At 39.4% G+C, this 57,671-nt stretch carries 52 protein-coding genes (2 of these 52 cut by a window edge); 9 read left to right on the top strand and 43 right to left on the bottom strand.

The window, feature by feature from the left end; translation table 11 throughout:
- The 3 genes from bamB to RT084_RS06625 form a co-directional block, all read left to right on the top strand.
- On the top strand, positions 1 to 142 hold the end of the coding sequence (gene bamB / locus RT084_RS06635) for an outer membrane protein assembly factor BamB (protein ID WP_312116779.1). 1,100 nt of this gene lie to the left of the window's left edge; 142 of the gene's 1,242 nt are visible here — the last part of the coding sequence; its start codon lies off the left edge, out of view; the stop codon is at positions 140 to 142.
- Positions 143 to 343: 201 nt separating this feature from the next.
- Positions 344 to 1,747: a ribosome biogenesis GTPase Der gene (gene der / locus RT084_RS06630; protein WP_096488988.1), complete on the top strand. Its 1,404-nt coding sequence runs from the start codon at positions 344 to 346 to the stop codon at positions 1,745 to 1,747.
- A 34-nt stretch (positions 1,748 to 1,781) separates the two neighbouring features.
- Positions 1,782 to 3,632: a sensor histidine kinase gene (locus tag RT084_RS06625; RefSeq protein WP_313098467.1), complete on the top strand. Its 1,851-nt coding sequence runs from the start codon at positions 1,782 to 1,784 to the stop codon at positions 3,630 to 3,632.
- A 67-nt stretch (positions 3,633 to 3,699) separates the two neighbouring features.
- On the opposite strand, the gene RT084_RS06620 is transcribed toward RT084_RS06625, so the two are convergent.
- Positions 3,700 to 4,839, bottom strand: a complete 1,140-nt coding sequence (locus RT084_RS06620; RefSeq protein WP_313098486.1) for a D-alanyl-D-alanine carboxypeptidase family protein — start codon at positions 4,837 to 4,839, stop codon at positions 3,700 to 3,702.
- A gap of 187 nt (positions 4,840 to 5,026) precedes the next feature.
- Positions 5,027 to 6,133 (bottom strand): RNA-guided endonuclease InsQ/TnpB family protein, encoded by a 1,107-nt coding sequence (locus RT084_RS06615; RefSeq protein WP_313098464.1) that lies wholly within the window; start codon positions 6,131 to 6,133, stop codon positions 5,027 to 5,029.
- Positions 6,134 to 6,181: 48 nt separating this feature from the next.
- Here RT084_RS06615 and tnpA point away from each other — a divergent pair, with 48 nt between their 5' ends.
- A complete protein-coding gene (gene tnpA / locus RT084_RS06610) occupies positions 6,182 to 6,592 on the top strand; it encodes an IS200/IS605 family transposase (protein ID WP_099834056.1) in 411 nt (136 codons plus the stop codon).
- A 133-nt stretch (positions 6,593 to 6,725) separates the two neighbouring features.
- Here tnpA and RT084_RS06605 read toward each other — a convergent pair whose 3' ends face one another.
- Both RT084_RS06605 and tsaA read right to left on the bottom strand, forming a co-directional pair.
- Entirely contained in the window at positions 6,726 to 7,118 is a 393-nt protein-coding gene (locus tag RT084_RS06605) for an MCR_0457 family protein (protein WP_313098458.1), read from the bottom strand.
- Between the two features lie 174 nt (positions 7,119 to 7,292).
- Positions 7,293 to 8,024 carry a tRNA (N6-threonylcarbamoyladenosine(37)-N6)-methyltransferase TrmO gene (tsaA, locus tag RT084_RS06600; RefSeq protein ID WP_313098454.1) on the bottom strand — a complete coding sequence of 244 codons (732 nt, stop codon included), beginning with the start codon at positions 8,022 to 8,024 and terminating at the stop codon, positions 7,293 to 7,295.
- A 177-nt stretch (positions 8,025 to 8,201) separates the two neighbouring features.
- On the opposite strand from tsaA, the gene RT084_RS06595 reads away from it, so the two are divergent.
- Entirely contained in the window at positions 8,202 to 8,978 is a 777-nt protein-coding gene (locus RT084_RS06595; protein ID WP_312385663.1) for a ferredoxin--NADP reductase, read from the top strand.
- 72 nt (positions 8,979 to 9,050) lie between these two features.
- Here RT084_RS06595 and RT084_RS06590 read toward each other — a convergent pair whose 3' ends face one another.
- The 39 genes from RT084_RS06590 to RT084_RS06400 form a co-directional block, all read right to left on the bottom strand.
- Complete coding sequence (locus tag RT084_RS06590; RefSeq protein ID WP_312385661.1) at positions 9,051 to 10,487, bottom strand: capsule assembly Wzi family protein; 1,437 nt, start codon at positions 10,485 to 10,487, stop codon at positions 9,051 to 9,053.
- Between the two features lie 14 nt (positions 10,488 to 10,501).
- Entirely contained in the window at positions 10,502 to 11,716 is a 1,215-nt protein-coding gene (locus RT084_RS06585; protein ID WP_313098448.1) for a DegT/DnrJ/EryC1/StrS family aminotransferase, read from the bottom strand.
- Entirely contained in the window at positions 11,717 to 12,388 is a 672-nt protein-coding gene (locus RT084_RS06580) for an HAD family hydrolase (protein WP_312385659.1), read from the bottom strand.
- On the bottom strand, positions 12,372 to 13,340 hold the full coding sequence (locus RT084_RS06575; RefSeq protein WP_313098443.1) for an ATP-grasp domain-containing protein: 969 nt from the start codon (positions 13,338 to 13,340) through the stop codon (positions 12,372 to 12,374). The genes RT084_RS06580 and RT084_RS06575 overlap by 17 nt, the downstream gene beginning before the upstream one ends.
- Before the next feature lie 6 nt (positions 13,341 to 13,346).
- Positions 13,347 to 14,351 (bottom strand): glycosyltransferase family 2 protein, encoded by a 1,005-nt coding sequence (locus tag RT084_RS06570; protein ID WP_313098440.1) that lies wholly within the window; start codon positions 14,349 to 14,351, stop codon positions 13,347 to 13,349.
- On the bottom strand, positions 14,351 to 14,944 hold the full coding sequence (locus tag RT084_RS06565) for a sugar transferase (protein WP_313098437.1): 594 nt from the start codon (positions 14,942 to 14,944) through the stop codon (positions 14,351 to 14,353). Before RT084_RS06565 ends, RT084_RS06570 begins: the two co-directional genes overlap by 1 nt.
- On the bottom strand, positions 14,945 to 16,087 hold the full coding sequence (locus RT084_RS06560; protein WP_099834064.1) for a glycosyltransferase family 4 protein: 1,143 nt from the start codon (positions 16,085 to 16,087) through the stop codon (positions 14,945 to 14,947).
- The gene (locus RT084_RS06555; protein WP_099834065.1) at positions 16,074 to 16,919 is read right to left on the bottom strand and encodes a glycosyltransferase family 2 protein; all 846 of its coding nucleotides are present in this window, start codon (positions 16,917 to 16,919) and stop codon (positions 16,074 to 16,076) included. Before RT084_RS06555 ends, RT084_RS06560 begins: the two co-directional genes overlap by 14 nt.
- Complete coding sequence (locus RT084_RS06550) at positions 16,909 to 18,018, bottom strand: EpsG family protein (protein ID WP_099834066.1); 1,110 nt, start codon at positions 18,016 to 18,018, stop codon at positions 16,909 to 16,911. The genes RT084_RS06555 and RT084_RS06550 overlap by 11 nt, the downstream gene beginning before the upstream one ends.
- Positions 18,019 to 18,059: 41 nt before the next feature.
- Complete coding sequence (locus tag RT084_RS06545; RefSeq protein ID WP_313098428.1) at positions 18,060 to 19,271, bottom strand: glycosyltransferase family 2 protein; 1,212 nt, start codon at positions 19,269 to 19,271, stop codon at positions 18,060 to 18,062.
- 13 nt (positions 19,272 to 19,284) lie between these two features.
- Complete coding sequence (locus tag RT084_RS06540) at positions 19,285 to 20,364, bottom strand: glycosyltransferase (RefSeq protein WP_313098425.1); 1,080 nt, start codon at positions 20,362 to 20,364, stop codon at positions 19,285 to 19,287.
- A complete protein-coding gene (locus RT084_RS06535) occupies positions 20,365 to 21,414 on the bottom strand; it encodes a polysaccharide pyruvyl transferase family protein (RefSeq protein ID WP_313098421.1) in 1,050 nt (349 codons plus the stop codon).
- 1 nt (position 21,415) lies between these two features.
- Complete coding sequence (locus tag RT084_RS06530; protein WP_313098418.1) at positions 21,416 to 22,408, bottom strand: glycosyltransferase family 2 protein; 993 nt, start codon at positions 22,406 to 22,408, stop codon at positions 21,416 to 21,418.
- The gene (locus RT084_RS06525; protein ID WP_313098415.1) at positions 22,405 to 23,430 is read right to left on the bottom strand and encodes a glycosyltransferase family 2 protein; all 1,026 of its coding nucleotides are present in this window, start codon (positions 23,428 to 23,430) and stop codon (positions 22,405 to 22,407) included. The genes RT084_RS06530 and RT084_RS06525 overlap by 4 nt, the downstream gene beginning before the upstream one ends.
- 107 nt (positions 23,431 to 23,537) lie before the next feature.
- Complete coding sequence (locus RT084_RS06520) at positions 23,538 to 24,533, bottom strand: glycosyltransferase (protein ID WP_313098411.1); 996 nt, start codon at positions 24,531 to 24,533, stop codon at positions 23,538 to 23,540.
- A gap of 17 nt (positions 24,534 to 24,550) precedes the next feature.
- Positions 24,551 to 26,071 (bottom strand): lipopolysaccharide biosynthesis protein, encoded by a 1,521-nt coding sequence (locus tag RT084_RS06515; RefSeq protein ID WP_099834074.1) that lies wholly within the window; start codon positions 26,069 to 26,071, stop codon positions 24,551 to 24,553.
- A 221-nt stretch (positions 26,072 to 26,292) separates the two neighbouring features.
- Positions 26,293 to 28,236 (bottom strand): polysaccharide biosynthesis protein, encoded by a 1,944-nt coding sequence (locus RT084_RS06510; protein WP_313098403.1) that lies wholly within the window; start codon positions 28,234 to 28,236, stop codon positions 26,293 to 26,295.
- A 54-nt stretch (positions 28,237 to 28,290) separates the two neighbouring features.
- On the bottom strand, positions 28,291 to 30,459 hold the full coding sequence (locus tag RT084_RS06505; protein WP_313098398.1) for a polysaccharide biosynthesis tyrosine autokinase: 2,169 nt from the start codon (positions 30,457 to 30,459) through the stop codon (positions 28,291 to 28,293).
- Positions 30,460 to 30,559: 100 nt separating this feature from the next.
- Complete coding sequence (locus RT084_RS06500) at positions 30,560 to 30,991, bottom strand: low molecular weight protein-tyrosine-phosphatase (RefSeq protein ID WP_313098394.1); 432 nt, start codon at positions 30,989 to 30,991, stop codon at positions 30,560 to 30,562.
- Positions 30,992 to 31,008: 17 nt separating this feature from the next.
- A complete protein-coding gene (locus tag RT084_RS06495; RefSeq protein ID WP_313098391.1) occupies positions 31,009 to 32,127 on the bottom strand; it encodes a polysaccharide biosynthesis/export family protein in 1,119 nt (372 codons plus the stop codon).
- Positions 32,128 to 32,840: 713 nt separating this feature from the next.
- On the bottom strand, positions 32,841 to 33,263 hold the full coding sequence (locus RT084_RS06490; protein ID WP_313098388.1) for a hypothetical protein: 423 nt from the start codon (positions 33,261 to 33,263) through the stop codon (positions 32,841 to 32,843).
- Entirely contained in the window at positions 33,263 to 40,177 is a 6,915-nt protein-coding gene (locus tag RT084_RS06485; protein WP_313098385.1) for an NUDIX domain-containing protein, read from the bottom strand. Before RT084_RS06485 ends, RT084_RS06490 begins: the two co-directional genes overlap by 1 nt.
- A gap of 73 nt (positions 40,178 to 40,250) precedes the next feature.
- Positions 40,251 to 42,521, bottom strand: a complete 2,271-nt coding sequence (locus RT084_RS06480) for an LPD1 domain-containing protein (RefSeq protein WP_313098382.1) — start codon at positions 42,519 to 42,521, stop codon at positions 40,251 to 40,253.
- Between the two features lie 73 nt (positions 42,522 to 42,594).
- Positions 42,595 to 43,038, bottom strand: coding sequence for a lysozyme (locus RT084_RS06475; protein ID WP_313098379.1), 444 nt, complete (start codon positions 43,036 to 43,038; stop codon positions 42,595 to 42,597).
- Positions 43,022 to 43,480 carry a hypothetical protein gene (locus RT084_RS06470; RefSeq protein WP_313098375.1) on the bottom strand — a complete coding sequence of 153 codons (459 nt, stop codon included), beginning with the start codon at positions 43,478 to 43,480 and terminating at the stop codon, positions 43,022 to 43,024. The genes RT084_RS06475 and RT084_RS06470 overlap by 17 nt, the downstream gene beginning before the upstream one ends.
- Positions 43,477 to 44,004 (bottom strand): hypothetical protein, encoded by a 528-nt coding sequence (locus tag RT084_RS06465; protein WP_313098372.1) that lies wholly within the window; start codon positions 44,002 to 44,004, stop codon positions 43,477 to 43,479. The genes RT084_RS06470 and RT084_RS06465 overlap by 4 nt, the downstream gene beginning before the upstream one ends.
- 12 nt (positions 44,005 to 44,016) lie before the next feature.
- On the bottom strand, positions 44,017 to 44,154 hold the full coding sequence (locus tag RT084_RS06460) for a hypothetical protein (protein ID WP_313098370.1): 138 nt from the start codon (positions 44,152 to 44,154) through the stop codon (positions 44,017 to 44,019).
- A gap of 10 nt (positions 44,155 to 44,164) precedes the next feature.
- Positions 44,165 to 44,959: a hypothetical protein gene (locus RT084_RS06455; RefSeq protein ID WP_313098367.1), complete on the bottom strand. Its 795-nt coding sequence runs from the start codon at positions 44,957 to 44,959 to the stop codon at positions 44,165 to 44,167.
- A 76-nt stretch (positions 44,960 to 45,035) separates the two neighbouring features.
- The gene (locus tag RT084_RS06450; protein WP_313098362.1) at positions 45,036 to 45,911 is read right to left on the bottom strand and encodes a hypothetical protein; all 876 of its coding nucleotides are present in this window, start codon (positions 45,909 to 45,911) and stop codon (positions 45,036 to 45,038) included.
- Positions 45,912 to 47,582, bottom strand: coding sequence for a hypothetical protein (locus RT084_RS06445; RefSeq protein ID WP_313098359.1), 1,671 nt, complete (start codon positions 47,580 to 47,582; stop codon positions 45,912 to 45,914).
- A 1-nt stretch (position 47,583) separates the two neighbouring features.
- Positions 47,584 to 50,376 carry a defense against restriction DarA-related protein gene (locus RT084_RS06440; protein ID WP_313098356.1) on the bottom strand — a complete coding sequence of 931 codons (2,793 nt, stop codon included), beginning with the start codon at positions 50,374 to 50,376 and terminating at the stop codon, positions 47,584 to 47,586.
- Positions 50,377 to 50,454: 78 nt separating this feature from the next.
- Positions 50,455 to 51,183, bottom strand: coding sequence for a hypothetical protein (locus RT084_RS06435; protein ID WP_313098352.1), 729 nt, complete (start codon positions 51,181 to 51,183; stop codon positions 50,455 to 50,457).
- Entirely contained in the window at positions 51,170 to 52,807 is a 1,638-nt protein-coding gene (locus RT084_RS06430; protein WP_313098348.1) for a hypothetical protein, read from the bottom strand. Before RT084_RS06430 ends, RT084_RS06435 begins: the two co-directional genes overlap by 14 nt.
- 8 nt (positions 52,808 to 52,815) lie before the next feature.
- Positions 52,816 to 53,349: a hypothetical protein gene (locus RT084_RS06425; protein WP_313098344.1), complete on the bottom strand. Its 534-nt coding sequence runs from the start codon at positions 53,347 to 53,349 to the stop codon at positions 52,816 to 52,818.
- On the bottom strand, positions 53,346 to 54,242 hold the full coding sequence (locus RT084_RS06420) for a hypothetical protein (RefSeq protein ID WP_313098341.1): 897 nt from the start codon (positions 54,240 to 54,242) through the stop codon (positions 53,346 to 53,348). Before RT084_RS06420 ends, RT084_RS06425 begins: the two co-directional genes overlap by 4 nt.
- 9 nt (positions 54,243 to 54,251) lie before the next feature.
- Positions 54,252 to 54,452, bottom strand: a complete 201-nt coding sequence (locus RT084_RS06415) for a hypothetical protein (protein WP_313098338.1) — start codon at positions 54,450 to 54,452, stop codon at positions 54,252 to 54,254.
- 180 nt (positions 54,453 to 54,632) lie between these two features.
- Positions 54,633 to 54,977 carry a hypothetical protein gene (locus RT084_RS06410; RefSeq protein WP_313098335.1) on the bottom strand — a complete coding sequence of 115 codons (345 nt, stop codon included), beginning with the start codon at positions 54,975 to 54,977 and terminating at the stop codon, positions 54,633 to 54,635.
- A gap of 29 nt (positions 54,978 to 55,006) precedes the next feature.
- Positions 55,007 to 55,474 (bottom strand): hypothetical protein, encoded by a 468-nt coding sequence (locus RT084_RS06405; RefSeq protein ID WP_313098333.1) that lies wholly within the window; start codon positions 55,472 to 55,474, stop codon positions 55,007 to 55,009.
- Positions 55,474 to 56,091: a hypothetical protein gene (locus RT084_RS06400; RefSeq protein WP_313098330.1), complete on the bottom strand. Its 618-nt coding sequence runs from the start codon at positions 56,089 to 56,091 to the stop codon at positions 55,474 to 55,476. Before RT084_RS06400 ends, RT084_RS06405 begins: the two co-directional genes overlap by 1 nt.
- 212 nt (positions 56,092 to 56,303) lie before the next feature.
- Between RT084_RS06400 and RT084_RS06395 the strand changes: the two genes are divergently transcribed.
- From RT084_RS06395 to RT084_RS06380, 4 genes are all read left to right on the top strand, one after another.
- Complete coding sequence (locus RT084_RS06395) at positions 56,304 to 56,528, top strand: hypothetical protein (RefSeq protein WP_313098327.1); 225 nt, start codon at positions 56,304 to 56,306, stop codon at positions 56,526 to 56,528.
- A gap of 10 nt (positions 56,529 to 56,538) precedes the next feature.
- On the top strand, positions 56,539 to 56,850 hold the full coding sequence (locus RT084_RS06390) for a hypothetical protein (RefSeq protein ID WP_313098323.1): 312 nt from the start codon (positions 56,539 to 56,541) through the stop codon (positions 56,848 to 56,850).
- 149 nt (positions 56,851 to 56,999) lie between these two features.
- On the top strand, positions 57,000 to 57,191 hold the full coding sequence (locus RT084_RS06385) for a hypothetical protein (RefSeq protein WP_313098320.1): 192 nt from the start codon (positions 57,000 to 57,002) through the stop codon (positions 57,189 to 57,191).
- On the top strand, positions 57,188 to 57,671 hold the beginning of the coding sequence (locus RT084_RS06380; protein ID WP_313098318.1) for an AcrVA2 family anti-CRISPR protein. The gene runs 530 nt beyond the window's last position; the window shows 484 of its 1,014 coding nt (coding positions 1–484); its start codon is at positions 57,188 to 57,190; its stop codon lies beyond the right edge, outside the window. The genes RT084_RS06385 and RT084_RS06380 overlap by 4 nt, the downstream gene beginning before the upstream one ends.

The following is a 57,671-nucleotide window of genomic DNA, read 5'->3' as shown; positions in this document are numbered from 1 at the left end:
GCATGTGTATGACCGCACCTCAGGGGCACTGGTTGACAGAAAACAAGCCAAATCCGACGTGGCGGTATTACAGTTTATCAATAACCGTTTGATTGCCCAAAGCGCAAATGGCGCACTTAGTGTTTGGCAAGTAAATCGTTAATTGTTAAACTGTTCACGCATTTGGCAGTTTTGGCGAGTGGATGAGCAGCCCAGACTGATAAAAGTGTGAGTTTAAATGACAACCCAGCATTGCAGCGCGATGTTGGGTTTGTTAAGTTATAGAAATAATGAATTTTTCAAGCGTGTTTAAAATCTTGCTTGTTGAAAATCTTGCTTTTTGAAAATTTTGGAAATTAAATTTATGAAACCAGTTGTTGCCTTGATTGGCCGTCCGAACGTTGGCAAGTCCACCCTATTTAATCAGTTGACCCGCAGTCGTCAAGCCTTGGTTGCTGATTTGGCAGGTCTTACCCGCGACCGTCAATATGGCGACGCAACCTTTGAAGAAAAATCCTTTATCGTCATCGATACCGGTGGTATTGGCGAAGTGGATGAAGGTGACGGCACCATTGATGATTATATGTCGCACCAATCGCATACCGCTATCCATGAAGCAGATATCATTGTGTTTGTGGTTGATAGCCGCGTGGGTATCACGGGCGCTGATGAAGTTATTGCCAAACAACTTCATACCCTTGGCAAGCCCGTGTTTTTAGCCGCCAATAAAATGGATGGCGTCCATGAAGCGGCGATTCATGAATTTTATGCGTTAGGTTTTGGTGAACCATTTCCTATGGCAGCCAGTCACGGACGTGGGGTGGGCAATTTATTAGAAGCCGTCACTGCTAATATGCCCACCGATGACCAAGAAGAACAAGCACCTGATGGCTTACGTATCGCCATCATTGGCAGACCCAACGTCGGCAAATCTACGCTTGTCAATCGCTTGCTTGGTGAAGAACGTGTGGTGGTTTTTGATATGCCAGGTACCACGCGCGATAGTATCTATATTCCTTACGAGCGTGACAACAGACATTATGTGTTGATTGATACCGCGGGCGTGCGTCGCCGTGGACGTATTGACGAAAAAGTTGAAAAATTTTCTGTGGTAAAAACCTTGCAAGCCATCAAAGATGCCCATGTGGTCATCGTGGTCATTGATGCGCAAGAAGGCATTACCGATCAGGATTTGAACTTGTTGGGCTACGCCTTAGAAGCAGGTCGCGCGATGGTACTTGCCATTAATAAATGGGATGGGCTTGACCAAGACCAAAAGAATTTTGTCAAAATTGAAATGGATCGACGTTTTAACTTTATCCCTTATGTAAAGGTTCATTTAATCTCTGCGCTTCATGGGACAGGCGTTGGCAATCTTTACCCATCGATTCACCGTGCCTATGATGCGGCGATGTTTGATATTTCCACCAGTCGCTTGACCCAAATTCTGCAAGATGCGGTTACTGCACACCAGCCCCCTATGGTAGGCGGGCGACGTATTAAACTTCGCTTTGCGCATTTGGGCGGTCATAATCCACCGATTATTGTGATTCATGGCAATCAAACCAGCCAGGTGCCAAACAGTTATCGTCGCTATCTAGAAAACGAATTTCGCAAGGTATTCAAGCTTGAAGGTACCCCGATTCGGGTTGAGTTTAAACAAAACGCCAACCCTTACGCAGGTCGCACTAATACCATGACGGATGCGCAAAAAGAACGTAAACGTCGAGAGGTACAAAAATTCAAAAAGCGCGGCAAAAAACGTTAAGGCGATGTTAGTTGGCGTTTTAAGGGATGAGTGAATGGTACAGAAGACTTTAGGTTATCAAATTGGGGTAAAGCGTATCGTTGCAATACCCTTTTTATTGGTTTTATTTATTTGCCTTGCGATTTATACCTTAGTCGACTTGACCCAAACCGTGCAATCTGAAATCAAACAGGCGAGTAAGATAAATTATCTACTTGCCCAGTCTATTGCCAGCAGTCCTAACAGTGTGACAACCGCTAGCATTGACAAACTGTTAAGCGAAATGCCGCAGTACGAAAGCATTGTGTTTTTTCCATTTGATCAGCAGCAGCATCCGACCACCCGTCCAATTAAAGTTACTGAAGTGCTTTTTGAGCGCTATTACGGATTGAGCGAACCTGTTAAAATCAATTTGTTAAAATTAACGCCCAATCAAAAAAATACTAAAGTAGACCAGCTAATTGGCTATAGTAATCTTACCCTTGACCTACAAACCATTCGCCAGCAATGGTTTTGGCAACATTTACCGTTAATGCTTGTGCTATCATTTATTGCGCTGCTAAATTTGTGGTTTGTGGTGCAGAAGGTGCAAAATTTAACCAATCGCTTGCCACAGCTTGAATACTTAAGCCGTCATATTTTGCAAGATGAGTTTTCACAGGCAGAGTCGTATCAGCTACCAAAAAGTAATGAGGCTTGGGTATTTGAGAAAGCCTTGGTGTATTTGCTCAACAAGCGTAAGGCGCAAATTGACCAAATCGCCACCCTGCGCCAAGAAAAAAATGACCTTGAAGACAGCCAATTTAAACAGCTTGAGCATAGCTCAAAATTTGAAAATATTTTGATTCATGAATTCAAATCCTCCGTGAGTCGTATCGAATCGGGTTTACAGCTATTACATAATCAATATATCAGCGCTGAGCAAAAAGATGCCGTTGAAATTATTACTTTGGGTAAAGATGATTTAAATGCTAAGCTGGATCAAATCATCCAAATTAACCGTATCGATAAAGGTCAAACAGGCGTCAGCGCCTACCAATTTAGTCCAACGGCGTTAATCACGCAAATTGTCAATGACTACCAGCCTTTTGCTGCCGAGAAAAATATCACGTTAAAGGCAAAGCCCTATCACGCCGATTATGTCCTAGAAGGCGATATTCAAAAAATCACTTTAATTATTAGTTCATTGGTAGAAAATGCGATTAAATTTACTGATAAAGGCAGCATAACCATCACCTCGCAGTTGCAACATTTACAAACGCAAGTACGGTGGATGTTGCAGATTGAAGATACCGGTATAGGCATTGCCAAGGAACATTTAGAGCAGATTTTTGAACCTTTTTTCCAAATTAATCCTGAAATAAAGCATACCTCCTCAAATAATTCTGCGGGATTATTTCTAGTGAAAAAACTACTAGAACTGATGAAAGGCAGCATCACAGTTACCAGCGAACCTGATGTGGGTACCAATTTTCAGGTATCGTTACTGCTAAAAGATTGCAAACACAATTATGAGCGCAATTTATTGATAAATAAACATATTGTCGTTTGGTATCACTATGAAGATTTATTCGAAAAAGCCAAACGCATGGAAAATGCCGGTGCTAAAGTTGAGACGTTTACCAGTAGCGAACTTCTTGAAGATTATTTGTCCTCTCATACGGTGGATGCGCTGTTTATCTCGCGAAATATTCATTATCAAGCGATATTAGACTTCGTCAGCAAATTTCGTGAGTTTGAACAGAACGGCAGGGTCACCATTATTTGTGTTTATGACAGCAAAGCGTTAAATCCGCATACCATCGAACTGCTAAAAATAGCGGGGGTTGATTATTTTGTCAAAAAAGAAGTAATAGACGATACACCCGATCAATATATTAAAGAGCTGTCCCATATTTTGAGTTAAAATTTGAGTTAAAAAAAACCCTTCGTTTCATGTGAAGGGTTTTTCTCTTTGTAATTTTTTTTGTAAATTAAAATAAACCTTTAAAAAACACCACGATATGTTGCCACATACGTTTAAAAATTCCTGCTTCTTGAACTTGGCTCTCAGCGACCAGTGGGACAGACGCCACAGGTTTACCATTGAGCATAGCAACCAGCTTACCCACTTCTTGCCCCTGCGCTAACGGCGCTTTAACATCGGCTGGCAAATTGACCACGGTACTGATTTTTTCTTGATCCAACTTTGGCACTAGGACTTGTAAATTGCCTTTGCTGACGACGTTGACTTTATCGACAGCACCGAAGTTGACTGGCACGCTGCCGTAGTTTTTTTGTGCCGGGGCGGCAATTTTAGTGGCAAAATTACTAAACCCCCAGTTGAGTAAGTTACGCGATTGGTCTGCGCGCTCTTGCACGCTTTTAGTACCCATAATCACTGAAATCAGGCGCATATCACCGCGTTTACTCGACGCTACTAGACAGTAACCTGCTTCGTCGGTATGCCCTGTCTTTAGACCGTCTACCGTTGGATCGGTGAACAATAACGCATTGCGGTTGCCTTGGGTGATGCCGTTATAAGTAAATTGTTTTTGGCTATAGATGGGATAATACTTTTTGCTGTTCTTGATAATCGCTTGGGCAAGTTTCGCCAAATCTTCGGCAGACGCTTGATGGCCTTCTTGGGGCATACCGGTCGCATTCATAAAATGAGTATGGGTCATGCCAATTTTTTTGGCTTCTTCATTCATCAAATCGGCAAACGTGGTTTCGCTACCGCCAATGTGCTGTGCCATCGCTTTTGATGCATCATTACCCGATTGGATAATAATACCTTTTAACATATCAATCACAGGGGCGGTTGTATTGACAGGGACATACATACAAGACTCTTTACTTGAGCCTTTACACCAAGCCTCTGGGGTCATGAGGATGGGTTCATTTTCTTTTAATGCCCCTGATAGCAGCCGCTGCTCAATGATGTAACTGGTCATCATTTTGGTCAATGACGCAGGTGGGAATGGCTGAGCGGCATTTTTTTGAGCCAATACCGTACCCGTATCATAGTCAATTAGGATAAAAGCAGAATTGTCTAGTTCAGGCTGTTGTATGGCAGCATTTGCCTGTACAGTTGTGGCAAAAAAACTGGCGACGACAAAAGTGCCGACCATCAGACGTTGGGTATATTGCGGTATTACGATTGCTTTCATCTCACTCACTCTTGGCTCAAATCAAATGCGACCTGTTTGCTTGGACGCTTGGTAAAACAAATTGCCTATATTAGCAAAAAAAATCGTAATTCAACACTGTATTCGGTCTAAAAATCAACGATTTATCATAATTGACTTCCTCCCCTCCCTAAAGTGAGGGGATTCCTTCTACAAGACGGTTAAGCCCAACCGCAAGAATGTTCTTACTGGCGTTAATATCTCTATCATGCCGTGTGCCACACGTTGCACAAGTCCATTCTCTTATTCGCAAACCTGCTCTACCTTTCGGACTGTTGCTGTCTATTTGACCGCAACACGAACAAGTTTGGGTAGTGTATCGCTCTGATACGATTTCAAAACGACAACCTGCGTTCTCGCATTTGTAGGTCAGTTGTCGCTTGAGTTCAAACCAACCTGCATCGTAAACCGATTTGGCTAGTTTGCCTTTTTTACTGTTAAATTGGGTAGTTCTAACGTCACCTACCACGATTAGGGCATTGTCTTTGACTAATTGGGTGGTGAATTTGTGGATTAGGTCTTGCCGTGTATGTTTGATTTTGGCATGGATCGCTTTGACACGCTGTTTGTTTTTGGCACGTTGGGCGGTGGCTAACGCTTTGGCATATTTGAGCGTTTGCTTGATTTGTAGTTTATCGCCATTTGAGGCGGTGGCACTGTCTTTTAAGCCTAAATCAATCCCAACGCTACCCATTCCGCAAGTAGTTTTAGGGTATTGTTTGACGGTAATACAGGCATACCAACGGTTACGGCTGTCTTGGACAATTTCCAGCGTGTTGATTTGATATAGGCTAAGGTTGTAGCTGTCCCATAGATCAATGACTAGCTTTTGCCCTTTGGCTAAAGATAGTTGTAAGGTAGATTTTAAGCCCTTTTTACCAGTTTGGTGTGTGGCAATGTGCTTAATGGCGGATTGTTTGAATGGTAGCCAACCTAAGTTTTTACGCTTTGATTTTGGGTTGTTGGTTCGCCATGACAATTTAGCTTTTTTGGATTGGCGACGCGATTTGGTGTGGGTTTCATTGATGGCTTGAATAGTTTGAGAATGTAAACCAAGTAACTCACCGCTACCTTTGGTGTAGTCGTTTAGGTCATAAGCACTAAAGAATTTGCCAGTTTTTTGTAGGTGTCTGTAACTCAAATCATTGACATAATTCCACACGAAATTGACCGAACCGCTTAGGCGGTTTAATTGGTCTGCGTGTTTATCTCGTATGCGTAGCTTGAGTGTTTTCATGGGTTCAAGTATAATTAGATTTTTATATTCTATAGTTGGTCTAAATATATGTCAAACGATTTAAGAATTGGTAGGCACGTTGTTTACAATCTTCATGTGCATTTGGTCTTTGTGGCTAAATACCGCAAAAAAGTATTCACTAAAGAGATTTTAGAAGACATGCAGGTTATCTTTGAGAAAGTTTGTTCAAAGTTTGAGGCGCAACTAGTAGAGTTTGACGGTGAAAGTGACCATGTGCATTTACTGGTGGTTTATCCGCCCAAAGTGGCTATTTCTAGTTTGGTGAATAGCTTGAAAGGCGTGTCTAGTCGGTTATTGCGTAAAAAAGAATATCCTTCTATTAAAGAGCAGTTATGGGGAGAAGCGTTGTGGTCGCCTAGTTATTTTGCAGGTAGTTGTGGCGGTGCTCCAATTGAAATTATACGCCAGTACATTGAACAGCAAAATACACCGCACTAAATACCATCTGTGTGTAAGCATGATTGCGGAGTTGCCTTATATCCACCGCCTGAAGTCGGTGGTTTTACGGCAACAGAGGATAAAACCCCCTAAATCAGTTAGGGGGTGTATAGGATAGGTTGACTTATAATTGTTATTTACTGTTGGCAAGGTCTTTGCACAGTTCAAGATTTTCCGCTTTTGGATAACTGAGTGTCCATTGGCGAGTTTCATTCAAAATTTGCTTGTAATCTTGCTGAGACGACAAGTATTGCACCGCTAAACGAGGATCGCTAATGGTCGGCATTAATTTTTTTAGCTCGATATTATAAGCGGTGTTAAACCCTGTTTGTTGCGATTTATTCAGCATAGGTGGGCAGATTTCTGATAACACTTGTAATACCGCCACTTCTTCTTTGGTGGTCGACAATTCTGACATATCGATTGCGATAGTATCGTTATTTTTATCGTCAGCGATACCACTTACGGTGATGCCCATTAACAGCATACCTATCATAGCTTGACTGATTTTGCCCAGTTTAATCATACGGTGTCCTAAGGTTATCTAAGTAAAATACAGCCCATATCATACTAAATAATCAAAAAAAATATAGCGAATAATCACGCTAGATAGTCAGTATTTTGTGAACAAGTAAAAATTTTTGAAACAGTTTAGCAATATATTGCTAGGTAAAAACTTTTATACCATCCATCTCACGGCTTAGTTTAATAGCTCAATCGTTTGAATTTGCAAAACACTATCCGCTATTTGGCTAAAATGAACATCGACATTTTGATAACGCATGGCAAATGGGGTATTAAGCTCTTGCTGGCGATATGCAGGTCTGGGGTCTTGCGCAATGAGTTGCTCGATGGTTTGCCAATCTGTTTGATTCAGCTGAGTTTTTATTGCAATATTGGATAAATCCTGCAATAAATCTGGATGCCAATGCACCGACTTGATAATGGGTTTTTGGCTGGCATACCCAGCAATCGCATCATCGATACTATCGCTATAAGGCAAATATGGTTTGATATCAATGACTGGCGTGCCATCTACCATATCACCGCCGATAATATGCAGTCTCAAGCCCGCCTCGCTGTTTTTAATATGTGAAAATTTGACCACTGACAATCCAATATTTGCCGGTCGATACATACTTCGACTGGCAAAAACCCCTATCTTTTGATTGCCGCCAAGTCTCGGTGGACGGACTGTTGGCTGAAAATTTGACTGATTGGTATTGATTCGATTTTGATGAAATTGCCATATAATCCAAAGATGACTAAATTGGGCAATACCTTCAAAAGCACTGAGCACATTGTAAGGCGGCAACATGCTGATAGTAGCGTTGATATCGACAAGATTGGGCTGGCGAGGTGTGCCAAACTTTTGCTTAAGTGGAGAGTTCACAATGCCGATAATCGGCAGGGTAATTTGTTGTGGTAACATAATGGGTCGTTAAAATATGATATTTTAAACTATGATTATGCCATTTTTTTACGCCCAAATTCGACTAATTCATCAAAAATTTGCTATCATATCGCCCCAGAATGTCAATATTAACCCGCTTTTTTTATCCTTTATTTACTTTTATTTTTATCTATGACCAATACAAGGTTGGGCGCTATGTCAAAATTTTATGAAGAAACCGTTACCTATGTGCATCATTGGAATGACACATTATTTACCCTAAAAACTACCCGTAATGCAGGTTTACGTTTTAGGAATGGTGAATTTGCCATGATTGGTCTGGAAGTCAATGGAAAACCTTTGATGCGTGCCTATTCAATTGCTAGCACCAACTATGATGAAGAGCTCGAATTTTATTCTATCAAAGTCCAAGATGGTCCTTTGACGTCTATTTTACAGCATATCAAAGTGGGTGATAAATTATTGGTGAGTAAAAAACCCACTGGCACCCTGGTGCTTGATGACCTAAATCCTGGCAAGCATTTGTATATGCTAGCAACGGGTACAGGGTTGGCACCATTTTTGTCACTTGCCCGTGACCCAGAAGTGTATGAGCGTTTTGAGAAAGTTATCGTGGTGCATGGCGTACGTTATGTGAGTGAGCTAGGCTACCGTGAGATGTTTGAAAAAGACTTGTTTGAAGATGAGCTACTGGGTGAATACGTTAAAGATAAACTCATCTATTACCCCACCGTCACGCGTGAGCCGTTTCGCAATGAAGGGCGTATGACCGATTTAATGAAATCAGGCAAGTTATTCCAAGACATCGGATTACCACCCATCAATGCAAGCGATGACCGCGCAATGATTTGTGGTAGTCCATCTATGAATAAAGACGTGGCAGCACTACTCGATGAATTTGGTCTTAAACCATCACCTCGTATGGGTGGTACGGGTGATTATGTGGTTGAACGTGCCTTTGTCGAGCAATAAAAGTTGAACAGTAAAAGTTAAACCGTAAAATCATAAAAAAAGCCCTACTTGGGCTTTTTTTATAACTCAAAATTAGTAGCTATACTCTAACACCAAATTACCACCCGCATCTTTATCATCGCTGATGCTGTCTTTTTTACCCCAAATACCCAGTTTAACCGAGGTTTTGTCATTATATTTATGTTTCCAATCGGCTTCGACAATATCCAAATCTTGCTTGGTTGGGAAGGCAGCATTAATCACTTGATTAGATTGATTGACTTTGGCGTTGGCGTATTTTAACCCGAGCTGGTTGTTAGCGTTAATATTACCTGATAGCCCCACACTAATGATTTCACCATCCCCACCAATCGGATGACCTAGCGGCAAGCCCTTTTGATAATAACCATCTTTATAAATGCTATGGGTGTAAATAGTATTGGTTTTATCAAGGTCATAGTAAGTATTCGCCCATTCTGCATGCCAGAGCCAAGGCTGTTGAAACAGCGGGATTGTACCTTTTAACCCTGCCAAATACGCCTTTTTACTTGGCAAACCACCTGCTTCATCTTCCCCAATAAATTCACCATAGACACTCGCCGGCAAATTCACCAACGGTTTTAAATTTAGCTGTGCATCAATTCCTGCGATTTGGTTTGAGGGATCTTCATCTTCGCCGCCATTATCATATGTGCCGATTAAAGCCTTACCTAAAGACTTTAGGCTTTCGGACTTATTATCCCCCCCCCACATCAATGAACGCGATGCGCCGATTTGAAACGCTTCATGCGGCTCAAAACTCGCTCGCATGCCAATCAATTTGGTGTGAGGCTCTGCTTTATAGTCTTGTAATTGCCCAGCCGTTATTTGGTAATTAAAATTACCCAATTTTGATAATACAGGAAAATTAATGGGGCTATTATTAGCACGCTGCATTAAAAAGCCCGTGACAGGTCTAGCCGCATCACTGCGAATTAAACTGCCATCAACGCCGTTGCCCCACCATACCGGAATACTACCAAAGGCAAGGCGATGATTGCCTAATTTGGTACCGAGGTAGCTGCCATCAAGATTAGACGACTTGCTAGGCTCATCATCTTCGACATTTAAGGTGCCTTGAATTTTGTAATCAATGTTATCACCTGCATGGCTATGTGACACACTAACACCCAAAGGCGTCACCGTATTGCCTTCTGTATTAAATCCGCTAAACACAGCGCGCTCGTCACCATTGATGTTGCTTACTATTTGTAGCTTGGATACATCGTTGGCTTCAAGCTTTTGTTTAACTTTACCCAGTAACAGTTTGTCATTGTCTGATTTGGGCTGCGCTTGACTCAAGGCGGTCTGTATGGCTTCTGAACTAATCGGCCAAGTTGATATATCAACATTTAGCACACCATTGATTTTTAAAATCTCAAGTGTTTGACGTAGATCACTATCAATTTGAACTAATTGACCTGCCTGACTAAATTGTGAGAGTCCAAGTAGCACACCCAATGAGAGATATTTAACCGTTTTATTTGTCATACGAGGCTCACAATTTATGTATTGGCATTGAATAGAGTGGTTAGTACATCAACCGTGGTAGTCGCAATCGTTTGCATTTCATTTGTTGTCAATGTCGGGTGGATTAAAAACATCAAGCTTGTTTCTCCTAATTCTTTAGCAACTGTCAATCGCGCGTTGGGACGCGATGGATGATTGTCAAATGCTTTTTCTAAATAAATTTCTGAACAAGAGCCAGAGAAACAAGGAATTTTTTTCTCATTAAGCGCATTTAAAATACTATCTCGATTGATATTCTCTGGCAAGTTTTCAGGTCTCACATACACATAGTATTTATAATACGCATGGACAGAATCGCCACCCATGACTTGGTGAAATGCTATATCTGGTATGCGTAAAAATTGTTGCCAACCTGAAAATTGTGTTAGAGCATCACGCAAAATCTTGGCGTTTTGTGTACGAATGTTGGTCCACTCAGCCATTTTTTTAAGCTGAATACGACCAATCACCGCTTGCATTTCCATCATGCGCCAATTGGTGCCAAAGCTGTCATGTAACCAGCGAAAACCCGGTGGGTGTTGTTTATGATAAATGCTATCGTAGTTTTTACCGTGGTCTTTATACTCCCACATTTTTTGCCATAATGCTTTGTCATTGGTCGTGACCATGCCACCTTCGCCGCCTGTGGTCATGATTTTATCTTGACAAAAACTCCAAGCACCAACGTGACCAATACTACCCACTGGTTTACCTTTGTACTTGGCACCATGCGCTTGGGCACAGTCTTCGATGACCCATAAGTTATGCTGCTTGGCAAGTGCCATAATCTCATCCATATCGCAAGGCCAACCAGCCAGATGAACGCAAATGATGGCTTTGGTCTTGTCGGTAATATGTGGGGCAATGGTACGCGCTGAGAGATTACCTGTATCGGCTTCGACATCTGCAAATACCGGCATCGCACCAGCATTGACGACCGTTGAAACACTGGCGATAAAACTACGGGGCGTGACAATCACTTCGTCACCCTCGCCAATACCCATGGCTTGTAACGCAACATCGAGTGCTAATGTACCATTTGCCAGCGCCACTGCGTAGTCTGTCCCTGCCCATGCGGCAAATTCTTTTTCAAACTCTCGACATTCTGTGCCCGTCCAGTAGTTGACTTTATTGGACAATAGCACCTGTGAAACGGCATCGGCTTCTTCTTGGGTAAAGCTAGGCCAAGGGGAAAATTGGGTGTTTAACATTTATTTACCTCTTATTAATTTAACCTTTTTTGAAAAGATATTTTCGATTTCTTGCCAACTTGAAACACGAATATCAGCTAAAAACTCATCAGGCAAGGAAAAATCTTGTTTATGTATATTATTACCTTGGTCATTTAAACATATAGTTAACCAACCCATCATATTTGGAGCAACAAAATCTTTCTTAGTATTGTCAGCTATATAGCAATAACTTTCACAATTCAATAGTTGTTTAACTTTGTCAAAGTTTGCTAGACTGGGTTTCTCGCTACCTATCTCTTCTGAGATAATAATTGTATCGATATATAAATCGAGTCCAAGCGATTTAATTTTGTTACGTTGGGTTATTGACCGACCATCTGTGATAATTGCAAATTTAAAATCATTTCTAAAATTTTTTAAAAAACATTCCACATGTGGATAAAGTTTAAGATGGGGAAAATGAGTTCGATACCAGTTTAAAAGTTGCGATTTATCAACATTATATGTTTTTTCAACATAATCAAAAACATTTTCATTTTTAAAATACTTTTCAATCATTAAGGAATATAATGTTTTATCAATTGGTGCAATTTTTTCCGATATAAATTGATAGGCTGATTTAAGATAGTCAATTTCTGGATACAGGGTATCATCCAAATCAAATACTATTGCATTATTTTTTGAAGTCATGCACTAGTACCTCAGCGTCATACCTTAGCATTAATAAATCTTGCTCCCATGATTTATAGACTTCAATCTCCTTATCAAATAAATATTCTTCTAATACCCACTTACTATAATTTGCTCCAGATAAATAGGTAAGCGGATAACCACCACCGAATCTTGGATTTATTTCTATACCTTTAATGATTGGCTGCTCTTTATGCAAAAATACTTGAATAGTCAAGCAACCCCTCGCACCCTTTAATTTAGCAATATTATTAAAAAAATGCTCTACGATAATATTATTACGAGTAGCAGCTTTATTAACCTCTCCTGCTCTTACAACAAGACGTTGCCTTGGCACTACACATTTTAAAGTTGAATTTTTATCATAGTAACAATCAACCGTGAATTCATCAAATTCATCGTTTGAGATAAGCTCCATGTACATAAGCTTTTCATTTTGGCGATGTTCTTGTGTAATATCGTCCTGGCTATTTGCGATAAAGATTCCTTTACTCAAACTTCCATCACAGGGTTTTACAAATACAGGAAACTCCAAATTATTAAGCGTATATTGCTTCGGCACTGCAATATTATGGTCTTGAAACAATTGATTGGTTAATCGTTTATTTCTACATTTCTGAATCAGTTCATGGTTACTAACGAGAGCAGTAATATTATGCGATTTAAATTTTTCTGTATTTTTGCTTAGCATTAAAAGTTCGGTGTCTATAGTCGGAATAATAAGTTTAATATTGTTTTCTTCACAAATCTTTATTATTTCATCAATATAGTTTTCGGCTGTGACTCGTGGTACTTTAAAATAACCATCGGAGATATGACAAGCAGGGGCAAGGACAGGGTTTAAGTCGGCGGTAAATACCTTGGCATCGGGTCTGATTTTTTTTAGTTCCCTTTGAAATGACTTGACCAAAGAAACTCGTTGACCTGCCGATGTGATTAAAATATTGTCCATTTAAGTTCACTTAATAATTTTCAATTGATTATTAACAAATTGTACTGGGTAAAAGAGGAATTTATGATTAAATATGGTAATAAGCACTTTATTAAGCTTGCTATTGTAGCCATCAAAATTTTTTATAGGATATGCTTCAGAGGCGTTATCAAGCTTATTAGACAAACTCTTTAAACTCTCCTGTGTTCGAAGTGAGCGCACTAATGCAAGAAACATATAATTTTCTTGACGATTTTTTAATCTTTTATAAGCCAAGGTGTAATTGTCATCATTTTTATCTAGTTGTTTTATTAACTTATTAAAATCTTGGGCGGCTAAAAACATATCATCACGCAATTTTACTTGTCTTTGTCTATTTTTAGTGTTAACTGTCGAGTTGGGGTTTTCAACATATTGATAAATTACATTTTCAACAATTATCCCATTTTCTACTGAGCTAATTAGCTGAGTAGTAAATAGACCATCCTCACAGAGTCTATTTGGAATAAAGTAAAAATTTGAGAATTTTTCTTTTTTATAAAGATACCAACAAGGACCATTATAATATTGACAATTTGCTAAAAGGTATAAACCATTACCTTTTAAAATAATATTCAAATTTTCATCACATCTTTGTTCTTTTCTATCTCTAACGGATTCAGTCCCAAATCCAACAAAGTCACATTCTCTTTCAACCGCCAATTTCAATATTTTGCCAATCCCGCCTAATAATAAATAATCGTCTGAATCAACAAAATGAATATAGACTCCTTTAGCCTCATCAATTCCTCTGTTTCGAGCAACACTTTGTCCTGAGTTTTCCTGTCTAAACAATCGAATATTGGGATACTTTTCCTGTAAATCCAAACATACTTGATATGAATTATCTTTTGAGCCATCATCTATCAATAAGACTTCAAACTGGCTCGTATCTAAGCCTTGTTTGAAAATTGAATCCACACAAAATGTTAGGTAATTTTCAACATTATAAACTGGGATAATAATTGATAATAAAATCTCATCAGTTCGCATTATTTAGATCCTTCGAATTTTTCCATTGTTGCATCAGTTGGACTATTAATATCATCTTTTTTTATTACTTTCTCAACGGTCTTCAATAAAATTTTGATATCTAACAAGAACGACTGATGTTCGACATACCAGGTATCAAGCTTAAACTTCTCTTCCCAACCCAAACTATTACGACCATTAACCTGGGCATAACCTGTCACCCCTGGACGCACGTTATGACGCTTGGCTTGTTCAGCGCTATATAAAGGTAAATATTCCATGAGTAAAGGTCTAGGACCAACCAAACTCATATCTCCTTTGAGCACATTCCAGAGCTCTGGCAACTCATCAAGGCTACTGGCACGCAGTTTTTTACCAAATTCTGTCAAGCGTTCGCTATCTGGCAGCGCGTTACCTTCTTTATCAGTCGCATTTTTCATGGTGCGAAACTTAACCATCTCAAATGGCTTGCCATGTAAACCCGGACGAGTTTGACGAAATAGCACAGGTGAACCTAGATTTTTTTTCACTTTATACGCCGTAATAGCGAGTACTGGCGATAGTATCACTAGGGCAGAGGCAGAAGCAGCAATATCAAAGGCACGTTTTAGCATTTATATTCCTAAAATTTTTAGTAGTCGCTCATTGACCTTACGAGCATCAAATTTTTCTTGGGCTATTTTATAGCTTTCCTGACCCATTTCGACGATTTTTTTAGGATTTTCAATCAAATAAATCATTTTTTCGGCTAAGGCTTGGGGATTCCATTTCGGGACAAGAAAGCCATTCACTCCATCCACCACTGTCTCTCGGCAACCTGGCACATCAGTCGTGATCACTGCTCGCCCTACTGCCATCGCCTCTTGGGTACTGCGTGGCACACCTTCTCGGTAAAAGGAAGGTAGAACAAAAACATGACTTTTGGCTATCCATTCATTAACATTGTTCACATGCCCGGGGTATTCGATTAGATTTGAAGCAATTAGCTCATCAAGTTGATGTTGTTTCATTGCGCCTAAAGACTGGGTGTCAATGCTGCCCAATACAGTAAAAATGGTTTGAGGATATTTTTGTTTTACGATTTTTGCAGCTTCTACAAATTCAAAAATACCTTTCTCTTTTAAAAGCCTCGCAATAAAAATAAATTTAATGGGCTGTTGTAAATCAATTTGAGTAAATTCGTAATCCTTTAAATTTAAACCAATACCCCCAAGCACAGTACAATTTACATTTTTGATTTTATTTTTAATCAATAAGTCTTTTGGGTCATCTGGGTTTAGAAAAATCACTTTATCTGCTAATGGTAATGCAAGTTTAAATAAACTTATTTGAACTTTTCGCACCATTTGCATTTTAATTGAAGATCCACCCTGATATTCAGTAAATGCAGAACCCAATCCTTCTATCATAGCGACCTTTTTAGGTACTTTTGCCATTTTGGCAGCTAATGTACCGTAAATGACAGGTTTGATAAAATAGCTAAATACAATATCGGGCTGAATGTTTTTTATTTGCTGGTATAGTTTGATAGTGTTTGATATATCTTCATAAGGGTTTAGTCCGCCCCTACTCAATTGATAATGACTTGGGATTGCGCCTAATTTTGCAATTTTATCTAATTCTTTTGGGTCATTATCAGAGGTAAAAGCATAGACAATAAACTCTTTATCGATTAAGGAAAGGATTAAGTCCTTACGGAATATGTAAAGGCTAGAGGCAACGGTACCAACAATAATAATTTTTCTATTTTGACTCATAAACTTCTAACCATTTTTCAAGCGCAATTTTATTGTCAAAGACTTCTTCACTTCTTTTATTTATTAAAATCTGTTCTTTACCTATAATATTAAGAAACCAATATATGCTACCCTTTATTTTATTTAAACGGAAAAAATCTTCCCAAAATTTATCTTTAGGATATTTGTTTAAAATATGGCTTTCACTACTATTAGCTAGAAAATATTTCTTGAAATAATTATTACCAAATTCTCTATAAAAAAGTAAAGGCTCATTGAGTATCATAAAATCACTATGATGTTTAGCCCTATACCATAGCTCTGTATCTTCAATCCGAATCGCCTTCTCGTCATATGGATTGTCCAAGAACCATTGTTTCTTTGCCATAATCGTAGGATGAATAAAATGCTCAACCTTTTGCAACCCTTCAGTTTTATTGAATCTTCTACCAAATACTAAGTTATTTTCATCTATGGTATAGACATTTGTTCCTAAAACGTCTATATGTGGATTCGATACTAAAATCTCTAACTGTCGATCTATTCTTTTAGGATGCATAATATCATCTGCATCCATTCTTGCAATATAATCACCACTAGATAACTTACTTAATTCATTAAGTCTGGCAGCTAAGCCTTTATTTTTGCCATCATAAAAAACTTTGATTCTATTATCTTGTCGCTCAAACCTTCTAGCTATTTCAAGCGAGCCGTCATTAGAACCATCATCCACTAATAATAATTCCCAATTTTGATGAGACTGATTAATAACGGATTCAATAGCCTTTGGTAAGAACTTTTCAGCATTAAAAAAAGGGATACCAACACTGATAAAATCTTTGTTATCCTGCATAAAATTTAAACCCTATATAAATTAAAATGAGCATTAAAACATAGTGAATTCTAATTCTACCTTTTAAATATGGCGAATAAAATAATGGTGTAATCAAAAACGGTACAATAACCCAAGAAAATAAGCCCCATCTATCAGAAAACGGTATTTGGAATGCCAAAAATAGTAACCAACTTGCCATAATATAGTAGATTAAGATGACATTATATTGGTTTTTTAAGGAGTTCTCTGTTATACGTTTTCTAATATATAAAGCTATACATAGAAAAAAAGTATTAAAAGCAAAAAATTGCGCTTTAAAGCCTACAACATAATCACCTGCATCTGAAGTAATATAACTAGATCGACCCTCATTTCCCAATACTTGCAGCAAAAGTGGTGAAATATTTAGTAGACCAATATTAAAAAACGCTAAAATTGCTATTAAAAAATATAATAGCACAAGAAAATAAATTAATTTTTCACTTTTTGAAGATAAATAATATGACACCAAGATTAATAGCACAGGAATGACAGAAGTGGTATGACAAGCCAAAGCAATTAAGCAATATATCGCAATTTTTAGCTTATTATCTTTTTGAAGCAATAGGGTTAAAGCATACAGTAAAATAGCTAAGGATAAACCTTGCCTTATTATATTTATACTCATGTTTGAAAAAAAGAAAAAAGACATAAACGAAAATACGGTCATTAAAATATTAGCACGATATAACTCACTATAATGTTTTGATGCTTTATAAATAAAACCAAAAAATAAAAAAGCTATAAATAAAAGAAAGGAGCTATAAGACAAATCATAGTAATGAAGGATTTTACTTATTAAGAGGAATAAAAACTCACCACTAAATTTAAACTTTTGATCAGCTAACCAAAGAAATTCGTAATAATTACCAGTATCTGTTCCTACATCATATGCTCTAAAGCCAGTAATAACGATCAAACCTAGTAAAGGTAATATCACCAAATAGTTTGCTAGCTTATTTTGTACTAACAGGTCATGTCTAACTTCTATTGAGAGTGCGCTCAAAATAGTGATGTAAGCTGTAAATATATATAGAGAGTTAAAAATAAACTTATAACTTTCATTGTCAATTAGCATATAATTCAAATTTCTCTTTTAGAGTACATGCAACAGTAATATCAAAATGCGATAGCACGCCAAGCGGCTACATTACGTTTGCTCATAGCATCAAATATTCGCTTTTCTTGCGCAGATAATAGGGACTTAAATTGGTTATTTCCAAAAATTAGTTCTAATTGTGTAAACATATAGTCTAAATCACTATCATTCAAATAACCTGTCCTATTATTCAAAAATACAGACGCTTCTAAAAATAGACGTTTATAAAACTTGCTATCCATATTCAGATTAACTTTTTTAGCAATTTCAAGAGAATATTGAATAATATAGAGTTGGTCATAGCCTAGATTTCTTCTACTTAAAGAATTAGAGATTGAGTGAGGATTACTCCGGTATAAGTAACCAACTTTGTCTAAAATTGCATAAGTCTTTGCTATACGTAAAATAATATTACTAATAATTGCATCTTCCCAATAAAGACCTTCTGGAAATCGAACTTTCTCAAATAATGCCCGGTGATAAATCTTACCCCATGCAAAACCCTTGGCATAATTATCAATGTTACTTGTCATTTCCAAAAAAGTATTCTGCCCTTCTTTACTATAATCTGTCGATAAAAACTTATTGACATCTGACTCTCTAAAAAACTGGGTGAAGTTAAATTCGACAATATCGATATTTTTTTTGACAGCTAAGTCAATGGCTTGCGACAGTATGCCATACGCTAACATATCATCAGAGTCAATAAAAGTTACATATAATCCTTGGCAATTTTTTAACCCTATATTGCGAGAAGCAGATACACCTAAATTTTTATCGTTGATTAGCAATTTCAAGTTTTTATAATTGTGCTGGATATCTTCTAAAATCTGATGAGTTTGGTCTGTTGAGCAGTCCTCAACCACGATAATTTCATAATCTTGAAAACCGGCTAACGCATTAACTACCGAATCTAAGCACTGTACGATAAATTTTTCAACATTATAAGCAGGAATAATAATACTTAGACCAATCGTCGGCGCAAAATCAAACCCAGCAAACTGAGATTCTTTAAATTCATAAGGTTTAAAATTTAAAGGTTGCGCATCCTTGCATACCTTTTTATTAAGATAACGGTGATAATAATAATTTGAATGCCGATAGCCTGAATAAGCCCCATAAACACCATTAGCAAACAACTGATTATCCAGTAAACTATTGGGTAGTTTTAGTTTCCTCACCACAGCATTGCTAATAGCAAATTTTTTGGCGTTATTAGTAGGTTGAGTCATTGGTTATCCTCCACTAACTTTCGTATAGTTGTTGAAGCGCAATAGCATTTTGATAGATATCAAAACCTTGCTGGGATAAAGTATTAAATATTTGCTCATCAGATAAACTGAATTTAGCAAAATTCATTACTTTTTCCGCCCAAATTTCTGCATTATCAATGGGTAAGAACTGAACTAAACCAAGACCTAAATCTACTTCTTTGGCAACCGTGTTAGAAACTAGAGTAGGCAATCCTGCTGCCTGGCTCTCTACTAACACCACTGGAAAACCCTCATGAAGCGATGGTAATATCATTAAATCAGAATTCGCCATTAGTTCGATGACATCCTTTCTCACACCCCAAAATTTAATATTTTCGGTTAACTTTTTATTTTTTACCTGATCTTCTATCTGATGACGCAACTGCCCATCACCTACGAGATGGATATTAAATTTGGCTTGTTGCTCTTTCAAAGCTTCTGCAATATCTAAGACAAACGCGTGGTTTTTGACAGGCATAAATCGTGCAACCTGAATAATGTTGATTACATTACTATCAAATTGTGGATTTTTTTTACTTTCATTCACTGTATTTTGAATAGCTCTTACATCAACTGCATTAGGCAAAATGATGACATTATCATCATCACCATATAAATATGTCTTAGCTTCGTTACCACAGGCGATTTTATGGGTAGCTAAGCGGTTAATGGCTTTTTTGGCAAGTTTTTCATAAGCAAAATGTATCGTGCCTTTGCCCCCGTTACTGGTGTTATGCGAATGCGAGATACGCATTTTTACACCGGCAAGTGATGCCGCTGTCAGTTGGAATGCATTGTTGAGTAATACATGAGAATGCACGATTTTATATTCTGGATGAATCTTTAAAAAACGATAGAGCTCTACCATTCTCCCAACTGAGTCTTTAGCCACAATAGGAATAATTTGCCCACCTAGTGCAATGATTTCATCATCATAATCGCCTTTGTCAGTCGTGAAAGTGACAAAATCAAATTGGAATTTCGAGCGATCGATACTTCGATAGAGATTCATGAGCATGGTCTCAGCCCCTGCTCTGTCCATTTTACCAATGACGTGAAGGATACGTTTCATCTATAGTTCCTTGATTAAAGGCTCATAAAAAGAATTTAGATTTAGCAATTTCGGCTGTATCGATTGCAACTCAGTTAAATACTGCATAAATCTTTCCTCTTCAAACGCTGGCAAGAATTTAATATATCCGCAACCCTCAATCCATTGATAAGTCCCTTTGATTTTATGATTGTTATTGGTAAGTACGATACAAGGGGTTTGAGTAATATAAGCAAAAATCATCCCATGTAGTCTATCAGTCACCACGATTTCTGCCTTCCCAAAGTCTTGCCAAATATCATTTAGCGCCTTTTTTCTAGCTTCAATGCTTAAATTATTTTCATTGATATGCGTGTCACGATAGCAAATATCTTGGTTATAGTATTGCTTTAAGCCATCAATGATTTTTTGAGAGGTAGTGTTATCGATTGATTTTTCCTTATCATCCCTTAGGCAAATAACAGCACCTCGCCTATGTGATTGGGTGATCACATCTTTTAAGGTCAATACGATATCGGGTGTTTGGATAATATTATTTTGTAGGAAATTCGCTTTCATCAATTCAAAAGATACTTGCTCTCGTGCAACCAATGTCAATTTATTATGATTTTGATAGGTATTTTTAGCTTTGCTAAGCCGTTTTTGCCCGTACTGTGATTCGGAGAAATCAAAAGTCTGAGGAAAAGAGATAATTTTTTGCTTTGGAAATTGCTTAATAACTAACTGACGTAATGTCTCAATCTGCTCATACAAATCACCCATATTACCACCACCAATAAGTGTGACAATATCATTAGGCTGAATGTATTTTTTTACCCACCAAATACCCTCAGCAGTCTTGCTAATAGGTATTTCTATCACTTGATAGCCTTGGTCTTCCAAAAACTTGGTTTGTGCATATGTAATTGCCACATCACCAAGGTTACCATAATCAGCCGCTAAGAATAAAAAAGCCTTTTTCTGATGGTTAGTTAAATTCGCATCCTCAAAAAATTGAGCCTTGCTAAACTTGGCTTTATAAAAATGCAATTTATATTTGACGTCAAAAGGAATATATTGTTTTAAGTTCATCTTAACCTCTGATTTGTGCCAATGCCGCAATGGGGTATTTGGCACGCATTTTGATTAGTTGATAGTAAATTTTATCGTTTTTTGTTTTGGGATTATAAAATTGGGTATAACTAATCAAATCTTCATCGTTTAACATATTTTCTATGTACTTGATTTTTTGATTAAAGTTAAATTGATTTTTATAATGGAATAAGTTCAACACACAATAACGCAGCCCACCAATAAGGTTACTTGCTAAAATTTCTTGCTTATTATCAAATGACCAAGCATTTAAAAACTCTTGTAATCCTTCGTGCTTTAGTTTGACCCACTCAAAACTTTGTTCATGAAATTGCTTGGTCAATGTCACAACTGGGCGTTGTATATAATGCACATAAGGTTTTGGATTAAATACTATTTTGTCAGCATATTGATAGACTTTGGCATTAAATAATATGTCCTCTACCAATGACACACCCTTGGTAAAGGTGATTTGATGTTTGTCTAAGTACTGTTTTCGATAGAGTTTATTCCAAGCATAACCCAAGATATTAAGCATATAGGGTGTAAAATAGATAGCTTCACCGTTTATCCAATCTGGAGTTTCAGGAATATGCGGGATTGCCTCAACTAATTGTTCATGCAGATCTACATTGTCTTGGTAAAAACCAAAGACGACAAAATCTACTTGTTTATCTTCTAAAATTTTTAAATTATCTTCAAGTAAATTGGGTTCTATCCAATCATCCGAGTCTAAAAAGTAGATGAAATCGCCTGTCGCAATATTAAGTCCGTAATTTCTGGCATCGGATAATCCGCCATTGGGCTTGGTATAAACTTTTACCCTTTTATCAGTTGTCTCAAATTCTTTAGCGATAGCCTCGCTGTTATCTTTTGAACCATCGATGACGACAATAAGCTCAAAGTCAGTATGTGTTTGATTCAAAACCGATTGGATAGACTTCGCAATGTATTTTTCTACATTGTACACAGGTAGGATTACTGATATCTTCACGAGTATATTAACCTCAAAACTTTTTCTAGAATTAAAAATTGTCTTTTTTCAAAAAGCTTGACAATTAAGCTTCTTTTAGGTGAAGACCAGTCATAACTATAATAACTAAATAGGTCTTTATAAATTTTTGAGTCTCTAATCAGAGAAATTTCCTTTTTAAAAAAAGATTTTTCTGGATTATTCGCGGCATTATTTAACAACAACATTAAGCTATGATTAACATAATAATTAGCTAAATCTTTATTTATCAATTTTTTATCAATATTTGATAGATGAATGTTTTTTCTAATGGCAAATTGATTTTCTATTTGATTTAATAAGTTAGGTTTGAATTTAATTTGAGTAACAGATTGGTTATTAATGCGAATATGATAAAGATGTTTTCGAATATTCACGATTTTTTTTGCAAGATTAAAACTTTCAAGTATAAATAACCCATCCTCGCCTAACTTGACAGATTTGTTAAACTGTAGATTATTATTTATTAAAAACTCTCTACGAAAAGCTCTTGTATAACAGAACCAAAAGCCTTCCTGCTGTGATGTGGTAACCAAAAACGCTTCTATCTTTTCACGATTACCAAGGTTTCTATTATTTTTGGAAGGTATTGATTCATCATTTTTGTCGGTAAAATAGCCAAATTCAATAATATCTGGTAGATTATTTAAACAAGATTTAAGTGATTCAAAGTAATCTTTTTCAATCCAGTCATCTGCATCTATAAAACAAATATATTGACCTTTAGCGAGACTAATACCCTTGTTTCTTGCAGTCGAAACCCCATGATTGGCTTGGTCGTGAATAGTAATATTATTTTTTTTATTTTGGTACTCTTTCATAATATCTAAAGAATTATCAGTTGAGCCATCATTAATCAGTATAACTTCGAAAAAAATATCGTTGGATAACTCATTCTGAAAAATACTATCTAAACAGTCGATTAGAAAGCTTTCGCAATTATAACATGGAATAATGACTGAAAATTTTATTTCATTTATTTTGCTCTGTTCAAACATATTCATAAATATTTCGATATATATTCGGGAAAAATTAAACTTTGAAATTTACTTTTTGTAAAACATTAACTATATAAAAATTACTAAACTGCTTGGATTTAAATATAGTCATTTTATAATTTTTTTACTTTGATTTTATTGAGTAGATGGTTTAACCAAACCCACTCAATAAATATTAATCCATGATTGTAGAACTTCCGATAGCCAGATAATTTAACCAAGTCCACATTAACTCTATTGTCTTTATCTTTTAATGATATATAAGTTCTAATTAATTCAAAATGTTTTAACTTAAATTTAATAATACTACTACTCACATAGTCAGCGAAGCAATTAACGTAAGTTATTGAATATAAATCATTATCTAGTATTTTTTGATATGAATATTTGATTACGAATTCGTAACTTGCTAGTTGTTTTTTTACATTACTAATTTCTAATGATCTCAAGCTACTATCATTATTCGTACGGTAATAATAAAATATAGTTTTAGATATATAGAGATTTCTAGCATTAATAATTAGATCAGTCATGAATATAATGTCTTCAAAATAAATATTAGGAATAAATCGCTGATTTAAAAATAATTTTCTCTTAAATATGTACAGCCAAGAATACCAATTATGATTATTAAAAATCTCTTTTTGTATTAATTTATTATTTTTAAAATAACCTTCATGTTCACTTATGCTAATCGTATGATTAGTATCTCCTGGAATCTGCATAAAACGCTGAGCCTCGAGACATACTACATCAACTTTATGTTGACTGATAATTTCTAAGAAACTTCTGAAATAATTTACAGATAATCGATCGTCAGCATCTAAAAAAGCAATATACTCGCCACTAGCAATATCTAGTCCAACATTCCTAGCAACACTTTGACCTTGATTTTTTTGATGAATTATTTTGAAACAACCTGCTAAATTTGCCGGTAATGCTTCTAAACATTGCCTAATAATATCAATTGAGTTATCTGGCGTACCATCATCAATAATAATTACTTCAATCTCATCAGTTATTTGTGATGTTATACTTTCAATACATTCTTTAATAAAGATTTCAACTTTATATACAGGAATGATGATAGATAAAATTTTTGTAACCATAAGGAATACTCTATGAGTTATTTTTTAGGGAGTCTACTATTGAAATAATTTATTAATATTTTCTTCTCTGATTTTGTAATACCCAAAATATATATAAAAGACAATATTATGATAACTTGCCCAAAACTAAGTAGAACGAATTCTAAGAAATTATTAGCCTTAAATACGTAAATAAATGGGTATAGCACTGACCCTACGACAAGCGTTACTGTAACTAATTTTAATACTACTGCACTAAGAAAGTTATAAATATTAAATGTATTAACCTGCTTTGCTGCTATCAATAAGTTTGCTAAACTTACTAGTATATTAACCATAATTAAAATAATATAAGCCCAATAATAAGGATACCCCGCTTTAAAAGTTAGATAAATTATAGGAAGTGTCAGTAAGATAATACTACCGGTAATTAGACTTATTGACTTTATATTACCAGTAGCATGTATTAAACTTATTAACGGATTAAATATAACAGTAATCATGAAATTACATAAAATGAAAATCGTAATAACCTTAGCATATTTAGGCGGTGTAGATAACCACAACTTTAAGATATAATCTATATTCACAATAACTGGGACGCATAAAATCAGTAATAGGTAATAAGAAAAACTTGAAGAATAATTAATTAATTTATTCATTCTATAACTATCATTTACTGCATAACTTTGCATCATTTGCGGCTTAATAGCTAGTGAAATGTTATTAGCAAAACTTCCTACTGCTGCCATAATTTGATTTCCAATTTGCATACTAGCTACCATTAGCAATCCAAAAAAGTTATTCATGATAAGCGTTGTGCCATGGTCTCTTAAAATGACAGCAAAATTGCCATACAAGTCCCAACCAATGAAACTTGATATCTGTTTTAAAAAATTTTTATCGATTCCTGCTGTTAGGCTTACTTCTTTATATAAATTTTTAGTTATAGAAATATATATTAAACGACTTAATACAGTGCTAACTAATAATGCAGAGGCATAATAAATCAACCTATTTTCACTAGTTAATATTAATAAATAAGCTATCACCAGTTTCGTTAAACTTTCAAATATAGAAATAAATGCATAAGCTTTAAAATTTTCTTTTGCAATAAGTAAGGCTTCAAAAGGAATTGTAACAATTATAATAAATAGAGAAACCACCGATAAGTTGAAGACATCATTTGCGATTGCAAATTTTTCGTTAGGAATATGAATATAATATTTAAGTAAAAACTTACCTAGTATTTCTAGGAATAAACAAATAGTTATTGCAATTCCTAAGTGTATTGCAAAAGAAGTATGAAATAACTTACGAATATTAGGTAAATCCCGACTAATCATTTCAATATTGAAAAAACGATTAGTTGCGCCTGTTAATGCATTTTGTAAAAATGCAATTAAAGCAATGAGACTGCCAACAGTGCCATATAGACCATAATCCTCTACCCCTAAATTTTTCAACACAATGCGTGTAGTGAATAAACTTACAAACAATGTAATCAGAAGCCGAAAATATAAGGCGATAGTATTGCTTAATATTTTTTTGTTAGACATAGATTCTTAAAGCTTTAATAATTAGAAAAAATATATAATGACTAACTTAACAATTATTTTTTTACTGTCATGGTATAATTTTTCATTTCCGTTTGATTTCAATTACATTACTCCTTCAAGCAAGCGAATTTATTGATTTATATTTATAGTTTTAGACTATCGTCAATCTATAGATAAAGAATCAAGGCGTTAGAAAAAATGGTGCGATTTGAAGACATGAGTTACACCATAACTTTTTTATTGAGCTGTTGCCGTTGGCTATAACCCTCAACATATTTTTCAAATTGTAATTTTAACCAATCAATATCTTGGGTAGTTTTATACTGGTTAGTAACCTCTGTTAAAAATTGCTCTATCGTTGCTCTATCAAAACAGTGTTCACGAGCTTGTCTAATCAATGGGTGATCAGTCTGACTGATGTTATCACCACCGATAATAAGCTCTTCATACAATTTTTCACCAGGGCGTAATCCAACAAATTCAATAGCAATACCTTCATTAGGGTCAGTATCCTCTCCTTTAACCACATGACCACTCAGGCGTATCATACGCTTTGCTAAATCTACGATTTTAACCGACTCACCCATGTCTAGGACAAACACTTCGCCCCCTTCAGCCATTGCGCCTGCCTGAATTACAAGCTGAGCAGCTTCAGGAATAGTCATAAAATAGCGAGTTACATCAGGGTGAGTTACAGTGAGAGGACCCCCTGCCGCTAACTGTCGGTTAAATAAAGGCACGACCGAACCAGAGGATCCTAATACATTGCCAAATCGTACCATACTGATAGTCGTAGTCGTTTGACTAGCTGCTAATGCTTGACAAGCCAACTCTGCCATGCGTTTGGTAGCGCCCATGACATTGGTAGGTCGAACCGCTTTGTCAGTGGAAATCGCCACAAAGGTACGAACTTGAGTATTGATAGCGGCTTGCAGGGCTCGATATGTACCAATAAAGTTATTAACTGCACCTTCGTACTGATTTGATTCTACAATTGGCACATGCTTATAGGCCGCTGCATGATAGATGGTTTCCACTTGATACTTTTTACAGAGATTTTCAAGTAACCTTTGGTTCGTAACACTACCTAAATGTGCATGCAAAGCAATGTTTACGCCTGATTGACTTTCAATTACCTTTATCAATTCTTGTTGGATACAGTATAAGGCAAATTCAGATACTTCAAATAATATTAGCTCTTTGGGCTGCTGTTTAATAATTTGACGACATAGTTCACTGCCTATTGACCCACCTGCACCCGTCACCATTACTACTTTACCACTAATATCTTTTTGTAATAATTGTTGATTAGGGGCTACTGTCTCACGCTGCAATACATCCAGAACATCTACTGGCTTTATATCTGATAATTGCAACTTACCGCTAGTAATATCATCTAGACTTGGAATTTGGCTAATCTGGACTGACATATCCTCAAGACTATGGATGATATTATCTTTAAGAGGTTTTAAGTCATTAGGCAATGCCAAAAATAAATGCTTAATCTCAAGATTTTTTATGAGTTCGCGTAGTTTCTCTCTGGGATAAACCTTTACTCCAAGTATTCGGGAACCCTCTAATGTTTTTCGCTCATCAATAATAGCTACAATCTGATATTTCCTTGATTGTTGTAGCACGTGAAGTAAATCTTTGGTGATATTACCCACGCCATAGACTAAAACATTTTGAGTTTCCTTAGGATGTTTAGTCTCGTAGAGTATGTTATTAACTAAAAATTGTATAATAATTCGACTAATCCATAGCCACATATATAGCAAAAATACATGAATTGCAGGGGCTGCTCTAGGTATGTCAGGCAATTCATCAGAATATATCAGGATTTGCCCTACTAACATACAAACCAACAAAACAGTCAGCACGACACGCATACTTTGGTCTTGGAAAACACGTAGTACGTTACTGTAAAAATGCGTTAAAGCTAATATTACAATAGGTAACGATGCAAACAATACGACAGTTATTGGGTTGACATGCGGTTCAAAATCTCCATACCGTAGGGCAATTGCTATGAGTAAAGTAAATATAGATGCAACTAAATCTAATAAGATTAAGCCAATTATTTTAATCCATCTAGGTTGCTCTATCGCATTAGACAAAATTTTAAAAATTATTGACTGATTAGAGTTACTTACTCTATTCTTCATTTTGATATCTCAAAGGGTCATGTATATTAAATTCAATTGGAAGATTTTTCATGTCTAGTTTTTTGATTTATAATCATAACCATAATGATAATTGTACGCCCCGATTAGAGACTGCTTAGCATCATTAAAGATAATACCTTCAACATTCACGTTGGACTTGTTTAATCTTTCAATCGCATAATTAACTTGTCGAACACTGGAAACGTCATAACGAGTGACGAATAAGACTGAATCAACTAACTGTCCTATGGATAACGTATCTGAAGTGCCCAATACTGGAGAAGTATCAATAATAATATAATCATAGAATTGTCGATAAAAATTGAGTAATGCTTCCATTTTTCCATTTAAGAACAATTCTGAAGCGTGGCTATGCCCTTTGCCTCTGGGTATAAAATGCAGATTTTCATATAGCGTGGTTTGAATCATATAGCTGCTATTAGCCGCATCAATCGTATCATCAACCAAATAATCAACCAATCCATTAATATTTGGTAAATTAAATCTATCTTGCAGATGACCTAACCTTGCATCTGCGTCTATTAACAAGACTTTCTTATTTGCCATAGCCATAGCGACCGCAAGATTGGCAGAGATAAATGATTTACCAATATCAGGTCCCGCGCCCGTAATTAATAAAATATCACAATCAGTTTTTTTAGCATTGAATATCAGATGAGTTCTGAGTGATTTAAAACCTTCACTGACAACTCCCTCAGGTTCAATTTGCTCAACTAATGGAAACTTTCTAGCCTTGTTCTTTAATTGTCGTGTTAAACGCGATGAATGAGGAATGACACCAATAACCGGAATATCCGTATTGTTCTCTAATTCTTCTAAATTTTTCACGCCCGCAAACAATAATGATTTTAAGAAGGCTAATCCGATGCCTAACATCAAGCCTAAGAGTGTTGCAATTAGGACAATTTGTGCCTTTTTAGGGGCAATTGGTACATAAGTGTTAATGGGTAAATCAATAATTCTTACATTACCTAATTGACCTGATTTTACAATTTGAAGCTGCTCATAATTTTTGAGCATATTTAAATAAATTTCATTGCTAATCTTAACATCACTCGATAATTCTAAAAACTGACGTTGAACCTCTGGAATACGGGTAATATTTTGTTTAAGAGCATCTTCTTTGTCTTTTAGCTCTTGTATTTGCATATTTAATTGCTTTAATACTGGATATTCATCCGTATAACGCTCGGATAATTCGGCTCGTTTTAGCTCAAGCTCACGCAGGTTGGTTTCAATGGTCGCTCTTTGTGTGACAGCCAATTCCGCTTCTTTATCAATATCAACTGTCGCATTTTGCTCACGGAAATTATTAAATTTTGCTTCCGCTTCGGCAAGCTTTGTTTTTAATTTAGGCAGTTGCTCTTGCATAAATGCCAGGGTTTTGGTCGTTTCTGCGCTACTTTTATCAAGATTTTGCATTTCATACATTTTAACGATGCGCGTTAATGTATGGGTGATTTCATCTTGATTAGCACCTGTAAGTGAAGCGTCCAAAATGCCTGTTTGTTTACCTTTTTCAGCCACCGCAAGATTTGCTCTAAGGCTATCTATCGCCTTAGCCGGTGTAAGTTTACTCAAGTTATAAGAATAACCCGAGGCTAATGAGGTGACTTGAATATCAATATTACCCGCACTGGTTTTAAACCGCGATGCCGTTGCAACTTTACCGGTAAACTCTGTGCCATCAGGAGAGATCAGTTTAAAATTTTGGCTGTCTATGGCAGTTAAAGTGAAAATTTTGTTCTGATAAGCCAAAGGGACATTAAATTCAGCTATCCACAATCCAACCTTTAAATTACCCACCCCATTGTCTGTATGACTAACTAAGACATTTTTCTTAATCAGTAATTTGTCTAAAAAACTGTCTTTTACTTGATTGACATTTAAATCCAAATGTAATTGATTAATGACAGGCCATAAAATCATACGAGAATTGATGATTTCTACTTCTGTTTGGGCGGAGCCATCTTGAGCGTTTAGAAGACCGGCAACATCCTCACCTAAAGCAGAAACGCCTGTAGATTTTTTATCAACTTGAATCAATGAGTTGGTTTTATAAATTGGCGTTGCCGATTGGGCATAGTAAATACCGCCTAATAAACCAAGTAACAGCATTGATAAAATTAATTTCCAATGATTTAACAAAGTTGCGATTAACGCTCTTAAATCAATTTCATCATCATTTACTTTCTGATCCATGCTCACTCACTTGATTCTAAACTACGATAAAATACATTTTAATTGTTACAGAATAAATAAATCTTTCTTATAATTTCGAAAAACTCGCTAGCGTCAAAATTTACGCTAATTTATCCTTCCAACTTTCTACGGCTTTATTGAGCAATTCGCGGCTTTCATAAAATTTCTCAATAGGTAGTTTATAAGGATCGGCTACATTTTCATTTATCCAATGACCAATCCGATATACTTTGCCACGTTGGCTTGAGTAATTTTGTTTCATCCAACTCTCTTGATCTTTGGACATACACAGTACTAAATCAAAGGCTTGCATCAATTCTTGGGTAAGCTGCTGGGCGCGATGACTACGAATATCAATATTCCATTCATCCATCACTTGAATGGCTTTTTCATCAGCCCCTTCGCCCACTAATGCACTTAATCCCGCTGATTTTACAGTCAAATTAGGATGCTGCTGCTGTAATAGCGCTTCACCGATAGGACTACGGCAGATATTACCGACGCATACCACTAAAATTTTTTTAAATGACATCGTTAATTTCCATGCGGTTAAAAGCTTCTAGCAATATTTGTAATTGAAGAGAATGGTAAGATTTGACTGATTACACGATTCCAACGTGTCAGACCTGTTGGGTCTACATACACGACATCACCCGGCTGCATTTTAAATCGATTTGCAACTGAAAAATTTGTAATAGAAGTTAAATCAATATGATAAATATTTGACTCGTTTTGGTAACTATTTTCTCTTAATACGTATACCTTTTTAGCATTTGCAGAGGTGGGCACCATACCATTGGCTTCCCCAATCGCACCAATCAAACTTAATCCATTCTCAGGAATTTGGATAGGACTGGGTTTGGTAAACTCACCCATTACCGTGACTTTATGATTGGTAATATCACCAACTTTGATGGTATCGCCATTTCTCAAATATAGCGAATTTGGCGAGTACCCGGCATTTTGCAGTGATTTAAAACCAAAGTTGTAGATGCTACCGTCGCGTATCAGCTGAATATTGTCGGTATCTGAGGTATTAGTAGTACCGCCTGCCATACTGATTGCTGTATACAGATTGACTGGCTGATCAGCGATATCATACTGTCCAGGCGATTTTACCTGGCCATCGACATAGAACTTATGCCCCCGATAGGAAATGACCCGTACTTGCGGATCTGGGTGTTTAAGATAACGAGATAAACGGCTTGCTAGGTGGCTGGTGAGTTGTGAAACTGTTAAACCTTCAGCTTTCACTCGCCCTATCATGGGAAACTGCAAAAAACCGCTTTGGTCGACTAGGTAGCCACTCGCATAAATACTATTACCTCCCGATTGAACACCTTGCGTGATTTCAGGGTATCCTGGTAAGAATATTTCAATCACATCGCCTTTTGCAATTGCACTATAGGTTGCAGCGGATTTTGAGACAGGCGGAAATGAGAGTGTTCTCTGCCCTAATAGATTAGGTACTGGAATGTTATTTGCCGTTAATTCGGTTACATTAAAACGAATGCCATTATCTGCTACAAATGACACGGGTTGATCGGGTACTGTTGATTCAGGCAATTTACCAACATTCATACCGCTAATAATCGCTGTTTTAGAGCTACATCCAGCAAACGAAAGTGCAAAAATGATAGGAGATAATTTTATAAGCTTTGCTAACATGTGACAATCTCGTAAGATAAAAGGCTCGTAGGATAAAAGGCAAAATCTAACAGTAAACCAATAATAGTGCGTAATTGTAATAAAAGTTTAATGCTACACGCTTGTAAATTTTGTAAATTTAAGTAAGTGATATAGCCATCATGACCTATCAGTTTATAATATTAACTATTGAGAAAAGCGTTAACTCTTAATTTCAATAATATTTAATCCATTATAGCATTATAGATTTACTTGATAAACAATTAAAAATAATACCTTAATCATTCTTTTATACAGCAATTTTAGTTTAAAAAAAAAGCCCCTGTAATTAGGAGCTTTAATTTGGTACCAGTGGTCGGACTGTAACTACCATAATAAAGCCTTGAAATTAAAGCCGATACCAAAAATTACAAAATAATTTACTGTAAAAATTACTGCTATATATATTTAGTCTGCGTATATTAGCATGGTTTTAACTTAATTATCCACAGCAGCCCAGCGCAAGTTACCCACTACCCATCAATATATCAATCGTATCAAAGGAATATCAAATTATGGTTTTAGTATCAAAATAATCGCAATTTTTTCACATGGGTCTGCCTTGATACCGCGTGTTCATGGTGGGTCAACCAGTCTAATTTTCATATCAATTTGAATATCAAAAAAGCAAAAACGTCCCATAAAAAAACCTAGCATGAAGCTAGGTTTTTTTATTTTTTATATTTGCTTGATTTTTAGTAATCTAAAATTGTGTCGGTGATGGATGCCCGCATTTCCATGTCTTCATCAAATAATCGATAATCCCTTTCTTTATCAATCGTCCAATCCATGTTATCAATGCTGTGCGTCGCGGACTCTTTTAGGTAGAAAGTATCGGCCATGACGAGTGTTTGCGCGTCATTATCCCCTTTGTACTGGCGCTCGATGTCAGCATCAGTCTCATCACCCATGTTATAATCCTGGCGTCGCAAAACATCCTTTAAAGCCCACCAATAAACCCCATACTGGCGGTAGTGTTGGATATTGTCTTTGAGTCGATTGTAAATCACGCCTGCTGCCTGGGCAACAAACGCATCCATATTTTCACCGCCATCTAAAGTAGCTGATAACTCAGCTACTTTTTGTTGGATTTCGTCTTTGTCGAATAAATATTCCATTAAGCCACCTTTTTAATTTGTAAGTCATTACCCGCGGATGGGTAGTCTTCAACTAGCTTGGCATAAGCCTGATAAGACACAAGCCATTGTGAGTTATTGCCATCCCACAAGTATTTGCGGGTGCTTCGATTGATTGACGCACCATGCTTGCTGGCATAGTCTTTGATTTCTTGTTTCCATTTTTTAGTGTCGCCTGTTACAGCAACGGTATCACCAGGCTGCAGACTACCTGTTTCTGCTTTTTTGGCTTTATATTTTTTGGCGTTATCGTTGAGATAAAACCAAAAATCAAAGCTATCAACGTCTGTATTGCTGCTCGTACCTATTCTTAATGCGTTATAAGACAAGATATCTTTTTGGGCATCCGACAAGCCATCTAAAATACCGCTATCGGGTTTTACATAGTCATTATACAGCTTGCTTGAAAGCGCTGAAATATCATCGCTAGAAAAATCATCTGGCAGTGCATTTAACGCATCACGAACCGTAACCAAAAAGCCTTCTGGTTTTTTGACGAATCTATTAACGACACTGATATCAATGACATCAATGTCTTTTTTATCAACCGATATATTATTGCTCTCGATAAAGTCGGTTATTGGCGTATATAGGTTGAGCTGCTTGCCGTTATTTCTAACAACAACCGCGCTATCATCATCGATATTAAACCACTCCTCATCAAGATTGATATTGACCCCATCTTTTTTGTAAGTATCGAGAAGCGCCTTGGTTAAGTCTGTATCTAGTCGCAAAATAGAGACTGGCAAAACATAAGGGAACGTGCCATTAACCAGCTCATGATGAGGTACATTAAACTTAGGCTTGATGTCGTATCTAACAGTAATATTATCGTCTCGGTACTCAGCCACCATCGGGATAACCGCGCTAAATTTACCCGTTTCGCCTTTTCTGAGAACGCCTGTTGCGTAAAGCGCATCTTCAATCTTCGCCAACGCCTTGACCCCTGCCAGATAATCTGGATGGGTGGATAGCAATACTTGTTTTTTGCCACCTTGGTTCCTAAAAGAAACGCTATAAATTTTATCGGTGTAGCTTGGCTTATAGGAATAATCCAACTCTTTATCTATAACGCCATAAACGCCATCGTTATCATTGTCGATGACAATCGCGCCCACCTCGATATAATCACCGTCTTCAATTTTAGCCTTGCCATCTATCATTTTCTGGTCAGCATCATCCGGTAGTACCATGCCACCATACTCGCTACCGACTTCATTCACGGCGTTTTTAGCGACCCTGATTAGGTTTTTGGCGGTATTTAGTTTTTCGTCAAAATCCGCTTGATAGGCGCTGTCTTTTTTTATAACGACTTCTGCACTGCTGTTGCTGATAACCGCGCTTTGGAATTTAGATACCCAGCCATTCCAACGGTCATCCATTTTATTTGGTGGGAAGTCTTTAGCATCAGCCTTAATCGCTTGGTAGATATCTTCCGCTGTCTTGGTGATGTCGATTAAATCCCCTTCAACCGACTTGTTGGTAATGTGATTCCATACCTTGGTTTGGTAGCTAACCGAGTCGATAATGCGCTGCAAGATGGTCAGTGCGCTATCCTTGTTCGCCTGGTATTTTGTCTGATACTTTTCGCGGGTAGCAATCGTTTTTTTACTATCATTAGCAGCTTTGTAATTACTGATATTTTCGCGGATGATATTAACCACGTTTTTGACATCCGCGGTATAGCCATTTTCAACCTTGGCATATTGCAAAACGTCAAACTGCGCCTGGATGATGCCAATATTGATTGATTGCTGTTTTTTGGCTTTAGCAAGGCGTTCTTGTTTTTCCAACTCATCTTTTTTGGCTTGATACTCTGCCATTGCTTTAGTATCGCCCATCGTGCGAATAAGCGCATCTTGCTCTGATTGAGATATACCGCCAGATACCGCAATTTTATTTTTACCTTCGCCCGATAAAACATTGCTAATCCATTCATCTTTTTTGTTAATCATAGTGCGTTTAAACTCATCAAACGTACCATCGGCATCATAATGATAGATACTCACGGTTCCTGTTAGGTTTCCTTGGCGAGCGCCACGCCCATTGCGCTGCTCTAAGCTGTCAGGCGTCCAACCCGTTGTAAGGTGGTGAATGGCTTGCGTGCCACGCTGTAAATTAATGCCCACCTCAGCTTTTTTATTGGCAATAATGACCTGGTAGCGGTTATCTTCATCAAACCCATTAAAGCCTTCCTGGATGTCAATAATCGCATCGGGTTCGTTGTTAACTTGGCCTGTAATGACTACAATTTTTTCAGCGCTAATGCCGCATTGCTCAGTCAATAGACGCTTGATTTTATTGTGAAGAAATAAATGGTCACAGAAAATAATCTGTTTTACAACACGGCTGTTGGTGCCATCATTTTTTACGCCGCGTGGGTTCGCTAATTCTTGCTTGAAGTTGTCGAGCATAGCAGCTACTTTAGCAGATACCGTCACATTTAGTTTTAAGCCAAGATTATCGGCGATGCTTTCAAAAACCGATTGGTTGATTGAATCCATGGTATCAATCACAATGCGGTCACGACCATCACGATAAACAATACTAGCCTCTACAGTGATTTTATAACCCGTCAAAATATAGCTATCGCCGTCCTTCTTGTGGATTTCAGCCGCGTTATCTGGGTTGGTAAATTCGCTTAGCTTGGTTCGTTCTTCTCTTATTTTCTTCTTGGTGAATAAATCAACTGCTTTCTGCGCTAAATCGGCCTGCGCTGGGTCAAAGTCATAGAAGGTTGCAAAACTGCCAAAATCATCATCAGCAATCATGACATCCATTTTGCGGATAAGGTTGAATGGGTGCCCTAGTAATGCATCTTCTTCACCAAATTTTTCTTTAATTTCATTGTAGGCGGGTTCAAGCGTTGGGTCGAGTAGCATTTCAGCTTTGGCATCACTGACTTTATCTTTGGCAAGCAACCGCGCGATACGGTAAGCTTTTTGCATCTTAACGAGCTCTGCTACCGTGTGTTTGTTTAACGTAACCTTGGTGGCTGTTTCATCGCGGCTTGGGATAACCACGCTCATACCGACGTCCTTAGCGTCTTTGACAGTAGCAATTTGATTGATAGACGTTCTTAGCATATTGCCATTTTGGATGCCAATGAATACGTTTTGTGAGCGCGCGCGCCCGTCAATGGTTGGTACTGTTTCCTCTGCAATATTACACATGACTTTTAAGAAGTCATCAGCCCCGCGGATATTGCCACACATGGCATTAACCTGCTCGCGCCCTGCTGTTAAACATAGCATTGAGTATATCTCTAGCGGGCTATTGGTAATAGGTGTTGCAGTGAGCAGCTGAACGCCATCCTTGTTGGCCGATAAATCACGCACATACCACATTTTAGCCTGGGCATCATCGCCCCTTATCGACGTACTGGGCGTGGATAGATATTTAATGCCTTTTTCGGTTTCAGGTGCAGTGATTGAGTTTTTAAAGGCGTGCGCTTCATCCACAACGATACTATCAACGCTCATATCTTCTAAGTATGGCGCATTGCTTTCACGCACTACCTTTTCAATCTCGCCTGCAAGGTTCCCCTTGTTTTTCTCATCCTTTTTCTTGCTTTCGCTGGCTGCATAGCCGCTATCGGTTTTCTGCAAATAATCGGCATACGATTCAAGCGTATCATCTTTTAATCGGATGCGTTTAAACGCTTCATAGGTCATAAATATTTTGCGATATTGCTTATCAATGGCTTGGGTCAAGTCTTCATCATAAAGATTAGAGAACACACGGAAGCTATCGCCTTTCTCACGCAAGCCGATAAACAAACAGTCATCCATACTGGTATATGCGTGTTTGGCTTCTTTGCGCCAATTTGACAATACGCTGTTAGGCACCACAAAAATCGTTTTCTTTTTTGCCCCAATATTTTGAACGTGCTGAACGCTGGCCAGTGCGGTGAATGTTTTACCCAGTCCAACCCCAAACCCATTAATGCCGCCAAAAAACCGCCCTTGTGAGCGCACAAAAGCGTTTTGATAGCCATGTAGATTTAATGCTGGATTCATGCCTGCGATTTCTACCGCCCTTTCATCGCTGTTTTGTGAAAAATACAGATTTTCATCACCGTTGATACGCTCATCGAGCGCGTCCATAATCTTATCATTGGCTTTAAGCCATGTTTCAAACTCGACATTGGCTGTGTTAATACGGTCAGATAGCCACTCTAGCGCTTCTCTCTCATCCAAGCCTATACTGATACCGCCCAGTGTAACCGTGCCTTTGTTGAGCCAATCACCGAACCTATTAAGGAGTTTTTGTTTGTCATACTTGGGATTTTTGATATCGATATCCGCTATAGGCCGTCCATTTTCATCAAACGATACTTTGGCCGCACTGCCGATATCTGGCTGTGTTTGTAAAAACTTAACTTTGGTTTCAGCATCAATCAATGGACTACGCAAGCTATAATCAATAGCGCGGACATTGGTTTTAATGATGGCATCGCGGGCAAGTGTTTTTTGCTTGATAAGCTTGGCTTTGACAGAACCGTCGGTTGCCTTCTCGATTTCTTTGTCGATATCAGATAAGCGGTCAGACAGCTTGCCAACCAAAAAATCATTGGCGTGAATGACATCGCCATTGGCTTTGACGAACCAATCATCATTTTTTAATGGGTCGATATCTGAGTGAACGCTATTAAATTGCTCGCGGGTGATATATAGGCTTTTATTTTCGTACTGCATTTTGGCGATTTTATCTTGATAATTGACCAATTCCACCTCGCCAATCTCATTATCAACCTCGCCGCGCCATGCCGTACTATAGCTGCCCTTGTTGTAGTGCATGGCGATATATTTATGCGCTTGTTTGGCATCGCCCACAAGATTGCTATTTTTACCATCCAAGAAGGCGTTTTTCATAGCCTGGGTAAGCTTTGGTTCATTGGCCACATAATCATACCCATAGCCACTGTAATCAAACGCCTTATCGATAGCCTTGGCAGTCGTTAATACTTGCCATGCTACCGATTCATTGCCCACCTGTTTTCTTGCGCTGGTAATTAAGTCTTCAAGGCTGTATGGAATGAGTCCGCGCTGCCCTGTGTTTTGGCTGTATGCCAACACCTTGATGACATCATCCCAAGTCACATTATTGACTGCTACCGTGTAGGCGTCCTTCATGTTTGCCAAAAGGTCTTGCATTTGACGGTCTGTATCGGTGACTTCGGTTTCGGTTTCTACCCACACCCCATCTTGGTACGTCAGCTGCTTACCGTTTTGAAAAACAACATCGCCGTTTTTGTACTCGATGAGTGTGGGCTCGGATGCGTTTAGTAAATCCCAGTTAATGCGACTATCACCGAATTTACGCAGCATTTTGGCAATATCGGCATTAGATTTGGTGGTGAATACTTTTTCAGTCAGCCCACCATATTTGTTTGTGACCTCTTGGATTTCGCCCAATACAAAGCGTTTCCCCTCGGTTAAAAAGTATTTGCCACTGATAAAATCATCAAACAACACGCCCGCGCTCGTGAGCGTATCGATACTGCCATTGTCATATAAATCATTGATAGTGGCGGTAGCATCTTCGCTGTATTTGCGAAAGGCGATAACATCCGTCACCACATCCGCACCTGTCTCGTCAAACATACTATTTGGCAAGCGATATGCGCCTAAAAACTCGGCTTTTAGGCTCGCTTTTTGGCGCAACTTGATATTAGATTGCTGTTTCCCAGATACGATATTGGTCGGCGTGACAAATACTGCCAATCCGCCATGTTTAAGCTTTTCAAGTGAACGCAAAATAAAGTAATTCTCTAGGCTTTCATTTTGATAGGCTTTATCAAGCATCTTGTTTGCCCCGCGGTCACTATTTTGACCAAACGGCACATTGGTAATCACCATATCAACGCTATTATCGGCAATGCGGCCTGCTTCTTTTTCAAATGGCGAAACCACGGTATGACTGCGTGTGCCGTCATTTAAGACTTTGGCAATGCCACCAGACACTTCATCGAGTTCCACGCTATCAACAATCGCATTTTGGGGTGAGGTGGCAGTGAATACGCCCGTGCCCGCGCTTGGGTCTAGCACCGTGCCGCCATTAAAGCCTAATTCTTTGGCTAAATCCCACATGCTGCTGGCTAGTTCGATGGGGGTATAGTATTCGTATTGGCTGCCTTTTTTGCCCTCGTGATTGACCACGCCACCGCCGTTGCCGGTATATTTGGCAAGCGTTTCGAGCTGCTCTGTTGTCAGGTCATCGCGGGTCAAGCCTTCGTTTTGGATTTTATTAAGCAGCGCTATTGCTTCGTCATTGGCTTTTTGGCGCGCTCTGACATCGACATTGCCGTTACGGTTGGTAGGCTTAACGCCCTGGCGGTTAAATATTTCGGTTGTGGCTGTTTTGGGTGGCTCTGGGTTAAGCGCCTTATCAATTAACTGTTTTAGGTCGATATCACTGCCTAAAAGGTCATAGCGGTATAAATCCCCTCGGCTGACCCATGTATGATTTTGCAGCTCTTGGGCTTGTAATTTGATAGTAACGTCATCTTTGACGGATAAAGAAAAACGATAAGAGGTGCCGCCGTTATCTAGGTTTTTGCTTTCAACAAATACCAGGTCGGATGGGTTTGCATGAATACCCGCTTCTTCTGATAATTCACGCGCTGCACCTGCTGCATTACTCTCGCCCTGTTCGATTTTACCGCCTGGCATCCACCATTTATTCGGCATAAAATCATCATTGGCATTGCGCTGAACCAACAAAATCTCGTTGGATTCATTGATGACAATCACATCGCCATAGGTTTTTGGTTGCTCGGTAGTCACCGCTTTTTGTGCCATCACTGTTTTGATTTCAGCAAGCGCCCTAAAATATTTACCGTTTGGCAGTGAATGTAGGTTTTCAATGAGTTTTTTAACTTGTGAGATATCCATAAAAATAAGCCTATCAATGAGGGATTAATAGGCTTATTGTGGCATTACTAAATGGCTTTATTTAGCAGTGTTCCTACACTGAGAAACCAAAAATGCTATCCATCAGCGCTTTATCAGCTACCGCATTTTCAAGGATTTTTTCCTCTCGGATGATGTTAAAAATATTATCAAAAGCCTTCATGATGCGCTCGGATTCCTTGCCAGAAGGGAACGCATCACCAGTTGTTGCATAGGTCAAATACCCGCTTTTTTGGCCTTTATCGATGAGTTTTTTATCCAGGTAATGGGCAAACGCTCTTGCAGCTAATTCATGCACCGATGCCCAATATTTAACCTTACCGCCATCGAGCTTGATGGCATTTGCCCTAAATTGCGACATACCATAACCAATCGGCAATGTAACGGTTTGACCAATTTTATCCTGGTTGTAATATAAAACGACGTATTGTTTCCAAGTTTGAATTTGCAGAAGCGACTGATAACCTGTTGCTTCTTTTTCCTGCTCGCCTAGGTAAGTCAACGCATCTTCTTGATTACCAAAACCAATCACCGTTTTTGCATAAGGATTGTTTGCGTCTGGGTTCTCAAAAGCATTAATCGCTTCTTTGACATGCGCGTCAAGTATTTTTACGGCCAATGGTTGGCTGTTGCTGGTCTGAGTAAGTACCACATTCAAGAAACGAAATGCATCGACTAATCGGTCATTGTTTCCAGCTAATTGCGGGGTCGATGATAAAAAATCGCGGGTGTTCATCTCTTTTTTATTCAAAATGCTTACTAAAATATTATCAATCGCGTGCCACCACTCATGGCCAAAACTACCACCGCCTTTCATTTTTGACATATTTATGGTTTTGGTAGAAGAAGCGTAGTGCGCCCTTACATTTTTTCTATCACCGACACCAAACGTCAGCATTAACCGGCCATCAAAACCCAATAGTTTTGGGTCTATGCCGATGATATCGCCTAAATCGACCATGGCTTCACCACATTTTTGCATGTGCCACTGCAGCTCATCCTTTTTCTTGTTTGACCAACTGCCCGCCCCGACATCACGCAAGCCAAACATATTGATTAAGTCATCTTGCGATTGAATGGTCACTTGCTTGTCGCTAATGCGCTCTATCGTGTCAGCGACTTGAACCTCAAAAGTTGACTTGGTTATTAACTTGGTCTTGCCTGTCTTTGGGTCAATCATTTCTTTGGGTATGACTAATCCCCAATCACTGTATTTTTTTCTGAGCGCCTCGTTGACCTCTTTGACGAAAGGACGCGACGTATTGCCCGCAATCGCCCAAAACTTCTCACCAAGGCTAATCCAAGCAAGTTTTGAAGGGTTATTTTCAAGGCTTTCCATAAAGCGAGTGGCTTTAAGCTGATTGCTTTGTTCAATTAATTGGTTGTATTCATCCACGATGGACTTATCGGCGATAAAGTAGCCGCTACCGACAATTTGGCGCTGTGGGTATTTTTCTTGAAGGTATGCCAGGGTTTCGCTTCTATAGTCACAGAAACATAAAAGTGATACAAGGCAGGCGAACGAAACTGTACAAATAGTACTGTGAGTGAGCCTAACGCCGTAGCACTTTCTGTCTTCGAAGACTATATTTTTCCATCCAATAGCACTATGCGTTTCGGTCTCAAGCTGCCGTCCTAGGCTTTTAATTACCTCAAATTTATCATTTATCTGCTGGGTTATATCATTCAGTTTTTTATAGTCTTCACTGGCATACATTAGGCCATTCATTTCGCGGCCAATTTCCATTAACTCCTCGTAAACATCCATCACCTTCGTTTTATTTTCAAGCCTAGATTTTAGCGACTCGACACCTAAAACATAGGCTTTTCTCGCCATTTTTACTTGCTCGGACGTGCTGTATTTTTGGTGGACGGCTTGTTGGCATGAGGCAATGCTGTCATTGGATAGGCCAGTAGTTTTGCAAGTGCCCAAGTACCCTGCGATATCCCAATAAGGCTTGCTTGCCACGGTATTTAATATTTTTTGGATGACATAGCCAACATTTGGGTCAACGTCATTATCACGCATGGTTTCAAAATCAAAATTACCCATGATGTTTGCTTTGGTAATGGTTTTTTCGGCGATGCTTTCATTGAATTCCAAGGCATCCCAGTCAATATCAGTGACGCGAACCCCAGCCCCGCTTTGCGCCAATTTTTTGATGCGCTTGGTGGTAAAATCAATATCTTCTTTGGTGGGCGCTGACGGCTGAGTCGCTAAGTTTTGCATCATTGTTTTGATTTCAGCTAATTGCGAAAAGTAGCGCTTATTGGTCTGCGCGGGTAAGCCTGCCAAAAGTAATTTGATGTCAGAAATTGTGCTCATAAAAAATGCCTATATTCGATTGAATGATAGGCATAGTTTGGCATGATGGCGAACCAATCTTTGGTGATTGTTCCTAGGATAAAAACAACTTGCGCTCATCGGTGCGGCGATTGACCAAACCTTGCAGTTTTTTGCCACTTGCATATACCCAGTTTAAAAAGGCGTCAGCTGCACCCTTGTAGTCTTTGTTGTTTAACTTTTTGAGTAGTGTGCTTTTTCGCAAGGCTTCTTGACCCAAGTTATAGCAAAATGAGACTAGCGCATCAAACTGGTTTTGGGTAATTGGCACTTGCACATAGCGGTTCACCGCATCTTCGTACTTGACAAGCATTTTATCGAGTAGCTTATCTGCATCCGCTTCGCTAATCGGTGCATCTTTTAGCGTCACTTTGCGCCCATCGGTGTAGTATGTCGCACCATAGCCGATAGTTGGCACACCTGCTGGGCACAGATAAGGCTTTGCTCTAAAGCCTTCATATTGCTTGATAATCGCCTTTCCTTTACTGCTTGTTTTCATGACATCCCCCTTGGATGATTTCTTCGTGAAGTAATTTTTTCAGCTGCTTATTTTCATCAGACAATGCTTGATTGTCTGACTTTAATTGCTCGTATAGCTTGGTTAATGCGTCAAATTTTGCGAGGGCATCATTGAGTGATTTTTTTAGGCGTCTAAATATTTTTGAGTAGTTTTTGATGAGTAGTACCGTGAGCCATAAAATAACTACCATTAAACAGCGCGCTACCACTGTTTGTTTTGATGGGTGAAATACTGAGCTGCCCCAGTCCGCCCAGACAAGCATCACCCAAAAAATGATTGTTAGATGCAGTATGCTTGACGATACACAGTCTCTCGTGATGTATCTTCTGCTAAAAAGCGCAATTAACGTCAAAAATATTGCAACAATGGGCGTTAGCCTATTGATACTTAACACATAGTCGATATTGGTAAAATCCATCACGAATCGCCCCCTTTATCGTCCATACCAAAAAACACTTTTAATGCTTTAAAGAATCGATTTTTGACAATACCACCCGCTTCACCCGCCGCGTTCATCATCCCATCTTTGAGCATATCGCTATGCAAAATAACAGAAATATTATGTAGCAACACGGTGCCACTAAAGGCAAACGCCAGTGATGTCACAAACATCAGTTCCATGGTGGGTGCTTTGGTGGTGAAGTTTGGCAGTATCACAAACGCGCCGATAATGCCCAGCAAAAAACCCATAAAGAAGTTTTTAACTCGACCCATGACCGACTGCTGGATGGTATCGGTAAACTGTGACGCAATAGCGCCAATCAAGGATAGTAAAATAGCGATTGCATACCCAAGCCAAGTAGGGATTAGCAAATGCATGAAAGGTTGAGCAATGTTTAATTGCTCGGTTATCGCTATGGCGGATGCAGCGGATAGCACGATACCACCTGTGCTACCGACTATCGACACCATAGCAGCTTTAATGGCTATGACATTATGCGGCATAGTAAATTCCTTTTACCCAGACATCAGCATGGCTAATTGGTCTAGGCGCTGAAGTATCGCCGTTAATGATTTGCTTTTATGTTCCATTTGCGCTTGTCTTAACGTGATAGCCTCAGTTGTTTGATATTCATAAAAATGTGATACGTTCATTTTAAGTGCTTCACTCATGCTCATTTTGCCGTGTTCCATCAGATTGATTACATCCTTCCATAACACATCGAGCAAGGTTTTTGATGACTTCTGATAAATTATCAAAGGCACAAAATCGGGCGTTACGGTTAGCACCGTCACCCGTATCACCTTCTTGGTTAACCAAGGCGATGCCCTTGTTGTCTAAGCTTAGCTCTACAAAGTGCGCTAATTGGTCGCAACCTTCATAAAACATATTGGTTAGCCGGGTAAATTCATCAGGCGTGAGTTTTTTAATAAGCCCGTATCGATGATTGATTGCATCCGATAGCGCCTGTTGGTCTGTAGCGGTAACTTTTTCCCACACCCATAGCGACTTGTCTTCATTGTTATGGTCAAGCAAAAAGCTTAAATCCCCAAAACACTGCAAGGCCATTTGGCCACATAGCCAGTCATAAGCGTTTTCGCATTGTTTTTCGAGCAATACCGCGTGATTGCCATATAGATGAGTGATATAAGCGGTCTGCATCTGGACTTGATTAGGCACCGATGCGATATCGGTTGATAAAAAATACTCGCTGCAATCGCCAGTACTGCTAAATGGGCTGTTTGATAAAATAAAATAATTAAGCAGAAGGTAATAGCGCTCTTGGACAGTAAGCCTGCCCGCCAGTAAAGGGTCATTGCCAATAAAGTTGATTAAACTAGACAAGCGTGACTCGTTTAACTCCTCTGGAATCCTAGCGGTTTCCATGATGTTTTCCATGCTGTTTTCAGATAAAACAACTTGGGTGTTTAATAAAGCGATTGGTTCGATATTGAACATAAAAAAATCCCCATGGGTAACATGAGGATAGTTTGATGCATAACTGAGCGCTTACTGGTAGCTGTTCCCAAAAGTTTTAGCCATAGAGTTTTATAACATCGCTCTTATCCCATGCTTTTTCCGATGAGAAAGAAACCTGGCATTTAACCGCAATGCGACTACCGTCGGCGGTCATTGGCGCGGTTATTGGCGCAGATAGGCTCTCAATCACTAAAGGCTCATAGGTTTTACCGCCATACGTCAAACTGACGGTAGGCGGTATCTCTGAGGCGAATAAGCCAGTCGCGCCATTTTCTATCACGTTGGCGATAAGCGTACTATCGTATAGATATTTTGAAGCCGTCCATTCTTGCAGTTTTTGCAAGGCTCGCTCAACTTCCAAATGGGCGTTTCGCCAGGCGCTTAACACCAAGGTAGCGCTAATTTTTACACTGTTGGATGAGGTGTAAATTTGCTGACTATTTAGCTTGGTGAACGTGCTGCGGCCTTTTAAGCTCTCAAGCGTTTCTATAGCGCCCTCTTTCATTCCTATGGCTTCGGCAACTGTTGAGCCCGCTTTGGCCACAGTGGATATTAAGGCTGAAACAACACTGCCCTCGGCGGGCTGTGCGTCCATAATATCAGCCATACCAACTGCCATCTGGCCGCTTTGAATCATACCCATGAGATTAGGCATACGCCCTTCTGGGTTGGAATTTTCAAAAGGCGTTGAGTATTGATTTTCAAGCGCAAATTCCGCATCTTCAAGTAAAACGCATACTTGAAATGGGTCTTCGGCGGTGGGCTCGAATAGGCGAATATAAGCCAATAAATGCTTGTTTAGCTTATTTTCGCCCTCAAGCGAAGTCATGCCAAGTGAGGTAAGCTGAATGTTATCCCTCGGCGCGGTTTTGGTTACTTCTGCATCGATACCCTGACCATTGGTGTCATGCTCTATGATGGTGCTTGCCATTTACGCCGCCATGTTATCAAGTTGCTGCAGCCATTTTGCTACCAATTCCATATCTAAGATATTGCGAATTTGGTTTAATGCCTCGTTTTCACTGCTATTATCCGCCAACGCTGCCAAGTGGTCTAGGTCGATATCATCTACAGCAATAACCTCATTGCGTAAGTCATCTAATAGCCTCTCAAGCTCGGTTGGCTCTGGTGTTTGTGGTTCGTCACGTTTATTGGTAGTGTCTTCAACCAATGCTTGGCTAATAGCCTTATATACCGCCCATTTAGCGGTATAGTTGAGCGTTGAATCATTACCCACAGTAGCGCCGCTCGCGCCTGGATATACGGTAATATTGCCGTTTTTATCAATCCCCACACGGGCAATCTTACCCGCGGTACCAATTTGGGCAATAATACCGTAATCCCCTTCGATGTTTGCACTATCAAATATCGATGGCTGCAATGTTTGGCTGAAATCACCATAGATAATGTTATAGTCATTAGCTGTAGCAATATCATCTATCACTTTTAGCGCACGCACAAATGCAATAGTTTTTTCATTAAATATCGGTGATAATCCAACTTCATCAGCCGACTGATAGCCGCGTTGGTGACTAAAAGCTAGGTCGCTATCGCCATCAGCATCCATAAAGGTTTCAACGGCTTGTCGTATCTCAAGCGAAAAACCTTTCGGTGATTTGGTGTTATTAACAACATGGTTACTGTAAATTTGCCGATTGCCATAGGTTCGCTCAATCCAAGCCACCCAGCCATTATGTATCGCCGTGGCTAATGCCTCTGGCGTATCGTAGTCATCAGTATTGGCCAATACTACAGGTTTGTTATAGTCCTTTTCTTTGACGTCAAATAATATCACCTCACCGGCTAAAAATGAGATTATCGCGTCACCATAGGCGCTTGATTTGCTATTTTCGCCAGGCTGAATCGGGGTAAACAGGCTGTCATCATCGCTTACATTTTGAGTGTAGTTTAATTTTTTAATCAAAAATGACGTGGTTTTTGCTACCAACTGTTCATAGGTCAGTTGAGCGCCGTTATCGCCAGTCTCACCATCGTTACCGATATAATCCTTGGCATTAAAGATTTTAGTATCTGGCTTATCGGCTTTGTTTTTATCGGTGTAAAAATCAATAGCATAATAGCCGCGGCGCTGCTGGATTTTCAAGCCGGTAGCATGGCCGCCTTTACTAAATATTCCATTAAGCTCAACCTGGGTCGCAAAAGAAATCGCGTTTACCTTTTCTTTTAAGCCAACTTTGCGCTGAGGGTCGCTAAACCGCCAGATTTCACGATACATTTTGCCCACTTTGCCCAAAGAAAACAGCACAAATAAGCGCAAAAAGTTTTCTTTGCTGCTAAAATGAAACGAATGCTGAATCCCTGACGTTACATTGCCAAAAGTCGGGTTACTATCTAAAAAGGCCTTAAATTTTTGTTCATTGAAATCATTAATCTGGCCATATTTGGCGAATGCTGCGGTCAAGTCGCTTGGTTCGTCATCTTCAGCGCTTGGCGTATCACTAGCACCACCCAGCAATGCGATAATTTCGGCCAATCGCTCAAGCATATCCAGCTTGTCTAACGCATCAATACTACCGCCTTGCAACTGAGTCACAAGGTCGGCATGTTCTTCGAGTAGGTCTAATTTTTCCAATGCATCCATGTTAGGCCACCTTCACTGATAATGCGAATGTTTGATAAGCTTCGATTGCCTGGTTAAGCAGGTCTTTATCCACCGCGCCAGCCTTAGCAATGCGCTTAATCTCAGTGATTACTTGCTTCATGTTGTCAGTGCTAAGCCCAATACTGCCATCGATAACCGTTTGAAGGTAATCGGCATCTGGGTTGGTATCGGCAATAATACTAACTTTGGCATTTTTTGCATTTACAAAGATATAATTTGGGATTTCGGCGCTATTGATGTTATCAAGCTCACTCAACACCTTGTTATACCCATCAATAATAGGTTGGCTTAAAGCATAATCGCCTTTAAGATAATAATCATTCAACGGCTTTCCATCAAACAACCGATTGGTTGAGCCAAACAAGTTACCTAAATCTTTTTCGGTAATAGTTCCGTTTGCGCGGTCAATTACTAACGCCATAAGCGCAGCCGCTTCATCGGTCAATGCGCTTACCTTTAAGCCACCATTCGTAAATGCTTGTTTTAATCGTTGTCTTGTGGTTTCATCAAGTTGCGTTAACTTACTCACATCACCGCCTTCTGGCTCTGGTGGGGTTTGAGGGGCTGCCTGCGTTGGCGTTGTATTGGTTTCATCTTCCATATCAATTCCTTCATCATCGGCATACGCTTCCACCATTGTACGCGCGTTTCTCATGGCGTTTTCAGTGAGTTGGCGTTGCCATACTTGGTTGCTAGGCGACCATTTCCAGCCATTCTTTTTTAAGATGGCAATAACATCGCGGCTTGGCTTGCTTGGGAAGTCTAACTGGATTCTATCGGCTTCTTTATTTAGGATAATAGAGACGCCAGCTAATACCATATCTTCACCGCCCAGACTGTTGTTAATTTCATCCGCTTTTTTCATGGCATCGACCTTGGCTTGCAGTGTTTTGATGCGGTTATTGATACTGGTAAGCTCATACGGCGCGAATCCTTGTCGTTTATCCCAAGTGCCTTCACCTGTGGCCAGTGTGCGTGCGGTATCTTGCTTTATGCCAAATTCCATGATTTTTGCAATTTTTTCATCATCGCTAATTTTCATGCGGGTGATTTTATTAATATCTTTCATCATATCCCGTTCTTTAATCAGCTTGTTTAGCTTGCGTTCTTCGGGTGAAAGCTCAGAAGTTGGGGCAGTTGATTGTGGCTTTGGCGTTGGCTCGGTGGGCTCAGATAGCGGTTTATCTGTTTGAGCTAATTTTTCTTCTTGTTCGATAATAGGATGCAAGCTATGCCCGTTATCCAACACCCAATTTTTAACCAAATTATTGAGTTGTTGCGCTAAGTCTTGAGCATCCTTAGCCATATCCGACATGACGTGCCCAATGACGTTTTCAGTTTCATCATCATTCAAGCCTGCTATTACTTTAACAGTGGCATGGCCGTCATCTTGTGGGTATGCGGTAATAATCCTGCCTTCTGTGCCGTTGGCATAGTAGGGATATTCAACACCTAGCGAATTTTTATTAAACTGACGCCAGCCGTTATCAAGCAAGATTGACTTGGCTTCGTTAAATTTTTCCATAGCCGCTGCTTGTTGTCTGGCGGTCAAGTCAGCCGTTGTGGTTGTGGCTTGTTCAGTATTGCCATCATCTGCGCTGCTAACTTTCTCAAGCTCACCTTGAAGCTCAGCGATATGGGCATTGATAGTATCAAGCTTGGCTTTTTTATCATCCACTTCTTTTTGGGCATCCGTCAATGCTTGCTGATTTTGCGCCTTTTTACTTTGAGCAGCGGCAAAGCGCTTGCTGTTAGCCTTGGCAACTTTCATCATGCGGGTGGCCAAAGGTGCTAGTTGCACGTTTTCACCGTTTTTTGGTGATACAGCGGCAGTGATATCGCGTTTGTTGAGCATCCATTTCCAAGATACCATTGTGTCTTGCGGGCTCAGTTTTTTGGGGTCTGCATCAGGATTATGAAACAAAATGGTAAATGTTTGACCATCGGATAAATTAAACTGCATTGCCACGTTAGCCATGCCTGCTTTTTTAAATGGCTTGGTAAGGACGGCATCCGTTACGCTCAAGCCATCTACCGACTGTTTGGCCAATGCGCGAAATAAACGCTCTTTCATCAGGTCAAGGCGGTTATTGGTGTCCATCAAGGCATCAAGCCCAAGTTCGGTTACGTCTAAATTCGCCAAAAAACCCGCCATGTCAAACTGCGCGGTCAATTCATGGTGACTGTCATTTTTTTGGATATCCACCAATAGGCGTGAGTAATCACCCTCATGCGATACCAGGTTCACCCCATCCCATAAAACATCGTTATGAGTAACGCGGTTTTTTTCAGTAACTAGCATTTTTTGGGTGATGATTGGTAAGTAATGGCCGCGGTCTTGGCTGCGGTTATTCATTAATTTGCCAATGGTGTCGGACTCCCAACACAAGCTATCAAATGATGGCTCAAAGCTACCGTCACCCTCATTAGCAACCAAGGTGGCATACGCAGGCTCTAAGTAGTCAAATTGGCTTAATGCTAAATGGATGGCGTGGTCAGCATCATCTGCCCCAGCAATAGCCACCGAGTCAATATAGCGATTAACGCTATCAAATAAGTTAACGACTGCATAGCTATCGTCTTGGCTGCCGATAGTGGCATCAAAACCCAAGCCATCAAAGCCTTTTTCATCGGCAATAATTACTTGCATGTTGCGGCAATCGCCCTGGATGACACCACGTTCAAGACGCCCATAACGCTGCGTTTGGGCACCATCGAGCATGGTTAGGGTTTGATTGCTATGGGCTGATTGTAGTTTGCGGTAGTATTGCATGGGCATATATCCTTGATATCAGTAATATGCCTATTTTGCGGTAATATAGTCAGGTGATTGGTGGGTGTTCCACTAAAATCACTTGAAAGAAAATGGCCGGATTTTCTGAAAGGTTACTTGTGTCTTGGCTATCTCGCTGCGCCCAGTTGACGATAAATTGATACTACCTTCTTTGACAGCTGCAAGATAACTTGCTTTAAGCGTTGGGTTTCTTAGGTCGCGGGTGCCACCAAACACCATAACAAATAGCGCAAAAGTATAATGGTAAGGCTCTTTGACTGTGCCATCGATTGGCATAGCGATGTCTTTGCATAGCTTGGCTGATTTTGCGATATGACCGCCGTTAGTTTCGATAAACGTCACGTCAATGGTATCACTGCTTTGTTGGGTCAAATAATTAAACTGGTGGCTGCCTGCTTGAAAGCTCTCGCTCTCAGCGCTACCTATCGAGTAGTCAACCTCAGTGGCCAACCATGACATAGGGAAGGCTTGAGCGAACCAAGGAATCACCACGCCTGCACGTTGCTGAATCCCAAAAATATCATTGGCAAATACGGCATAATGGCATTGCTTAATTGCCCCATAGCTATACAGGTTATTGTAAGCTTCGCGCATGGTTAATAGCGCACTGGGCTCAAGCAAGTTTGATTGCGGTGTCAATACCGCTTTTTTGCCCGATATGGTGCGCTGTAGGTTTAACTGAAGGTTGCTAGTGTCACTCAGTAGGTTATCCAAATTACGCTGATAGGATGAGTACGCCTGCCCAGCCACCTCAAGCGGATTTACACGATGGTTAATAATTTTCATCGTCATCTCCCATGTAAATGCTATCATCTGGGCTATCGTTTGGCTCGTCTCTAGGTTGGCTGTCAGTAGGTTCAGCGCCTTGGCCGCCCCCATGCTCATCACTTGCGGCTGTTTCCCTGGTTTTTACCAGGTCGTTTGCAATTTTTTTCGCGGTATCAAAATCTTCACCCATGTCTTTTTCTATCATGGTTTGCAATGTTGCTTCACTAAACCCAAGGTCACGCAACAACTGCAAGGTCTGCGCCTTTATCATGGTGGTGTTAAGACGAGTTTGTTTATTGGTTAATGCCTCGGTAGCTGCTGCGCTTTGGTCGCTGTAGAAATCAAACTGCCAAGGATATTCGCCATCCTTAAAATACTCGTTATACTTAATTGCCCAATGCTGCGCCATGAGCTTGTTATAGCTATCAATAAGCGATTGGCGAATCCATGTCGAGCGACGCATTATTTGTGCGGACGTATGAAATGCCGCGCCATCACCAAGCCCACCCGCCAGCATATCCGCCCAGCCTATGAGCGATAAGTCGGTTCCCAAGCCACCCGCTAGGCGTCTAAGGTTAATCATCAAAACTTCTGTGTTCAATGGCGATTGACGGCCACCGCCTAAGTCACCAAGGCTATTGATGGTTTGTTTATCACCCCAGGTTGGTACAATATGGTAATTGGTGGCATAGATTTCCTCGCCACCATCAAATGCCGCTTTTACTCTGTCTCGATAGCCTTGCAGCATCTTAACCAAGCCTTGCTTGTATTTTTTTTGCTGATTAGGTGGCATCCCTTCCATGTTTACCGTCAAAAAGGTTTGCTTGACGCTATCGGCAATTTGCTGATTATTCATCGCCAATAGATTTTGCATAACCTTTTTCCAGGGTTCTTCGACTTGATACAAAAAAGAACCGCCTACCGCGGATGGCACAATCGGCATATCGGTCTGAATGTCGTATTCTAGCATCATGGTTTTAAGCCATTCAGCCATTGGTATCTGCGGCACTGGGATGATTCTAGGCATTTTCATGCGTAGCAATTCGTTTGGTGTTAGTTTTGAGACAACCTTAGTCCAGTTATCCATTTCCAAGCAAAAAAAGCCAATAGTGCGCCCACCTTGCTCAAACGACTGAATTAATGGCGGTGCGGTATGCTCGCTATTCATCAAGTCAACCACACCATCGCGCTTGTAGGTATAAATGCGGGCATAACTATCACCATAACCAATCGCTTGCCTAGACAGCATAAAGGCGTTTTCATTCAACATAGGCGTAATCAATTTGGCTTCGCGCTCTACTTTTTCGCGTAACGCTTTGGCTCGACTACCTTTGCCGCGCACCCGTTCATGTGGGGTAATAAATATCACATCGCCATTTGTTTCATGACCACCTAAAGCGGCGGTTACTTGCAATCCCAGCGCCTCGCCTACCTGCGGGTCTTGTTGCATGGTTTCCCATAGCGTATAAATTTCTTTGCGGGTGCGTCTGGCGGTTTCTTTGGTGGCGTAAGTACCAAGCTCAAATTGCGTTAATGCGTCGTAGCGTTCATCGACATCACGATGAATATTTGGCAATGTTTCTTGTCGCGCATCTTCTCGGCGAGTGATTAAAGTATTGGCTAAAAATTTTCCAAGGTTCATTTTTTTTCCTAGTTAGGCTGTCTGGTGCTGCTATTGCCACCCACAACGCCGCCATGAGTGTGTTTGCTTAATGATACACTACCCGCTTTCACGTCAACCGATGCGGTTACTGAGCCTTGTGTGGATTGGTTGCCGGTGTGGGCAATGTCACCAATAAACTCAATATTACTAGCCTCTAAGCGGATTTTATCCGCTCTAACATCGACAAGGTTTTTTGCGTCAATCGTGATAGTCGAGCGTGCTAAAAGCTCAATATTTTTCTGCCTAATGCGCCTCACATCGGTGATAGCGCGCCCTTCGCCATGACTGCGATAAAAAGCAATGACGGGTGATGCCATGTCACCCGCTTCAAAAAACACCCAAACATCCGCACCAGGGTTTAGCTCGCGCTCGGTGTCGAGGTCATCATCCCCAATGGGATAAGCAAGCATTGCGGTTAATCCGTCAGGCTCGCCATCGGTTAAGCCTTTTATGCTGATCTGCGCGGTGCGGTCAGTTTGGTTGTAGCTGATAAGCTTGGCTGGATGAAGATAAGGGTTCATTTTTCCACCATGTTTGCAAGCCATGCTTTGGTTGCGGTCACTGCACTACCACCCAAGGCACCCGTATCAAAACGAATGGCGCTAGTAAGTACCACATACTGCGTGCCATTCACTAATACCGCCTTACCCGCTTGCAGTCGTTCATCAATAGGACGGGTGATAATGCCGCGCGTCACCAAAATGCGTTTAAGGTTATTTAGTTCGCGGTTATCCACCCTTGGGATGTAGTTTACTTTTTTGCCGCTCGTGACTTCACCGAGTACGTCGCTGCCATTGCTATCGATAGACAAAAAGTTGGTATTTAATCTGGCAACCATACTAGGATTGCTAAGCCACTGCACCTGTGATGGGTCATATAGCGTTGGGTTTTGCTGATTAACAAGCTCATTAATCCGCCTTACCGTAAATCCGCGTAGCTCGCTATCGTACACAATGACGGCTGATTCTTTTTGTAGCGCCAAGGCGATTGCTTTGGTCGGCATCTGTCCTTTTAGGCATACAAAACGATTGATTTTAATATCGCTTAGAAACCGCGCCTTTGCCCCAAGACTGCGATAAATTTCGCTTAAATTAACGCCGTCTCGAATGGTGGCTTTTTTGGTAACGGCTAATAGCGGCTCGCATCCCGCTATCACTGCAATCACTGCCAGCGCGCCTAGTCGCTTGCCTTCTTTGATGGCGTTGTTATTAAAAGCCTGCACCTTGACGATAGCAAGCTCGACACCATTGGCCAACAATAGGCTTTTACCAACCACCAGTTCATTTTTGAGCATATCGGTAGCGTTGACCGTTAATTCTAAAGTGACCGGTATCGGCACCAGGTCATAACGCAAAATAGCGGATAGTAAATCACTTCCGCTTATTTGTTGGTTATTGTCTAGGTAGATAAGCATTGAAGAAACCTATTTACCCTGTGCTATTTTGTGCGCAATCAATTCAAAAGAATTTTCAGCTATTTCTTTGGATTCTAGTGGTATTGCTACTTGATTTGGATTATTAAAGAATTTAACAACGATTTGAAATGGCGCGCTGTCGCAAGATTTTGATATTCTTTCAACCTTGTCAAGATTAATCATGTGGTTTTCTATTCTTACAAAATTCATAGCTTTCACCCTTCTATTGATGTTTAATCCAAAAAATAAAACCTGCAAGTAACATCAACGCAATGAAATTAAAGTCAATGCTTAGGTTGAATTCAAATTTTATGTAGCCTTCATCACTTTCGGATTCTTCATGGGTTTTTTGCTTATCTTTATTTAGATTTATCATTTCTAATCACCTTATTACTTGGAAAGGTTTTTACCCGTAACGGCTTTAAAAACTCTGTTTTTGTGATACTCAGTCAGTTTTACAAATGCTTTTTCAAAAGCATTTTGTTTTGCAAACTCTTTACATTCATAACGATGCTTCCATACATCGGGCTCGCTAATTTTTTTAGAATTCATAACTTTTTTGATAAGTGAACCATAGTCAGATTCACCACTAACATGATTATCATGTTCAAGAACAATAAGACAATGTATGATAGTGTCTGCAATTTCAGTGAATACTACCTCTTTGATGGTAAATAATTGGTTTACTTGATTCAAAGTAAGCTCTGGTCTTTTAAACGGTCTTTTTTTGCTCATAATTCCCACCCTTCTTTTGCATTCATTTTTTAATCACCTAATTCAATGTTAAACGGCTCGTGAATAAAGGCTTCTTTTTTCATCTGCTCAAGCAATCCCTGGTATATCTGATTGGCTTCGCTACTGCTTACGCCAAACGCTTGAACACCCATGGCTTGACTGCCTTCCATGCGCCTTGCTTGTAGTAAGTCGCAGTGCGCGCGGATGACCGGCTCAACCAATACCCACTCATCTGCCAATAAGCTGATATCTAAAGTCAGCTCAAAAAAAGCGGGGTCAATGCTATCATCGTCTAACATTTGAGCATCTAATCTCGCCCACCCAGCCAATTTTTTGACGTTGGTAAGCGCAATATTTTCGATATCATCAGGTAGCAGTGAGTAACCGCTCGTTAGCAGTTCGTCATATAGCGTTTGGCAAAACTGGCGAATGGTGCCAGTAATTGCAATGGGGTATTGTTTAACCCCATTTTCTAAGCGTACTTGCTGTAGCTGCATTATTTAAACCCATTCATAGCAAGCTGAACCAAGCCATCAATCGCGCCACTAACACCAGAGTTGTTTGCTAGGCTTTGATTCAATGAAGCAAAAGCTTGAGTGCCAGCAGCGCCCAAGTTAGCGTTTTTGCCAAAAAACATATAGCGCATATTGCCTTGGACAGTGAGAATTTGTGAACGGCTTGATGCGTCAATATCGCCACCGCCATCAAAAGTAACTGCCACGTCTTCGAGTTTATACAAAATCGCACCGGTTGCAGTAGTGCCATCGCTACCACCAAAAATCACAGTGCATGACGGTATTTCGCCGCCATTATCAACAAGCCATTGTGCAAAATTGGCAACCTGCCCTGTTTCTGTTTCAATGGCGGTCACGGATGTTTCATAATTGGTTTTAGCCACGCCTGGTGTATGCGCTGCCAATCCCCAAGCATAATCCACGTCAGCGGCATCATTGTTGGTTATGATGGGTCGGGTGAAGTTCTGAAACAGCAGCTGCAAGTTTGGGAAGTTGTCAGGAACCAAGACAGCATTACAAGCAAGCGCTGGCGCCCCAAGTGACTTGGCGATTTGGTATTTTTCGCGTAAAAACGCAAGATTTGGTGATTTGGTTTTCATGGGCAATCCCTATGGTTTAGTGATAGGGATAGTTTGCCGTATTTGTCGAGCTTTTTTTGGGGGTGTTCCGATTTACCGTTTTTGTTGGTTTACACAAATTTACAAATATTTATTTGTCTAGTTTGGTAACGTGGGTTACTATAAACCCATCAAGACGAAATGTGCTGATTTCACTTGATGCCTAATCAAACACACTAAATAAGGATGTAAAAATGACTTATGTAACCCAAAATGAAGCTGTTAAACAAGCGCGTAAATTTGCCCGTGAAAATGGCATGGTAATCCGCAAAGCCAATGTTTTATTAGCTGGAAATAAAGCATACGCATTTTATAGCAAAGATGACAACCAACGTAACTCAGCTTATTTCACCTTAGCTGATTTAGCTGGCATTGCCAATGCTGACGGTGATTTTTCTTACTATGTTTATGCTGAATAAGGGGTGGATTATGAAAATCACGGCTATTCAATTCTTTAAACAGTCTTTTGAGCGCGCTATCTCTGAAACAGAAACCGAAACAGTGCGCAGCTACTCTGCAAATATAGGGATTGATGATAAATTTATGATTCAATTAAGCGGCAACGACGAATCATGCAATGCCTCTATACCAAGCCCAAGCAGAGCCTACTGGAATGATGAAGAAGGTCAAAGATTTGCTTATGAAAATCTAAATGCTGATGAGGTCATGGCTATTCTTGAAGGAATGGGCGTGGAAAATAACTATGATTGGCTGAATGACAACGCTGACGAACATTACTAAAATCGCCAGCCAAAAAAGCAAAACCCCTTGATGTGCTGTCATGGGGTTTTTCAATAAGCCACCTAAGCGGTGGTAAACACACTAAACAAAGTGACAATCTTACGACGCCTGGCGTTTAGATGAAAAAATATTAACAAGGAATAAGCCCTATGTCAAACGAAAATAGAAATGTGGCTAAAACAGGTCGCTATAAAGAAAAGCGAAAAGCAACGAAGGTTTATGTTGATTTTTACCTTGATGACGAAAGAGAGGTGAAAATTTTTGAATGGTTAAAATCCCAAGGTGGCGATAAGCGCACCATTTTGGCGGCGCTTGAGCAAGCCATGAGAGGTGAAGCATGAACCCTTTTGAAAAGATGAACGCTTTTAACAAAGCCAATCCCGAAGCCAAAGAAATTTACCGGCAGATGCAGCAATGGCAGGTTTTAAATAAGCCTGAAAACGGGGTGTTTTGCCCCATGTATGAAGTCGTTAGATTTTCGCCAAGTGTTTATCAGGAATACTGCATGGTAGGCACGAATAATCTAGCCGATTTAAGATATTCTACCCACAAGTATATGAGCGACCTTCATGTGTTTGGCGCTTGGCGTAATAGCCTTGGAATCTATGCGATAGACAAAGATATTATCCAAGATATCGTTAAATCGCCCGTCCCAGTAGAAACACCAGTAGATATTTTCTCAAGGTTGCCAGAATGGTGTGTCTATATGGATATGTCTGCATTGAACTACATGGAAACTGTCAAAGAAGGTGTTGCGCTTAAAATAATAGGTTTTTGGGCTTTGTACGACTTGGTTTTTTTGAATGGAAAATACCAAAGGA

The sequence above is a fragment of the Moraxella sp. CTOTU48717 genome (assembly GCF_032057165.1).
Lineage (GTDB): Bacteria > Pseudomonadota > Gammaproteobacteria > Pseudomonadales > Moraxellaceae > Faucicola > Faucicola tetraodonis.
Note: the sequence above shows the minus strand (reverse complement) of the source record. Positions and strands in the feature narration are given on the sequence as shown.

What these genes read in the sequence shown, in the direction of transcription:
- RT084_RS06560 (WP_099834064.1), bottom strand. Translation starts at nt 16,087, where the DNA reads ATGAGTCAAAATAGAAAAATTATTATTGTTGGTACCGTTGCCTCTAGC.
- RT084_RS06450 (WP_313098362.1), bottom strand. Translation starts at nt 45,911, where the DNA reads ATGGCAAGCACCATCATAGAGCATGACACCAATGGTCAGGGTATCGAT.
- RT084_RS06465 (WP_313098372.1), bottom strand. Translation starts at nt 44,004, where the DNA reads ATGCCGCATAATGTCATAGCCATTAAAGCTGCTATGGTGTCGATAGTC.
- RT084_RS06620 (WP_313098486.1), bottom strand. Translation starts at nt 4,839, where the DNA reads ATGGTCGGCACTTTTGTCGTCGCCAGTTTTTTTGCCACAACTGTACAG.
- RT084_RS06510 (WP_313098403.1), bottom strand. Translation starts at nt 28,236, where the DNA reads ATGAAGAATAGAGTAAGTAACTCTAATCAGTCAATAATTTTTAAAATT.
- RT084_RS06590 (WP_312385661.1), bottom strand. Translation starts at nt 10,487, where the DNA reads ATGACAAATAAAACGGTTAAATATCTCTCATTGGGTGTGCTACTTGGA.
- RT084_RS06585 (WP_313098448.1), bottom strand. Translation starts at nt 11,716, where the DNA reads ATGTTAAACACCCAATTTTCCCCTTGGCCTAGCTTTACCCAAGAAGAA.
- RT084_RS06415 (WP_313098338.1), bottom strand. Translation starts at nt 54,452, where the DNA reads ATGAATTTTGTAAGAATAGAAAACCACATGATTAATCTTGACAAGGTT.
- der (WP_096488988.1), top strand. Translation starts at nt 344, where the DNA reads ATGAAACCAGTTGTTGCCTTGATTGGCCGTCCGAACGTTGGCAAGTCC.
- RT084_RS06485 (WP_313098385.1), bottom strand. Translation starts at nt 40,177, where the DNA reads ATGGATATCTCACAAGTTAAAAAACTCATTGAAAACCTACATTCACTG.
- RT084_RS06555 (WP_099834065.1), bottom strand. Translation starts at nt 16,919, where the DNA reads ATGCAGGATAACAAAGATTTTATCAGTGTTGGTATCCCTTTTTTTAAT.
- RT084_RS06520 (WP_313098411.1), bottom strand. Translation starts at nt 24,533, where the DNA reads ATGGTTACAAAAATTTTATCTATCATCATTCCTGTATATAAAGTTGAA.
- RT084_RS06595 (WP_312385663.1), top strand. Translation starts at nt 8,202, where the DNA reads ATGTCAAAATTTTATGAAGAAACCGTTACCTATGTGCATCATTGGAAT.
- RT084_RS06440 (WP_313098356.1), bottom strand. Translation starts at nt 50,376, where the DNA reads ATGCAATACTACCGCAAACTACAATCAGCCCATAGCAATCAAACCCTA.
- RT084_RS06460 (WP_313098370.1), bottom strand. Translation starts at nt 44,154, where the DNA reads ATGAACGTATCACATTTTTATGAATATCAAACAACTGAGGCTATCACG.
- RT084_RS06500 (WP_313098394.1), bottom strand. Translation starts at nt 30,991, where the DNA reads ATGTCATTTAAAAAAATTTTAGTGGTATGCGTCGGTAATATCTGCCGT.
- RT084_RS06480 (WP_313098382.1), bottom strand. Translation starts at nt 42,521, where the DNA reads ATGAGCACAATTTCTGACATCAAATTACTTTTGGCAGGCTTACCCGCG.
- RT084_RS06420 (WP_313098341.1), bottom strand. Translation starts at nt 54,242, where the DNA reads ATGCTTATCTACCTAGACAATAACCAACAAATAAGCGGAAGTGATTTA.
- RT084_RS06575 (WP_313098443.1), bottom strand. Translation starts at nt 13,340, where the DNA reads ATGGACAATATTTTAATCACATCGGCAGGTCAACGAGTTTCTTTGGTC.
- RT084_RS06405 (WP_313098333.1), bottom strand. Translation starts at nt 55,474, where the DNA reads ATGCAGCTACAGCAAGTACGCTTAGAAAATGGGGTTAAACAATACCCC.
- RT084_RS06540 (WP_313098425.1), bottom strand. Translation starts at nt 20,364, where the DNA reads ATGAAACGTATCCTTCACGTCATTGGTAAAATGGACAGAGCAGGGGCT.
- RT084_RS06385 (WP_313098320.1), top strand. Translation starts at nt 57,000, where the DNA reads ATGTCAAACGAAAATAGAAATGTGGCTAAAACAGGTCGCTATAAAGAA.
- RT084_RS06570 (WP_313098440.1), bottom strand. Translation starts at nt 14,351, where the DNA reads ATGCGAACTGATGAGATTTTATTATCAATTATTATCCCAGTTTATAAT.
- RT084_RS06625 (WP_313098467.1), top strand. Translation starts at nt 1,782, where the DNA reads ATGGTACAGAAGACTTTAGGTTATCAAATTGGGGTAAAGCGTATCGTT.
- RT084_RS06580 (WP_312385659.1), bottom strand. Translation starts at nt 12,388, where the DNA reads ATGACTTCAAAAAATAATGCAATAGTATTTGATTTGGATGATACCCTG.
- RT084_RS06615 (WP_313098464.1), bottom strand. Translation starts at nt 6,133, where the DNA reads ATGAAAACACTCAAGCTACGCATACGAGATAAACACGCAGACCAATTA.
- RT084_RS06525 (WP_313098415.1), bottom strand. Translation starts at nt 23,430, where the DNA reads ATGAATATGTTTGAACAGAGCAAAATAAATGAAATAAAATTTTCAGTC.
- RT084_RS06535 (WP_313098421.1), bottom strand. Translation starts at nt 21,414, where the DNA reads ATGAACTTAAAACAATATATTCCTTTTGACGTCAAATATAAATTGCAT.
- RT084_RS06455 (WP_313098367.1), bottom strand. Translation starts at nt 44,959, where the DNA reads ATGTTCAATATCGAACCAATCGCTTTATTAAACACCCAAGTTGTTTTA.
- RT084_RS06495 (WP_313098391.1), bottom strand. Translation starts at nt 32,127, where the DNA reads ATGTTAGCAAAGCTTATAAAATTATCTCCTATCATTTTTGCACTTTCG.
- RT084_RS06410 (WP_313098335.1), bottom strand. Translation starts at nt 54,977, where the DNA reads ATGAGCAAAAAAAGACCGTTTAAAAGACCAGAGCTTACTTTGAATCAA.
- RT084_RS06395 (WP_313098327.1), top strand. Translation starts at nt 56,304, where the DNA reads ATGACTTATGTAACCCAAAATGAAGCTGTTAAACAAGCGCGTAAATTT.
- RT084_RS06515 (WP_099834074.1), bottom strand. Translation starts at nt 26,071, where the DNA reads ATGTCTAACAAAAAAATATTAAGCAATACTATCGCCTTATATTTTCGG.
- RT084_RS06400 (WP_313098330.1), bottom strand. Translation starts at nt 56,091, where the DNA reads ATGAAAACCAAATCACCAAATCTTGCGTTTTTACGCGAAAAATACCAA.
- RT084_RS06545 (WP_313098428.1), bottom strand. Translation starts at nt 19,271, where the DNA reads ATGACTCAACCTACTAATAACGCCAAAAAATTTGCTATTAGCAATGCT.
- RT084_RS06425 (WP_313098344.1), bottom strand. Translation starts at nt 53,349, where the DNA reads ATGAACCCTTATCTTCATCCAGCCAAGCTTATCAGCTACAACCAAACT.
- RT084_RS06430 (WP_313098348.1), bottom strand. Translation starts at nt 52,807, where the DNA reads ATGAACCTTGGAAAATTTTTAGCCAATACTTTAATCACTCGCCGAGAA.
- RT084_RS06435 (WP_313098352.1), bottom strand. Translation starts at nt 51,183, where the DNA reads ATGAAAATTATTAACCATCGTGTAAATCCGCTTGAGGTGGCTGGGCAG.
- RT084_RS06475 (WP_313098379.1), bottom strand. Translation starts at nt 43,038, where the DNA reads ATGAAAACAAGCAGTAAAGGAAAGGCGATTATCAAGCAATATGAAGGC.
- RT084_RS06550 (WP_099834066.1), bottom strand. Translation starts at nt 18,018, where the DNA reads ATGCTAATTGACAATGAAAGTTATAAGTTTATTTTTAACTCTCTATAT.
- RT084_RS06565 (WP_313098437.1), bottom strand. Translation starts at nt 14,944, where the DNA reads ATGCTAAAACGTGCCTTTGATATTGCTGCTTCTGCCTCTGCCCTAGTG.
- tsaA (WP_313098454.1), bottom strand. Translation starts at nt 8,024, where the DNA reads ATGTTACCACAACAAATTACCCTGCCGATTATCGGCATTGTGAACTCT.
- RT084_RS06490 (WP_313098388.1), bottom strand. Translation starts at nt 33,263, where the DNA reads ATGGAATATTTATTCGACAAAGACGAAATCCAACAAAAAGTAGCTGAG.
- tnpA (WP_099834056.1), top strand. Translation starts at nt 6,182, where the DNA reads ATGTCAAACGATTTAAGAATTGGTAGGCACGTTGTTTACAATCTTCAT.
- RT084_RS06445 (WP_313098359.1), bottom strand. Translation starts at nt 47,582, where the DNA reads ATGGATGCATTGGAAAAATTAGACCTACTCGAAGAACATGCCGACCTT.
- RT084_RS06605 (WP_313098458.1), bottom strand. Translation starts at nt 7,118, where the DNA reads ATGATTAAACTGGGCAAAATCAGTCAAGCTATGATAGGTATGCTGTTA.
- RT084_RS06505 (WP_313098398.1), bottom strand. Translation starts at nt 30,459, where the DNA reads ATGGATCAGAAAGTAAATGATGATGAAATTGATTTAAGAGCGTTAATC.
- RT084_RS06390 (WP_313098323.1), top strand. Translation starts at nt 56,539, where the DNA reads ATGAAAATCACGGCTATTCAATTCTTTAAACAGTCTTTTGAGCGCGCT.